Raw genomic sequence first — 54,193 nt, 5'->3', positions numbered from 1 at the left:
TGCCGTGACGCATACCACGAAGTCGGGGGTCGCCGATGTTGCGTTCGATGATGATATCGAAGCGCTGCTCGCGGCCCGCGACTTCGTGGACTTCTTGCCCGCATCGAACCGCGACGCAGCGCCCGAACGCCCGACGGCAGACCCATGGGACCGGCTTGAGGAAAGCCTGGACCTGCTGATCCCGGCGAACGCCAACCAGCCCTATGACATGCACGAAGTGATCCGCAAAACGGTGGACGAGGGCGATTTCTTCGAAGTGCAGCCGGCGCATGCGGGCAACATCATCGTCGGTTTCGGGCGGATTGAGGGGCGCACCGTGGGCGTCGTCGCCAACCAGCCAATGGTGCTGGCTGGCTGCCTCGACATCAACTCATCGAAAAAGGCGGCGCGCTTCGTGCGCTTCTGCGATGCGTTTGAAATTCCGATTATTACGTTCGTCGACGTGCCTGGTTTCCTGCCGGGCACCGCGCAGGAACTGAACGGCATCATCAAGCACGGCGCGAAACTGCTCTTCGCTTATGCCGAGGCGACGGTGCCCAAGATCACGGTGATTACGCGCAAGGCCTATGGCGGCGCCTATGACGTGATGGCATCGAAGCATCTGCGCGGTGACCTGAATTACGCCTGGCCGACGGCGGAAATCGCCGTGATGGGCGCGAAGGGCGCGGTTGAGATCATCTTTCGCGGCAAGACGCCCGAGGAGATTGCTGAGCGTACAGCGGAATATGAGGCGCGGTTTGCCAACCCATTCGTGGCAGCGTCGAAGGGCTTTATCGACGAGGTGATCCAGCCGCACTCGACGCGGCGGCGCGTGGCGCTTGGCCTGCGCAAGCTGCGGAACAAGAGCCTCGAAAATCCTTGGAAGAAGCACGACAATATTCCCTTGTAGGAGCCGGTAATGATTTCCATCCTGTTTGCGCTGCTTCAGTCCACCGCCTTAACAGCGCCGCCCCCACCCCCGGCGCCACCCTGGACCGCGGTGACGCGCACCGACGCGACTACCGGTGCGACATCGACATCGGCGCTGGCCTATAGTGCTGATCGCAATGCCCGGCTGGTTGTCCGGTGCGACCGGGTCGGCGAGCCTGTTGTTTCGATTCAGATGCGCACCCGGGCCGGTCTCGCAGCGAGCGGCGATCATCTCGTCTCGGTCAGTGTCGATGGCGCTGCGCCGATTGATCTTCCTTGGGAGTTTCCTGGGTCAGCGACGATGAACCGCGGCACCGTTGCCGTCACCAAGCTGACCGAGGCGATGAGCAAGGCCATGTCGATCACTGTTTCCACCAAGGATGGCGAGCAAACCGTGTCGGCAACCTTTGTCGGGCCAGGGACGGGCACCGGCATCAAGGATGTGCTGGCAGCATGTGGTTATGAACTTGGCGTCGTCCCGCAACCCGTAAAACCGACCGCTAAGTGAAGCTCGGTCGCCTCAACCATATTGGCGTTGCGACGCCCAGCTATTGCACACCATGCCGGCAAACATTACAATGACATTGTAATGCCAAGGAGGCATGCCATGCAGACCGAACGTGTGACCTTCCTCACCACCCCCGATCACAAAGCTGCGCTAGATGCCTTTGCGGCGCGCAATGGACAGTCGGTTGGCCATGTCGTGCGGGAGGCGACCAGCCAATATATTGGACAGCCGACGCCGGACGAGGAAACCGAACTTGCAGCGCTGGTTCAGCAGGTCAACGAAGCTATTCCAAAAATGAACGCATCCATTGAAAGGATTATAGAGCGGCTCGATGCGACTCACAGTCGCGTCGATGCGTTTCTGCGCGATACCGGCGTCCGTAAATGAGTGCCTTTGGCGACGCCTTTACCGCGCTGAAATCGGTGATCTTGATGCAATCCCGTCTCGATCAGCTCGATAAGCGGATGGCCACGATGGCGAGCGATATGGACGGTTTGACCGAAGCGATGGGCATGCTGCGTGACCGCGTTTCTCGTATGGAAGGCATTATTGAAGGCGCGGCAATGGCAAGCCGCCAGCGGAGGATCGAAGAATGAAACTCGGTCGCCTCAACCATATCGGCGTTGCGACGCCCTCGATCGAGGCGAGCATCGCGCTGTATCGCGACATCCTCGGCGCGACTAAAATCCACGATCCCTTCGATCTGCCTGCGCAGGGCGTGAAGGTGTGCTTCGTCGATACGCCTAACACGCAGATCGAGTTGATCGAGCCGTTGGGGGAGGCGTCCCCCATCCACGGCTTTCTCGCCAAGAACCCGGCGGGCGGGCAGCATCATGTTTGCTACGAAGTGCCCAATATCCACGAAGCCAAGGCCTGGTTTGAGGGGAAGGGCGCCAAGGTGCTCGGCGAGCCGCGAATCGGCGCGCACGGGACGCTGATCTTTTTCGTCCACCCCAAGGATATGGGTGGCGTGCTGACCGAGATTATGGAAACGCCCAAAGCCGCCCACTGAACGTTGCGGCGCCGTAGCGGCAGCGCCGAGGGGGAGCATACCCTTTATTCGAAATCAATCCGGGTGATTGCAATTTCGGGGGGATCATTGCATTCTCCTAATCAGAATATGCTGCTCAGGGGATGTCAGATGCGCTATGAAATGATCCGTACAGAGCGAGAGGGCGACGTCCTTGTCCTCACCCTCAACCGGCCCGAGCGGTTGAATGCAGCGCCGCCCGCGATGTTCGAGGAAATCGCCCATGCGCTTGACCATCTGGATGGCGCGCGCGCGGTGTTGATCACGGGCGAAGGGCGCGCTTTTTGTTCGGGTGCTGATCTCGCGGGGCGCGATACGGCGCAGGCGTCGCCTGCTGATCGCGCCAAGCAATCGCTGACCAACAGCTATAATCCGACGATGCTCAAGATCGCGCATGCACCGGTGCCAATCGTCAGCGCGGTGAATGGCCCGGCGGCGGGCATTGGCTGCAGCCTCGCGCTCGCGGCCGATTTCTGCATTGCGGGTGAGAGCGGCTATTTCCTGCAGGCGTTCGTCAATATCGGGCTGGTGCCCGATGGCGGCGCGTCATGGATGCTCGCGCGGTTAGTGGGTAAGGCGCGCGCCACGGAGATGATGCTGCTCGGCGAGCGCATCCACGGGCCGAAGGCGGCGGCATGGGGCCTGATCTATAAATGCGTGCCCGATGCGGTGTTGCGCGAAGAGGCGATGACGCTGGCGACGCGGCTTGCCGCCGGGCCTACGCTGGCGTTGGGGCTGATGCGGCAGGGCCTCGCGGCAGCGCTGGAGAGCGATTATGCAACCGCAATGGCGGGTGAAGCAGACCGCCAGTCGATCGCCGGGCAGTCAGCAGACGCAGTTGAAGGCGCGATCAGCTTCCTGCAAAAGCGCAAAGCAGTGTTCAAGGGGCAATAGATCTCAACCGTTTGTACTGAGTAGGGGCTGAGCTTGTCGAGGAGCAGCAGGTCGGATCGTCCCCCGGACGATCCTGAAACATGCGGGGCATGTTTCACCTGACTGCTTATCGAAGTACGATGCGCTGCGCATTTCCTTCGATATGCCATTTCGACAAGCTCAATGGCTACTCAGGATGAACGGACGGGGTTAGAGTAACAAGATGACGGATCAGCCAGCTTCATCGCCCGAACCCACCCTTGCCGACTGGCAGGCCCTTGCCGCCAAGGAAGTGAAAGGCGCCGATCTCACCTGGCACACGCCCGAGGGGATCGCGGTCAAGCCGCTCTATACAGCGGAAGATGTCGTGGGCATCGACCCCGGCCTGCCTGGGTTCGCGCCGTTCACGCGCGGGGTGCGCGCCAGCATGTATGCCGGGCGCGCCTGGACGATCCGCCAATATGCCGGGTTCAGCACCGCCGAGGAATCGAACGCTTTTTACCGGCGCAACCTGGCCGCCGGGCAAAAGGGCCTGAGCGTCGCGTTCGATCTCGCCACGCACCGGGGATACGACAGCGATCACCCGCGCGTGACGGGCACGATCGACGACATGAAGATCCTGTTCGACGGCATCCCGCTCGACAAGATGAGCGTCAGCATGACGATGAACGGCGCGGTGATCCCGATCCTCGCCTTCTTCATCGTGGCGGGTGAGGAACAGGGCGTGCCACAGACGCTGCTCGACGGGACGATTCAGAACGATATTCTGAAGGAGTTCATGGTCCGCAACACCTATATCTTTCCGCCCGAGCCATCGATGCGGATCATCGCGGACATCATCGCCTATACCTCGGCCAACATGCCGAAGTTCAACAGCATTTCGATCAGCGGCTACCATATGCAGGAAGCCGGCGCGACGCAGGTGCAGGAGCTCGCTTTCACGATCGCCGATGGCCGCGAATATGCCAAGGCGGCGATGGCGGCGGGGCTCGATATCGACGCGTTCGCCGGGCGGCTGAGCTTCTTCTTTGCGATCGGCATGAACTTCTTCATGGAGGTCGCCAAGCTGCGTGCCGCGCGCACTTTGTGGCACCGGGTGATGACCGAGCTTGGCGCGAAGGACGAGCGGAGTAAGATGCTGCGCACGCATTGCCAGACGTCGGGCGTCTCGCTGACCGAGCAGGATCCCTATAACAACGTGATCCGCACGACGGTGGAGGCGATGGCGGCGGCGCTTGGCGGCACGCAATCGCTCCACACCAACGCGCTTGACGAGGCGATTGCGCTGCCCACCGATTTTTCCGCGCGCATCGCCCGCAACACGCAAATCGTGCTGCAGGAGGAAACCGGCATCACCAAGGTCGTCGATCCACTTGGCGGCAGTTATTATGTCGAGGCGCTGACGGCGGAGCTGGTCGACAAGGCCTGGGCGATCATCGAGCGCGTCGATGGCGAAGGCGGTATGGCCAAGGCCGTCGCGGCGGGCTGGCCCAAGGCGATGATCGAGGAAGCCGCCGCTGCGCGTCAGGCACGGGTCGATCGCGGCGAGGACGTGATCGTCGGCGTCAACAAATATGCCCTTGCCGAGCAGGACGCGATCGACATTCTCGACGTGGATAACGTCGCGGTGCGCGCTGGCCAGATCGCGCGGATCGAGCGGGTGAAGGCGGGGCGGGATGAGGATGCGTGCCGCACGGCGCTGGACGCGTTGCGTGCGGGGGCAAAAAATCCTCCCCAGAATGGGGAGGGGGACCATGCGCAGCATGGTGGAGGGGGCGTGCCCCAGACGCCTGCCTCGCTTGAGGATACCCCCCTCCGTCAGCCTGCGGCTGCCACCTCCCCGTCCCGGGGAGGATTGGAGAACAACCTGCTCGCCCTCGCGATCGATTGTGCCCGTGCCCGCGCGACGCTGGGCGAGATTTCTTCGGCGATGGAGGACGCGTTCGGCCGCTATGCCACCAGCCCGACGCCGGTCAGCGGCATCTATGGCGGTGCCTATGGCGACGATGCACGCTGGGCCAATCTGGTCGACGGCGTCGATGCGACCGAACGGCGGCTGGGCCGGAAGCCGCGCATGCTCGTCGCCAAGATGGGGCAGGACGGGCATGATCGCGGCGCCAATCTGGTGAGCAGCATGTTCGGCGATCTGGGTTTTGAGATCGTCCCCGGGCCACTGTTCCAGACCCCGCGCGAGGCAGCCGCACTGGCGATCGAGCATGACGTCGATGTGGTCGGCGCGTCGTCGCTCGCGGCGGGGCACAAGACGTTGATCCCCGAACTGATCGGCCTGCTCAAGGATGCCGGCCGCGCCGACATCAAGGTCATCGCCGGCGGCGTCATCCCAGCGCAGGATTATGATTTCCTGCGCGAGGCGGGGGTACAGGCGATTTTCGGCCCCGGCACCAACCTGATCAACGCGGCGGCCGAAGTGCTGAAGCTGTTGGGTCACAACATGCCGCCAGAGAGTGAGGCTGCAGAATGAGCGACGTAGCCGTTGCGGTTGAGCCCGATCCTTCGCAGGACAAGATATTCCTGCTCTATGACTATTCGAAGCATCTGCTGTCGCTCGCGCTGTTCGGCCTGGGCGGGATCGTGTCGCTGGCGCAGTCGGCGCAAGGCCAAAGAATTCCTGGCCTGGTCGTGGCGATGATGCTCGCCTGCTTGGCGCTCTCGGGCTTGTGTTCGCTCAGTTGCAGCGCCAGCATCTTGCGGGCGCGCCAGCGTGATCAGCCGGTCGGTCGGGGCGCTTGGACCAACAGCCAGCTTGCCATGATGTTCCTCGGCATCGGCGTCGGCGGCTTCCTCGTCATCTGGATCAAGGAAATGCTATGAGCTTACGCACCGACTGGACCCGCGCCGAGATCGCCTCGCTGTTCGATCTGCCGTTTGACGAGCTGATGTGGCGCGCGCAGGCCGTCCACCGCGCGCATCACGCGGCCGGCGAGGTGCAGCTTTGCACGCTGCTGTCGATCAAGACCGGCGGCTGCCCCGAGGATTGCGGTTATTGCTCGCAAAGCGTCTCCGCCGACTCCGGGCTAAAGGCCGACAAGCTGATGGAGGTCGAAGCCGTGCTCGCCGCCGCTGCCGAGGCCAAGGCGAGCGGATCGCAGCGCTTCTGCATGGGCGCCGCCTGGCGCAACCCCAAGGACCGCGACATGGACGCGGTCGTGCAGATGGTCGCAGGCGTGAAGGCGATGGGGCTGGAGACGTGCATGACGCTTGGGATGCTCGAGCCGCATCAGGCGCGCCAGTTGGCCGATGCGGGGCTCGATTATTACAACCACAATATCGATACCTCGCCGGAAAATTACGGCAACGTCATCACCACCCGCACCTTTGAGGATCGTCTCGATACACTCGAGCATGTCCGTGCAGCGGGGATCAACGTCTGCTGCGGTGGGATTGTGGGGATGGGGGAAACGCGGAGCGACAGGGTGGGCTTTGTCCACGCGCTTGCCACGCTGCCGCGCCATCCGGAGAGCGTGCCGGTGAATGCGCTGGTGCCGGTCAAGGGCACGGTGTTGGGGGATATGTTGGCGGATACGCCGCTGGCGAAGATCGACGATATCGAATTTGTGCGGACGGTGGCGGTCGCGCGGATCACCATGCCGCTGAGCATGGTGCGATTGTCAGCAGGCCGCGAGAGCATGAGCGAGGCGACGCAGGCTTTGTGCTTCATGGCGGGCGCGAACTCGATCTTCACCGGCGACAAGCTGCTGACCACCGGCAATCGCGGCGACAGCGCGGACGGCGCGATGTTCGAAAAGCTGGGGTTGCGACCGATGGCGGGCGAGGAACCGATGCGGGTGGCGGCGGCTTAAAGGCTTGCCGGACGGTCCCCTTATGCTATTCTACCCAAGTCGCAAAGAAAGGTAGAGCCATGGGCGCGCAGATGAACATCAAGAGTGATGAAGCCTATGCGCTGGCGACCGAAATCGCGGGCCGCACGGGTGAAACGCTCACGCAGGTGGTGCTCGAGGCACTGCGGGCGCGGCAGCGCGAACTGACGAAAGATGAGAGGCTCGAGCGTGTCATGGCGATCGCCCGCGATATGCGGGCGCGGATGAGCCCGGAAACGCTCGCGTTGGACATTGATGATTTCCTCTACGACGAGAATGGTTTGCCGAAATGATTGTCGACAGTTCCGTCATCGTCGCCATCGTGCGAGAGGAAGCCGAGGCGGCGCGCTTTTCGACAGTACTTGCACAGCAATCACGACCTGAAATGTCCGCCGGAAACTATCTTGAAGCGGCCATCGTCATCGATCGCGATCGCGATCCGGTGTTGAGTGCCGGGCTTGATGCCTTGCTCGATAGTCTGGGCATTGGCATTGCGCCGGTAACGGAATCGCAGGTACGCATCGCCCGGCAGGCCTATCGGGACTTCGGCAAGGGCAGCGGGCATCGGGCGCGGCTCAATTTCGGCGATTGCTTCGCCTACGCGCTGGCGATGGAGCGCGGCGAGCCGTTGCTGTTCAAGGGCGAGGACTTTGTGCATGCGGGTGTGGCGAGGGTGGGGTAAATGCCCACGGTCCTGCGCATCGGGGCTTTCCGCTTCTACTTCTACAGCCACGAACCGAACGAGCCGCCGCACATTCACATCGATCACGGCGATGCAACGATCAAGGTGTGGCTCGATCCGGTGGAGGTCGCCAAGAGTCGTGGCTTTCGCGCGCACGAGATCGGTGGCATTGTCGCTATGGTCGAAGCGAACCGGGCGTTGCTGTTGGAGGCATGGCATGAATATTTCGGCTAAGATCACCGACGAGCGCGTGCTCGACGTGCGCTTCGACGAGGCAAGCCTGATTGTCGACTTGATGGATGGGCGGACGATTTCGGTGCCGCTCGCCTGGTACCCGCGCCTGTTGCACGCGACGGCAGCGCAGCGGGCGGCGTGGAAAAAGGCGGGCGCGGGCTATGGTATTCACTGGCCCGAGATCGACGAGGATTTGAGCACCGAAGGACTGCTGCGCGGTGCGCCTGCGGTGAAGGCGGCGTGACCACCCAAAGTCCTAACCGTCACCCCGGACTTGTTCCGGGGGCCACTTCTCCACCCGCTACGCCGTCGCTTGTTGCGCGGTGGGCCCCGGAACAAGTCCGGGGTGACGAAAATCTGGAGGTGGCGTGAAACCCGCCATCAAGCTCCTTTTGAGTTTCGTTTTTTGGGCTTTCGCCTACGGTATCTTTTCGGCTGCGGCAGTCTTTGTGACGGCGATACGCACCTGCGGTTTCACACCCGATAGCGTTGAAATTTGCGATTTGACGTCGCTGACTTTAGTCCAAATTGGGCTGGGAGTCGGCTTTTTGGCGATGGCTGCATATTTTTATCGCACGAGAATGTTGGAAAAATAATGCTCAAAAAAATCCTTGTCGCCAATCGTGGTGAAATCGCGTGTCGCGTGTTCCGCACGGCCAAGCGCATGGGCCTCGCGACCGTCGCGGTCTATTCCGACGCCGACGCGCGCTCCCCCCACGTCCTGATGGCGGACGAAGCCATACGCCTCGGGCCGGCACCGGCGGCGGAATCCTATCTCAAGGCCGATCTCATCCTCGCCGCTGCCAGGGCGACTGGCGCGGATTGCATCCACCCCGGTTATGGCTTCCTGTCCGAACGCGAGAGTTTCGCGCGGGCCTGTGCTGAGGCGGGGATCGCCTTTGTCGGGCCGCCGCCGGGCGCGATCGCGGCGATGGGCGACAAGATCGAATCGAAGAAGCTCGCCAAGGCCGCCGGCGTCAATGTCGTGCCCGGCTTTCTGGGCGAGATTGCTGACACCGATGAGGCGGTGAAGATCGCGACCGACATCGGCTTTCCCGTCATGATGAAGGCCTCGGCCGGCGGCGGCGGTAAGGGGATGCGGCTGGCATACTCCGAGCAGGACGTCCGCGAGGGCTTTGAGGCGACCAAGCGCGAGGGGCTCGCCAGCTTCGGCGACGACCGCGTGTTCATCGAGAAATTCATCGAAAGCCCGCGCCACATCGAAATCCAGCTGCTCGGCGATCAGCACGGCAATATCCTCTACCTCAACGAGCGCGAATGCAGCATCCAGCGCCGTCATCAGAAGGTGGTCGAGGAAGCCCCGTCGCCGTTCGTGACGCCCAAGATGCGCAAAGCGATGGGCGAGCAGGCCGTCGCGCTGGCGCGTGCGGTCGGCTATTATTCCGCCGGGACGGTCGAGTTGATCGTGTCGGGTGCGGATACGAGCGGGGAGGGGTTCTACTTCCTCGAAATGAACACTCGGCTCCAGGTCGAGCATCCGGTGACCGAGGCGATCACCGGCATCGATCTCGTCGAACAGATGATCCGCGTGGCGGCGGGGGAGGCGCTGCCTTTCACGCAAGACCAGATCGGCATCAATGGCTGGGCGGTCGAGAACCGGGTGTACGCCGAGGATCCGTATCGCGGCTTCTTGCCGAGCACGGGACGGCTAGTGCGGTATAATCCGCCGGAGAGTGAGGGTACGCCATATTCAAGCCCCTCCCCTTCAGGGGAGGGGTTGGGGTGGGGACTTTCCCCAAGCGCCGACTCGGTGAGACTGACAGCCCCCACCCCCAACCCCTCCCCTGAAGGGGAGGGGCTTGAGCCCTATACCCGCGTCGATGATGGCGTGCAGGAGGGCCGCGAAGTCAGCATCTTCTACGATCCGATGATCGCCAAGCTGATCACCTGGGCGCCCACCCGCTTGGGCGCGATCGATGCGCAGATCGCCGCGCTCGATGCGTTCGAGATCGACGGGCCGGGCAATAATATCGATTTCCTGTCGGCGTTGATGCAGCATCCGCGCTTCCGCTCAGGCAACATCACGACAGGGTTCATTGCTGAGGAATATCCACAAGGCTTCCACGGCGCGCCTGCATCACCCGATCTGCTTCGCTCGCTCTCGGCGATTGCTGCCTTTGCCGCTACCGCCGAGGCAGACCGCGCGCGCCGCAGCGACGGGCAGCTCGGCGATCGGCTCCAGCCGCCCGCTGACTGGACCGTGCGGATCGACGGCGTCGATCATAATATCGAACTCGACGAGGACGAGATCACCGTCGATGGCACCCCGCTTGATCTGGCAATGGAATACACGCCGGGCGACCGGGTGGTCGAAGCGGAGGTTGATGGCGCCCCGCTGATCGTCAAGATCGCCCGCACCCGCACCGGCTTCAAGCTCACCACGCGCGGTGCAAGCCATGTTGTGCGCACCCTGCCCGCGCATGTTGCGCCCTATGCGCGGCACTTGATCGAAAAGGTCCCGCCCGATCTGTCGCGCTTCCTGCTCTGCCCGATGCCGGGGCTGCTGATGCGGCTTGATGTTGCGGCGGGCGACAAGGTCGAACTCGGCCAGCCATTGGCCGTCGTCGAGGCCATGAAAATGGAGAACATCCTGCGCGCTGAAAAGGCCGGTACGGTCAAATCAGTCAGCGCCGCGCCGGGCGATAGTCTGGCGGTGGATGCGGTGATTCTGGAGATTGATTAAAGTTCCCGGCATTGTGACATTTTGCGACAATAATCCGTTGGACGCCCTTGCTATAGCCGGATAGGTCACCGGCATGCTGCGCTTGCGTCTTGCTTTGTCCGCCCTTGTCATCGTGCCGCTCGGTGCTTGTGCGGTTGGCCCAAACTATGCCCCGCCATCGCTTGGCAAGCTGGCGGTTCCCGATGCCTATAGTACGGCTGCTGTGCCGGGGCCGGTGGGGGATGGACGGCGCTGGTGGACGAGTTTCAACGACCCACAGCTGACGAGCATTATCGACCAAGCGCTGGAACGAAATCTCGATATTGCCCAGGCCGTTGCGCGCTTACGCCAGGCGCGGGAAGGGCTGATCCAGTCGCGCGCCAGCTTGCTCCCAAATGTCAGCGCCTCGCTTGGCTATTCGCGCAACATCAACATACGCGGGCGCAGCTTTGGCAACATCACCAATGCCGGCATCGTCAACGAAAATTACTCGATCAGCGCCGATGCCAATTATCAGCTGGACATTTTTGGTGGGGTCCGTCGCGGGGTAGAGGCACAGCGCGGGGCGTTGCAGGCCAGCCAGTTTACGCTTTCTGATGTCCAGAATTCAATCGCTGCCGAAGTCGCGCGCAATTATATTCTGGCGCGCTCGGCCCAGGCCAGCGCGGCGATTGCGCGCGGCAGTCTGGCCATTCAGGACGATAATCTCGATATTGCAGGCTTCCGGGTCCAGGCCGGTTTGGTGTCGTCGCTCGATGCCGAACAGTCCCGCGCCCAGCGCGCGCAGACGGCAACGCAGATCCCCAGCTTTGAACAGAATTTCCAGCAGGCCGCCAATCGCCTTGGCGTGTTGACTGGGCAAGCCCCCGGCGCGCTGAAGGCCGAATTGACCGCAAACAAGCCCATCCCGGAAGGGCCCGCCGCGATCCCGGTTGGCGTGCCGGCCGACATCATCCGGCTGCGGCCTGATGTCCGCGCGGCAGAGCGTAATCTGGCGGCGGCGACGGCGCGGATCGGCGTTGCCCAGGCCGATCTCTATCCCGCGCTGAATATCGGCGCGAGCATCAGCACCAATGCCGGCACGATCAGCACGCTGGCTGATATTGTCACCGGACGGATCATCGGCAGCCTTGCCCAAACCATCTTCGATGCCGGGCGTAACCGGTCGATCGTTCGATCACGCCGTGCCGCTGCTGAAGAATCGCTGGCGGCCTATCAAAGCACCGTGTTGACCGCGCTGGAAGATGTCGAAAACGCGCTGACGGCATTGGCGACCGCGCAGGCCCGCCAGCGCGATTTCGCGATTGCGGTCGATGCATCGACCAACGCCGCAATCCTGGCACGTAGCCAATATCGTGCTGGCCTCACCGATATCACGACGCTCAACAACAGCGAATCCAGTCTGCTCTCGGCGCAAAGCGGCTTGAACACCGCGCGCGCTGATCAGGCTCAGGCGCTCGTTCAACTATATCTCGCCCTTGGCGGCGGATGGGACAGTGCTGTCCCGCCCGAACTCCCCGCCCAATAGCCCCAGGACTCGCCCAGGAATCGCAATGGCCAAAGCAAGCGCACCCGATCTGAACGATTTTCTCGGCAAGCGGGAAGTGCCCGCCTGGCGCCGGATCGGTAAATGGGTGTTGGTCGCGATCGGCGTCATTCTGCTGATTTTGTTGGCGATGCGGCTGTTCGCTCCGGCGGCTAAACCCAGTTACGCCACCGAAACCGCGCAAAAGGGCGTGTTGGTCGTCTCGGTTGCGGCGACGGGCAAGCTCGCGCCGACCAATCAGGTCGATGTCGGCTCGGAAGTGTCGGGGTTGGTTTCGAAAGTGCTTGTCGACGTCAATGATCGGGTGACCAAGGGGCAGCCGATCGCGATCATTGATCCGCAGCGTTTTCAGGATTCGGTCAACCAGAGCAGCGCCCAGCTCAATTCAAGCATTGCTTCCGTAGCACAGGCGCAGGCGACGCTTGCCCAGTCGAGCGCGCAGCTGGCGCGGTTGCAGGAAGTCAGTCGCTTGTCGCAAGGGCGGGTGCCGGCCAAGACCGAAATGGAGCAGGCCATTGCCGATCGCGACCGGGCTGTCGCCAATGTCCGCGCGGCCCAGGCCAATGTTAGCGCCGCGCGCGCTACGCTGTCGTCTAATCAGTATAATCTTGTCCGCGCGGTGATCCGATCGCCGGTCAACGGCGTCATCCTCGCGCGTCAGGTTGAACCTGGGCAAACGGTGGCGGCCTCGTTCAATACGCCGACTTTGTTCGTGATCGCTGAAGATCTCACCCGAATGAAGCTGGAGGTAGCGATTGACGAAGCCGATGTCGGCGAAGTCATGGCCGGGCAGCAAGCCGACTTTACCGTCGATGCCTTTCCCGGTGCGACCTTCCCCGCCACGATCACGCGCGTTGATCTGGGGTCCAATCTGTCTGCGCAATCAGCGACGACAACCACCACGACGACCAACCAGGTCGTGAGCTATAGCGCCACGCTGGCGGTCTCCAATCCCGACATCAAGCTCCGGCCCGGCATGACGGCGACGGCCGATATCACCACCACCCGCAAAGAAAATGTCCTGCTGATCCCCAATGCGGCGCTGCGTTTTCGGCCGGGTGAGGGCGCTGCGGGGGCACAGGGCGGTGGCATCGCCAGTGCCTTTGGCCCGCCACGCCTGCGGCGGAGTGGCGAACGGACCGCAACTATTGGTCGTGGGTCGACCCAGACCATTTATGTCCAACAGGCCGATGGCAGCCTGAAGGAAACCAGCATCGTCACCGGGAACACCAATGGATCAATGACTGAGGTCACGAGCGGCCCGCTAAAGCCGGGGATGAAGGTGGTGACCGGTCAGTTGGCGGCGGGTGCGGCGGCCAGCGGTGGCGCTGGTGCGCGGCAACGTAGCGGGGCGGGCGGTGGCCAGTAACGCCCCTGCGCCAATGTCTTCGGCCGGTCGCCCGCCGCTGATCTCGCTGCGCGGGGTCACCAAGGAATATGGCACGGGCCCGACGGCGTTTCAGGCGCTGAAGGGCGTCGACCTGGATATTGTTGAGGGCGATTTTGTTGCGGTGATGGGCCCGTCAGGATCGGGCAAATCGACGACGATGAATATTCTGGGCTGTCTCGACGTGCCCACCGCAGGCACTTTCCTGTTCAAGGGCCACCATGTCGAAACGCTAGACCGCGATGATCGCGCGCTGTTGCGCCGCAAATATCTGGGTTTCGTTTTTCAGGGCTTCAACCTGCTCGCGCGGACGACAGCGCTCGAAAATGTCGAGCTGCCGCTGCTTTATCGCGGCGACGCGCGCAAGGAACGCCATGACGCGGCGATGGCGGCCCTCGATAAGGTTGGGCTCGCGCCGTGGTGGGACCATACGCCTGCGGAACTGTCCGGCGGTCAACAGCAGCGCGTGGCGATTGCCCGTGCGCTTGTTACCAATCCCGATGTGCTGCTCGCTGATGAGCCGACGGGTAATCTCGATTCCGAACGATCGCTGGAAATCATGGACCTGCTCACCACGCTCAATCGTACCCTTGGCATTACCGTGCTGATGGTCACGCATGAAGGCGAGATGGCGGCCTATGCCAACACGATCATTCATTTCAAAGACGGGCTGGTCGAACGGATCGAAACCGGCAAGCGCACGGCGGTAACGGCCTAATGTTTTTCACCACCATCCTGCTCGCCCTGCGCTCGATCGCACGCCACAAATTGCGTTCGTTCCTGACGACGCTGGGCATCATCATCGGTGTTGCGGCGGTGGTGACGATGGTCACGCTTGGCCGGGCGACGACGGCGGCCGTGCAGGCCTCGATCGCCTCGCTTGGCACCAATATCCTGCAGATTCGTCCCGGCCAGGGCTTTGGACGCGGCGGCGGCGGCCCGCGCCCACCCGATTTCAAAGCAGGCGACGTCATCGCGATCCGCCAGCAGATCGCGGGCGTAACAGCAGTCGCGGCCCAGGCCCAATCGAGCGGCACCGCCATCTATGAAGGCGCCAATTGGTCGACCACGATCAATGGCACCGACAATAGTTATTTCCGGGTCCAGCCCTGGCCGCTGGTCGCTGGCCGCACCTTTACGACCCAGGAGGAACAGGCGGGCAAATCGGTTTGCTTGCTGGGGAATACGGTCAAAAAAAACCTGTACCGTGACGCTGATCCGCTTGGCACGCGGATGCGAATTGCGGGCGTCAGCTGCGATGTCATCGGCGTGTTGTCAGCGCGTGGCCAGGCCGGCTTTGGCGGCGATCAGGACGATATCGTGCTGATGCCGCTGAAAATGGTACAACGTCGATTGACCGGCAACCGCGACGTCCGGCTGATGCTGGTCGGCGTCGATCAGGCCTATTCGACCACGCGTGTGCAATCGGCGGTAACTGAATTGCTCAAGGAACGACGCGGGATTACGCCCGGCAAAGACGATGATTTCTTCGTGTTCGATACCAAACAGATCAACGATACCGTGGCGACAACCACCGGGCTGTTGACGGGCATCGTCACGGCGGTGGCCTCTATCAGCCTGATCGTCGGCGGGATCGGCATCATGAACATCATGCTGGTGTCGGTGACCGAACGGACTCGCGAAATCGGTATCCGCCTCGCCATCGGCGCGGTTGCGCGCGAGGTGCTGATGCAGTTTCTGATCGAGGCGATTGCGCTATCGTGCCTGGGTGGGTTGATAGGCCTGGTCGTCGCACAAGGGGTGATATTGCTGCTGGTGCCGGTGCTGAAGGTCAGCTGGCTGTTTGATCCGCAGATCAACATCATCGCCTTTGCAATTTCGGCGATGATCGGGGTGATTTTCGGCTATTTTCCCGCGCGCCGCGCCGCCGGCCTCAACCCGATCGACGCGCTGCGCCACGAATAGGCAAGCGCCAGCTGGGCGCTATCCCCGGTCCTTATCCCGTTCCCGCGCATAAGCCTGCGTCCCGCGCGTGATCACCACATCGTCCCGCAGGATATCGGCAATGGCGATATCGGGCAGTGGCTTGATCGCCTCATAAAGCGGCGCGAAATCGGTTTCCACCGTGACGCGCAGCAATTCTTCATAGCTGGGGATCACGAAGTAATTCTGCTGAAAATCGTCGATCCGGTAATCGGTGCGCATCACCCGCTGCAGATCGAAGCCGATCCGGTTGGGGCTGGGGTCATCAAGCGCAAAGCGACTTTCCGACGCGCTGGAGACAATGCCCGCCCCATAAATACGCAAGCCTTCGGGGTCAGCGATCAGCCCGAATTCGACCGTGTACCAGTAGAGCCGACTGAGATAGCCAAGCCCGCCCAGCCCCAACGCACGCTGGCCCCCTTTGCCGTAAGCAACACAGTAATCGGCAAAGACCGGATCAGCGAGCATCGGCACATGGCCGAACACATCGTGAAAAACATCGGGTTCCTGCAGATAATCGAGCTGATCGGCGCCACGGATGAAATTGCCCGCGACGAAGCGGCGATTGGCCATGTGATCGAAAAACACATCATCGGGCACCAGGCCGTGCACCGCCACCACCTGCCACCCGGTCAGCTTCATCAGCCGTTCGGAAAGCTCCTCGAAATTGGGAATGCCCGATTTCGATAGCTGCAGCGCGTCCAGTCCGCGCAAAAACGCGGTTGAAGCCCGACCGGGCAGGAGTTTCACCTGCCGCGCGTAGAGCGTGTCCCACACCAAATGCTCCGCCGGCGTGAAGCGCGCCCAATCTTGCGGCACGGTCCAGTCGGCAGCGGCACCCGGTGGCGGGCGATCGAGAACATGCGTTTGATCTTCCATTGCCTTGTCATATCACAAACTAACCGGGTCTGGAAAAGAGGGGGATCCCGCTGTGGCGCGATTATGGGCGTTTGTGGAACTGGTGATCGGTGCGATCGCGGTCGTCTTGCTTGGTTATGGCGCGGCGGGGATGATCGGTGGCGTCCTGCCCGCCAATGTCGGCTGGCAGGCCCCGGCCCAGGGTGTGCCGATCGTCGTTGAAACCAACGGCATCCACACCGGCATCATCGTACCGATGACGGCGGTCGGTGTTGATTGGCGCGATATCGCCCAGCCAGCCGATATTGCCGATCCCCGATTGGCGGCGCGCGGCTATCTGGCGATTGGCTGGGGTGAGCGCGCCTTTTATCTCGGCACCCCGCGCTGGACCGACATTCGTCTATCCACCACCCTGCATGCGGCGACCGGCAGCGATGAGACATTGGTGCATATCGAGCATGTGTCCTGGCCAGCGCCTGGCGAGGATCAGCGCGTGGTCGTGTTGCGCCCGGCGGAGTATCAAAAGCTGGCCAGCTTTATCCGCGCCAGTATGGACGGTGCCCACCCGGCGCATCGTTTCGGCTATGATCGCCATGATGCCTTTTATCAGGGACGAGGGCGCTATGACGCGATTCGAACGTGCAATGCCTGGACGGGGGACGCGCTGCGCCATGCCGGGGTGCGGATTGGGGTGTGGACGCCCTTTTCAGTGACCGTGATGGGCTGGTTCTGAGTGTTGAGCGCACCAAAATCTGGATTCCGCCGCACCATTATGGGCTAAATACCGACAATGGACAAAAAAGCACGACGCACGCCCGAAATCGTCATCATCGGAGCCGGGTTCGGCGGGCTGGCGGTGGCGCGCGGGCTGCGCGGAGCCAAGGCCAATGTCACGCTGATTGATCGTCAGAACCATCATCTCTTCCAGCCCTTGCTGTACCAAGTCGCGACGGCGGCGCTGTCGCCTGCCGATATTGCCGCGCCGATCCGCGCCATCGTTCGCCGCTATCGCAACACCCGCGTGCTGCTCGACAGCGTCGTTTCGGTCGATCGTGAAGCGCGCCTTGTCCAGCTCGAAAGCGGCACATCGCTGCCCTATGACGCGTTGGTGATCGCGACGGGTGCGCGCCACAGCTATTTCGGGCGCGAAGATTGGGCCGGAGACGCGCCGGGCATCAAGACGATCGACGACGCGATCAAGGTGCGCTCCAAGATTCTCGTCGCAATGGAGCGCGCCGAGACCGATCGGCAGGAAAATCCAGTGACCCGGTCGCAGCATTTGACTTTCATTGTGATCGGCGGCGGCCCGACCGGGGTCGAGATGGCGGGCGCGATTGCTGAGCTGACGCGCCATGCCGCTGACCTGGATTTCCGGCATCTATCGCCCAGCTGCGTGCGCGTGATGTTGGTCCAGTCGGCCCCCCGACTATTGGCCGCGTTTCCGGCCGATCTTGCGGAAAAGGCGAAAGCATCGCTCGAGCATCTCGGCGTTGAGGTCAGACTTGGCAATCGGGTCACCAACATCACGGCTGATTCGGTGATGATTGGCGACGAACGGTTGAGCGCGGCGGTGATCGTCTGGGCGGCGGGGGTAAAGGCCTCACCGGCAGCCGCCTGGCTGGGCGCGGAGGCAGACCGGGCCGGGCGAGTCATCGTCAAGCCCAATATGAGCGTGCCGGGCCATCCCGATATCTTCGTGATCGGTGATACATCTTCGGTCGAAGGGGCAGGGGGGCGACCAGTCCCGGGCGTTGCCCCCGCAGCCAAGCAGCAGGGCCAGTTTGTCGCCCGCGTCATCCGCGCCACCATCCGCCGCCGCCGACCGCCCCGGCGCTTCAAGTACAAGGATTACGGTAATCTGGCGACGATTGGCCGCAAGCGCGCCGTCGCTGATTTCGGGCGCACCAAGCTTAGCGGCTTTTCGGCCTGGTTCGTCTGGTCAACCGCGCATCTTTTCTACCTGTCCGATTTCCGCAGCCGGATCACCGTCGGCACGCAGTGGCTGTGGAGCTACATCACCTTCGATCGCGGCGCGCGGCTGATCACCGGGCTGGGCGATGGGATGATGCCGACAACGGTGTGGACGGACGACGCGCCCAAGGAGTGATCGGGGGGCGGCGGGCGGTAACCTCGCCCCTTTGGATGACCGCAGTTGCTCGACATGGCTCATGCCGGTAATCCTGCTGCCCTGCATACAGCTTAGCGCAGGGGCATCGACTGATCGTCCCTTCGCTCTTCGAAACGGGAGAGACGGATTTGTCGTGGAAAGGCGCTATTGCCCCTTCGTTTCTCGTTGCAATTGGCCTCGCTGCATCGGCATGCGGTCAGGCAATCAAGGCTGACAGCGCACCTGCCAAAGTGGAGGTTCCGAAGGTGGAGCGCGCGGGCATTTGGCAGCCAACGGCTGGCGGCACACAGGTGGCGCTCTGGCCGGCAAACGTGGTGCTCGTCAAACCTGACTCAGGCGATCATCCTGAGGCGACCGGCAATGGCTCACCGCTTGTCGGGGGGCGCAAATGGCATTGGGCGAGCTATATCACGCGCCCGACCATGACGATCTACCGGCCAAAAGGGCGGAACACGGGAGCGACAATGCTGGTCTTGCCCGGCGGTGGATTTTACGCCGTGGCGACCGATCTTGAAGGCACCGAAATCTGCGATTGGGTGGTCCTGCAGGGCATGACCTGCGTCATGCTGAAATACCGGACGCCGCAAGTGTGGCCGCAGGAGAATGGGCGGCAGCAGCGGCCAAAGCTGCTGCTCGGTTTGGAAGATGCCCAGCGCGCGATGGGATTGTTGCGCCAAAGCGCCGCCACCTATGGCATCGATCCGCACAAGATCGGCGTGATCGGCTTTTCCGCCGGCGCGTATCTCGTGGCGAATATGAGCAACACCGAAGAACGCACTTATCCGCTTGCCGACGCGGCTGACCAGCAATCGCCACGCCCCGACTTCGCGATCGTCGCTTACACCGCCCGCATGCTGGACGACAGCAAGGGCAGGAACAGTCTCGAACTCAAGCCATGGGTCACGATAAGTCCCAAGGCCCCGCCAACGCTGATCATTCATGCCATGAACGACCCTGTGGACGATGTCCGTGAACCAATGGCCTATGCGCTGGCGCTGAATGATGCGGGCGTGCCGGTCGATATGCGTCTCTATGCAAAGGGCGGCCATGCCTTTGGGATGCGGCCGACCGCTGATCCGGTCACCACGGCATGGCCGGGACACGTCAAGCAGTGGCTGCATGACATCGGCATATTGTAACGCGAAGGACGGTGCTTTCAGCCCGCCAGAATCGGCTCAATATGCGCCGCTGCGATAGCCATCGTCGCACGCATCGCGGTCATGCCGACAGCGGCGCTCAGCGGCGCGGCGTTCGCGATCTTCGCGCGCTTCGGCTTTGCGGGCTTTGCGCCCCGCCTTGCGATCGGCCTCGTCCTGGCTGGTGGTTGCCCAGTCGGCGGTCTGGCTGGCGATCTTGACCGGCGCGGTGACGATCCCCACCGCCGTTGTCGCCAGGCAGCCGCCGAGCGCAATCGGCGCAACCGCCAAGGTGAAGACAGCAATCATCCGCATCCGTCAGGCTCCCGCCCTTATTTGAAGGCAGCGACCGTTCTAGCACCGATTTGCGGATAATCAGTAAACACCCCGTCAACGCCAAGCTTCAAATAGGCAGTGATTTCAGCGCTTAGCTGGCCATGCGTCGCCGGATTGGTGCCGTCGCGAAACAGCGCGGGCAGAAAGGCATTCTCGGCGCGGAAGGTCCAGGGATGCAGCCGGAGGCCGACGGCGTGCGCATCCGCAACCAGGCTGGTCGGGGGAGCGACGCCGTTCCAGATCATATTCTTGTTGGGGCCAATGCCATAGGCATAGCGGGCGATCGCCTTCAGCCCTTCGGGCATGGCCATCGCGGCATATCTTGGCGCCGCTTTGTCCGCAGGGCCGCCGCTTGCGTCCATCAGCTGGATCAGCCGGATCTTGGTCAGCTTGTGCAGCGCCTTCAGATTATTCACTTCGAACGACTGGATAAACACCGGCGCATCGGCGCTGTCCCAGCCCACCGCCTTCAGCTGCGCGACCAACCGCGCCTCCATCGGCATGCCGATCGAGGCGAAGTAGCTGGGGTGCTTGGTTTCGGGATAAATGCCGATCGTGCGCCCAGTCTTCTTCGTCTGCGCCTTGGCCAGCGCGATGATCTCGGCAAGCGTGGGCACCTCGAATTGGCCGTCATATTTAGCGCTGTCGGGGCGCAGTTGCGGCAGGCGCTCTTTTGCACGCAATGTCTTCAGCTCGGCGAGCGTGAAATCCTCGGTGAACCAGCCAGTGTGCGATTCACCGTCGATCACCTTGGTCGCTTTGCGATCCGCGAATTCGGGATGCGTGGCGACATCGGTGGTGCCAGTGATGTCATTTTCGTGTCGCGCGACGAAGATATCATCCTTGGTGAAGACCAGATCGGGTTCAATGAAATCGGCACCCTGCTCGATCGCCAGTGTATAGGAGGCAAGCGTATGTTCGGGGCGCAGCCCGCTCGCGCCGCGATGGGCGATGACGATCGGGGACGAAAGCGATTTGACAGGAGCCATGGCGACAGTCTGCCCGCTTGCTGGCACGGATACCAGCACCGCGATCGTCAGGCCGATGCGATTCCACTTGCCTAAGCTGACCCAAATCCGTTTCATATGGCAATCCTTCTCGCCGAACCCCAGATAGCAACCGCGCGTTACAGCATCCCTTCAGGAGGGGCACCCATGCACTTTACCATCAACGGCAAGCGACACGAGGCTGAGCCGGATATTCGCACCTCGCTGCTCGATGTGCTGCGCGATCATGCCGGACTGCCCGGCACCAAAAAGGGCTGTGATCATGGTCAATGCGGTGCCTGTACGGTGCTGGTCAACGGCAGGCGGATCAACAGCTGCCTGACGCTGGCAGTAATGCATCAGGATGATGAGATTGTGACGATCGAGGGGCTCGCTTCTGGCGATGCGCTCCACCCGATGCAGGCCGCCTTTATCAGGCATGACGGCTTTCAATGCGGTTTCTGCACGCCGGGCCAGATCTGCTCGGCGGTCGCGATGCTTGACGAGGTCAAGGCCGGCTGGGCGAGCCATGTCAGCGACTCGCTCGACGATATCACGCTCAATGACGATGAGATTTCGGAGCGGATGAGCGGCAATCTCTGCCGGTGCTCGGCCTATCCCAATATCGTCGATGCGATCCGCGAGGTAGCCGGGGCATGAAGCATTTTGACTATGTGAAGGCGGACAGCCCCGAAGCCGCCGTCGCCGCTGGGGGTGCGGGCACGCATTTCATTGCAGGCGGCACCAACCTGCTCGATCTGATGAAATTGCAGATCGAAACCCCAGGCAAGCTCGTCGATATCTCTCGCCTCGATCTCGCGACGATCACCGAAACGGCGGAAGGCGGCCTGTCGATCGGGGCGCTCGTCACCAATAGTGATCTCGCGCAGGACGCACGGATTCGGGCGCGCTACCCGGTGCTCGCCCGCGCGCTGCTCGCCGGTGCCTCGCCGCAACTGCGCAACAAGGCGACGACGGGCGGCAATCTGCTCCAGCGCACCCGTTGCTATTATTTCTATGACACGGCCCGCGCCTGCAACAAGCGTGAACCCGGCATCGGCTGCGCGGCCCAAGGGGGCTTTAACCGGATCATGGCGGTGCTCGGCACCAGCGAGGACTGTATCGCCACGCACCCAAGCGACATGGCGGTCGCGATGCGCGCGCTGGATGCGGTGGTGGTGACGCTGCAACCCGGCGGCGACCGGCGACGGATTGCGCTGGGCGACTTCTACCAGCTGCCTGGCGACACGCCGCAGATCGAAAACGCCCTCCAGCCCGGCGAACTGATCACCCATGTCGAGCTGCCCCCCGCGCCGCAGGGCAAGCAAGTCTATCGCAAGGTGCGCGACCGGGCGTCCTACGCCTTTGCGCTGTTGTCGGTTGCTGCGATTGTCGCGGTTAAGGACGGCAAGATCGCCAGCGCCGCGCTGGCATTTGGCGGGATCGGCACGGTGCCCTGGCGTGACCCGGCGGTTGAGGCCGCACTGATCGGGCAGGCGCCCTCGACCGCTGTGTTCGACGCTGCTGCGGATGCCTTGCTGGCCGACGCCCGCGGGCAGGGGACCAATGACTTCAAGATACCGCTTGCAAGGCGGGTGCTGATCGCCACCCTGAGAGAACTGACCGGAGAGGCGGCATGACCGACCATAAGATGGATGCCGATTATGGCGCGTCGGCGCTTGATCGTGGCGTGCAGGGGCTGCTCGGCAAAGGAGTCGACCGGACGGACGGGTTCGCCAAGGTAACCGGCGCGGCGCTTTATGCCGCTGACCAGCGCCCCAAGGGCAAGCTGGCCTATGGCTATGCCGTCACCGCGACAATCGCGGTCGGCACGGTCAAATCGGTCGACACGATCGAGGCGGCGCTGATGCCCGGCGTCATCACCATCATCACCGACGACCCCCGCCTGCCCAGCGAATCCCCCAATATTGGCGCGGACATGGCCCCGCGCTTCGATGGCGTTGTGGAAAGCTATGGCCAGATCGTCGCGCTCGTCGTCGCCGAAAGCTTTGAGCAAGCGCGCGCCGCCGCGATGGCGGTGACGGTCGATTACGCCCCGCAAAAGGGCAAGTTCGATACGTTGGCGAATATCGATAGCGCCAAGCCGCCGCATGAAGGATCGATGCTGCCCGATGCGATCAAGGGCGATGTCGATGCGGCGATGGCGGAAGCTGACTTTACCGTCGATGTCACCTATTCAACGCCCTATCAGGTCCATGCCGCGATGGAGCCGCACGCGGCGGTCGCCGAATGGGATGGCGATGATCTGACGCTCTATGGCTCGATCCAGATTTTCCGCGCCGCGCGGCCCTTGCTTGCCAAGTCACTGGGCATCGATATCGCCCGTATCCGGATGCTCTCACCCTATATCGGCGGCGGGTTCGGCGGAAAGATTGGCGGCCCGGAGATGGTGCTCGCCTCGATCGCCGCGCAAGCCGTTGGTCGCCCGGTGCGGGTGGCGATGACCCGCCAGCAGCTGTTCCATTCGATTTTCGGTCGGTCGGACACGCACCAGCGCATCCGCCTTGCCGCGACGGCAGACGGCAAGTTGACGGGGATGGCGCAGGACAGCGTCGTTAGCCAAAAAGTCGGCGTGAGCTTCTTCGAGCCCGTCGCGCTTGGTGCATTGTCACTTTATGCGTCTCCGGCGCGGCAGTTCACGACGAAGATCGTCAAATTGAACGTCACCCGCGCTGGCGCCGTGCGTGCGCCGGGCGAAGCGGTCGGCATGATGGCGCTCGAAACAGCGATGGATGAGATGGCCGAGCAATTGGGGCTCGACCCGATCGCGTTTCGCAAATTGAACGAGCCCGATGTCGATCCGATGCGTGGCGTGCCCTTCTCCACGCGCCGTCTCAATGATTGCCTTGATGAGGGCGCAAAGCGCTTTGGCTGGGACAAGCGGGTTGGGACACCGGGGTCGGTGCGTGAGGGCGAATGGATGATTGGCATGGGTATGGCGACTGCCGCTCGCGTCAATTTTCTGGCCAACAGCGACGCGCGGGTTCGCCTGACGCCAGATGGCGTGGCCGAAATCGAAACCGACATGACCGACATCGGCACCGGCACCTATACGATCCTGGCGCAGATTGCGGGCGAGATGCTCGGGCTGCCGATCAACAAGGTGACGGTGAAGCTGGGCGATTCGGATTACCCCGTTGCCGCTGGATCGGGCGGCTCATTTGGCGCGGCATCCAGCGGATCGTCGGTCCAGCTGGCCTGCGACGATATCGTCGCCGAACTCGCGCGCCGGATGGATGCGAAGCCCGAAGACATGACGCTGAAGGACGGTCACGCCATTGCCGGCAACAAGCGCGTGCCGATCAGCGCGCTGATCGGTGATGCGCCGATCGAGGCGATGGGCAGCCTGCGCCCCGGCACCAATAGCCGCACCTTCAGCCAGGCGACGCACGGCGCGCAATTTGCTGAGGTCGCGGTCAATGCGGTGACCGGTGAAGTCCGCGTTCGGCGGATGCTCGGCGTATTTGATTGCGGGCGCATCCTGAATGCCAAGACCGCGCGCAGCCAGGCGTTGGGCGGGATGATCTGGGGGATTGGTTATGCGCTGCATGAAGATGCGGTGCTTGATCAGCGCAGCGGATCGTACGTCAACCGCGATCTCGGCGAATATCACATCCCGGTGAACGCCGATGTCCCGCAGATTGAGGCCTATTTCGTCGAGGAGATCGACAACCACGCCAGCCCGGTCGGGGCGAAGGGGATCGGCGAGCTGGGCATTTCGGGCGCGGGGGCAGCGGTCACCAACGCGATCTACAATGCGACAGGCGTTCGCGTGCGCGACTGGCCGATGACGCTCGATCAGATTTTGCCGGGGTTGCCGCCGGTTTAGCTATAAACCCGTTCGTGCTGAGTAAGGGCTGAGCGAAGTCGAAGACCTGTATCGAAGCACCTGCCCCAAACGCTGTCCTTCGATACGCGCCTTCGACTTCGCTCAGTCGCTACTCAGGACGAACGGATTAAGAGAGACCAGATGGCCGATAACGATTCCGTCCTCACCGCCGCCGCCGCCTGGAAAGGCGCACCGATGGCGATCGCCACCGTCGTCTCGACCTGGGGCTCTGCCCCGCGTCCGCGCGGCAGCCATATGCTCGTCCACCAGGATGGCCGGTTCGAAGGATCGGTGTCGGGCGGGTGCGTTGAAAGCGATATCATGGCCGCCGCCGCCGAAGTCATCGCTGGTTCGCCATTCCAGCTGAAACGGTACGGCGTGGCGGATGCTGCCGCCTGGGAAGTCGGACTGCCCTGCGGCGGCGAGATCGAGGTGCTGGTCCAGCCCGTGTCAGCGGAAGGGTTCGACCCCGAATTGTTCGATCGGATCACGGAAGCACGCGAGGCAGGGAGTGCGCTGAGCGTCACGACCGATTTGTCTTCGGGCCAAAGTTCGCTGCGCACGATCGAGGGTGCCGCCTTCATTAACCGATACGAGCCCCCCCGTCGGTTGCTGATCATCGGCGCCGTCCAGATCGCCCAGGCGCTGGCGGGACTCGCCCGTGAACTTGGCATCCAAACGATCGTTATCGATCCCCGCGCTCGCTTCCTTACCGAAGCGCGTTTTCCCGGCGTGACGCTTGATGATCGCTGGCCGGATGAAGCGGTTGCGGCCTATGCGCCCGGTCCCGTGACGGCGGTGGTGACCCTCAGCCACGATACCAAGATTGACGATCCCGCGCTGATCGCGGCGCTCGCGGCCCCTACCGGCTATGTCGGCGCGCTTGGTTCGCGTCGCAGCCATGCCGCGCGGCGCGAACGACTGGCAGCAGCCGGCGTTAGCGAGGCTGATCTCGACCGGATCGATGCCCCCGTCGGCCTGGATATCGGCGCCATCGGTCCGGCCGAAATCGCGCTGTCGGTCGCCGCCGCGATGGTCGCTGCTTTCCACGCCACCGCGCGATGATCGCCGCCGAGCGGACCTTGCTGGTGCTGCTCGCCGCCGGGCAATCGCGGCGCTTTGGTGACGGTGACAAGCTGGCGGTTGATTTTCTTGGCCAGCCGCTCGCGTTGCACGTCGTCACAGCACTCGCCGGGGTACCGTTTCTGCAACGGGTGGCGATTGTCTCGGGCACCCGGATTGATTTTGCCAGCCATGGCTACGGCGAGATCGTTAATCCGGCGCCGGAGACGGGATTGTCGGGCTCGGTAAGGCTCGGCATTGCTGCGGCACAGGCGCTCGGGGCATCGGCGGTGCTGATCGCGCTCGCGGATATGCCGCGCGTGACGGCGGCGCATTTCCGCCGCCTGCTCGACGCTGCCGACAGCGTCGATGCCGTCATCGCGTCAAGCGATGGCCGCCACCCAAGCCCGCCCGCGCTTTTCGCTGCCGGCTGTTTTGATGCGTTGTTGCGCGCTGAGGGCGACGAAGGCGGTCGCGCGTTGATTCGCGCTGGCCAGCATGTCGTCGCCAGCCCCGAAGAGCTGATCGACATCGATACGCCCGAAGATCTGGAGCATCTGCGCGCGCTGGTGTGATCCTCACCAGCTGCCGAAATTGGGGGTATTGGGCATCGGCGGGCCCTGGCGCGATACGCGATCCTGACCATAGCGCCGCCTTTTGCGCAACATCAGTGTCGGCCAATCGCCCATCGTTATCCGGCCGACCGGCACCAACCCCTGCCGCCGATACGCCGCCACAACATTGGCGGCCTGACTGGTCAGCAGCCCGGCCAGCACCAAATTGCCGCCCGGGGCGACCGCCATGCCAATGCTCGGGGCGAGTGCGATTAATGGACCGGCCAGGATATTGGCAATCACCAGATCATAGGGCGCGCGCGTAATCAGCAGGGGATGCTGCAACCCCGGTGCGGTGGCGAGGGCGATTTGCCCGCGATGTTTGCCAAGGGCGACGCCGTTGATCGCTGCATTTTCCGCCGTCACCGCAATCGATGCCGGATCAATGTCGGACGCCGTTGCATAGGCCTTGGGCCAAAGATGCATCGCGGCAAAGCCAAGCAAGCCGGTCCCAGTGCCGATATCAATCAGGTTGCGCACCTGCACGCCGCTGCGCCTCAATTCGTCCAGCATCGTGAGACAGCCGCTGGTCGTGTCGTGATGACCGGTGCCAAAGGCGCGGCTCGCTTCGATCTGGAAGGCGCGCATGCCGGGCGGCGTCTTCGTCGCATTGGACGCCGTGTGGACGAAAAAGCGGCCCGCCGTCACCGGTGCCAGCCCGGCCTGGCTCATTGTCACCCAATCGGCATCGACAATCCGTTCGGGTCGCGCCTTGTGCCGGGCCGCGCTGGGCACAAGCGCGCGGATCGTCTTCAGCGTGGCGGCACTCGGCTTGCCCTCAAAATAGGCTTCAAGCTGCCAATCATTGGCATCGTCCGGCGTCAGCTCGCAGGTCATCAAGACTGGAGGTGGAAATAGGCCCAGATCATCGCTCGCATCGATCGCCTCAGCCTCGGCACGGGTGCAGGGCAAGGTGACCTTCCAGCTATCGGACATAGCTGGCGCCGTTGACGTCGATCACGCTGCCGGTCATCGACGGCGGCGCATCAATCGCCAGAAAACGGGCAGCGGTGGCCACTTCATCGGGCATGGCGACCCGGCCAAGCGGAATGTCGGCGAGCAATTTGTCGCCCCCTCTGCTTGCCAGATAGTCCTCGGCCATGCCGGTCATCGTAAAGCCGGGGCAGATTGCGAATGCCAAAATGCCGTCGCGCGCATAGCCACGCGCGATCGTTTTGGTCATTGCCACCATCCCGGCTTTGGAGGCGGCATAATGCCAGTGCGCCGGGCTGTCGCCGCGATAGGCGGCGCGGCTGGCGATATTGACGATCCGCCCGCCTGATCCGCGCTGCTGCCAGTGGCGCACCGCCAAGCGGCAGAGTTCGGCCGAGGCGGTCAGGTTGACGCGCATCGTCCGTTCCCAATTGGCGACCCAGGCGGCATCATCCTGATCGATCGGATTATCGTCGAAAATCCCGGCATTGTTGATCAGCACGTCGATCGTGCCGCCCAACTGATCAAGCGCTGCTTGCCACAGCGCCGCCGGGGCATCCGCCTTGCTGAAATCGGCAGCGATTCCGCTCTTCGTGCCGTGCCCGATCAGCATGACTTCAGGCAAATCGAGCGCGCTTGCAATCGCCGCGCCGATGCCGCGTGACGAGCCTGTCAGGAGAATATTTTTCATTCAAACAGTTTAGCGGTTCCCCGCCGGTTCGTCACCCCGGCGTGCGTTTCGAGTGTGCCGGCGCAACCGAATTGGCGGTGCCGTTAAGCCGCAACGCTGGCCGAAAACGTATCGGCGGCGCCCTTCAACCCGCCGAGCCGATCATCGACTTCACCAAAGGCGCGTTCGAGCGAATCGAAATCGCTGGCGACGGCCTCGGTGTCCGCGCGGATCGTGGCGATGGTATGCGACATTGAATCGGCGGTAAGCGCGGTTTCGTCGACGCTGGCGGTAATTGCGGTCACGGTCTGCGCCTGGGTTTCCATCGCGCGGCGAATCTTGTCGGCAGACGCTTGCACCTCGGCGACGGTCGATCGGATCGAACTGGTCGTCTCGACGCTTGATCGCGTGGCGGCCTGAATCGCAGCGATTTTGCTGGCGATATCATCGGTCGCGCGCGCGGTCTGGTTGGCCAGGCTTTTCACTTCCTGTGCCACCACTGCAAAGCCGCGCCCGGCATCGCCAGCGCGTGCGGCTTCAATCGTCGCGTTGAGCGCCAGCAAATTGGTCTGCCCGGCAATGTCGCGGATCAACCCCAGGATCGATTCGATCGATTTGGCGTGGTCGCTCAGCGCCTCTGACATGCCGACCGCGGCCCCTGCCTGGCCGCTCGCACGGGTGGCGATATCGGCCGCCGCTTCGACTTCTTGGCGGACATCTTCAATCGCGTGGATCAGCCCGGCCGCCGTTTGTGCTGCCTCGCGCATCGCGAGCGCCGATTCCTCCGCAGCATTGGCGACTTCAGAGGTTTTGCCCAGGATGCCACGCGCCGAACGTGATGCTTTTTGCGCTTGCACGCGAATCCGGTTGCCCAGCGCCGCCGTGCCTTCGATCGACGTGGCAATGCTCTCGCGAAACTGCGCTGATCGGCTGCCGCGCTCCTCACGGGCGAGCTGGGCATCGCGCATGCCAAGATAGGTGGTCATCACATCGGCCTCGACCAGCGCGAGCCGCTGGACGATATCGGCAAGGTGCTGAATGCGCTGCGTATCGCCGCCCAGCTTGGCAGCAATGATCGCCAGCGTCCGGCTATGCGCCAGGCTGAGCGAGGACAGCAGCGCCGGCAGCGGAATCTTGCCTTCATGGGTTTCGCTGGCATGGTTGAAGGCCTTGCGCATCCATTTGTCGCCAAAGGGATCGGCATATTTCAACCGCGTATATTGCGCGCTCTTCTGGACGCGCAGCGCCACAATATCATCGCTCAGCAGGCTACGGATATGGGCCGTGACGTCGAGCGACAGATAATGCTGCCAAAACGCCCCGGCGATATCTTCTTCCGATCCGGCGACCAGGCGCGAGATTTCTGCCGCGCCCGCGCCAATCGCCCCATCCCAGTCATAATCGCCAACACATTGCGCGGCCGATCGTGCAGTACCGCTCCACCCCCCTAACGCCGTCCGGTGCAGGTCTGCCATGCCGAAATAATCCTCTTCTTTATGCCGCCACTTTCGAAATGAAGTCGCTAGCAGTCGTCTTCAGGGTGCCGAGCTGGACGTCAAAGGCATCAAAGCCCAGACCGACCCGGTCGATATCGCTGGCGACAGTTTCGGTATCCGCACGGATCGCTGCGATCGTGTGCGACATTGAATCGGCGGCCAGGGCGGTTTCATCAACGCTGGCAGTGATCGCCGTTACGGTCTGCGCCTGCATTTCCATGGCGCGGCGGATTTTTTCGGCCGATGCCTGTACTTCGGCAACGGTCGATCGAATTGACGCATTGGTTTCAACAGTGGAGCGTGTCGCCGACTGAATTGCGGCGATTTTGCCGGCAATGTCATCGGTTGCGCGCGCGGTCTGGTTGGCGAGGCTCTTCACTTCCTGCGCGACGACAGCAAAGCCGCGCCCGGCATCGCCCGCCCGTGCTGCCTCGATGGTAGCATTCAGCGCCAGCAAATTGGTCTGCCCGGCAATGTCGCGGATCAGTCCAAGGATCGATTCGATCGATTTGGCGTGGTCACTCAGCGTTTCGGACATGCCCACGGCTGCCCCCGCCTGACCGCTCGCGCGGGTGGCGATGTCGGCGGCGGCTTCAACCTCGCTCCGCGCATCTTCGATGGCGCGGATCAGCCCGGCGGCGGTTTGTGCCGCTTCGCGCATCGCGACCGCCGATTGTTCGGCAGCGGCGGCAACCTCGGATGTCTTGCCCAGCATACCGCGGGTCGAACTGGAGGTACGGCTCGCCTGGGCGCGCAGCGCACCGCCTTCATGGCTGACACTTTCGACCATTTTGGCAATGCCATCGCGGAATTCGCCGGCCAGTCGGTCGCGGGCGACGCCAGCGCTATGGTCGCGATAAGCGTTATAAATCGCCACGGTGATCTCGCCTTCCAGCGCGGACAGCCGCATCAGCGTATCGATCAAGGCCGGCAATTTGGGGTCGGCGCGGTCGATCCGGCGCATCAAAATGTCGAGTGCGGCGCGGTCGCTGGCATTGATCATCGACAGCAAGGCCATTGGCGTCACCCCGCCGACATAGGCAGAGGCCACCGATCGCTCGATCGATTCGACCCAGTCTCGTCCGCTGGTGTTCAGGAAACGGTTGCGCAGAAAAGTAACGCCAAGATCGATCATTTTGGCGGTTTCATGGGGGGCCCAGGTGCGTTCATCGGCAAAGCAGCGCAGCCATTGCTGCCAATACGCTTCGGAAACGACGGTGATCTCTGCTTCCAGCGATGCCCAGACGTCCCTGCTGGCGGCGGCCAGCGATCCGTCGAAATCAAACACCCGCAATCGCGCAGACAAATCGATTGCAGCGGCAACGGTGCCAATCGCGGGCAAAGCATGGCTATTCAAGGAAATACCTCCATGTTGACGCGCCAGGGAACGCGGCGAGTCACAAACTCAAAGCCGGGACTATCCCGATTTGGTTAAGGGCTGGTTAGGAAGCGGGCTTGGCTGGCCGTTTTTCGGCAATCGCCGCATTGATAATGCAGATGATTTCAAACCAGCCCTTGTGCCGGGTTGCATCGCCACGGCTCACGGCTAATACGGCGGCACAGCAAGCAAGGATTCCGTCTTGGCCACCCAACCATCCGTCGCTCCCCCTTCTGCGACACGCCCGCGCTCGCCGCACCTCACCATCTGGAAATGGGGGCCGCATATGCTGGTCTCCATCCTGCACCGGGCGACCGGGGATGGGATGGCAACAATAGGTACCGTGCTGTTCGTTTGGTGGCTGGCCGCCCTTGCCGGTGGCGAGGCGGCTTATGCGCAGTTTCTGGACATTTTTACCGTCCAATCGGGCGCGCTCAACGGGATCGGCTATGTGTTCGGCATTGGCCTCACCTTTGCTTTTTTCCAGCATATGGCCAGCGGCATTCGCCACTTGCTGCTTGATACCGGTGCCGGGTTTGAATTGAAGACCAACAAGCTCTGGGCACAATCGACGATGATCGTATCGGTGGTGCTGACGGTCGCTTATTGGGCCTATTTGCTGGCGGGGAAATAATCATGGGTAGCGGAACCGAACTCGGCCGCGTGCGCGGCCTAGGCTCGTCGAACGAAGGCGCGCATCATTGGTGGCATCAGCGGCTGACCGCCGGTGGCAATCTGGTGTTGATGCTGTGGTTCTTCGCCTCAATGGCGCTGCTCCCCCAGCATGATTATGCAACGCTGAAGCTTTGGCTATCCAGCCCGCTCGCCGCCATTCCGATGATCCTGCTGGTCGCCAGCACTTTCTATCATTTCCGTATGGGGTTGCAGGTGCTGATTGAGGATTATCAGCACGGCGCGATGCGCGTTGCGCTGATGGTGCTGCTGACCTTCTTCACGCTTGGTGCTGCAACCATTGCCATCTTCTCGATCCTGAAAATCGCTTTCGTCGCCGGAGCACCGCTCGCATGACCGCTGCCTACAAGATCATCGATCACACCTATGACGCGGTTGTTGTTGGCGCGGGCGGCTCGGGCCTGCGCGCGACGATGGGCATCGCCGAAAGCGGCCTGAAAACGGCGTGCATCACCAAGGTGTTCCCGACCCGCAGCCACACGGTGGCGGCGCAAGGTGGGATCGCTGCGTCGCTCGGCAATATGGGCCCGGACCACTGGACCTGGCACATGTATGATACCGTCAAGGGCTCCGACTGGCTCGGTGACCAGGACGCGATCGAATATCTCTGCCGCGAGGCGCCTGCCGCCGTCTACGAGCTGGAACATGCCGGCGTGCCGTTCAGCCGCACTGAAGAGGGCAAAATCTATCAGCGCCCGTTCGGCGGCATGATGCAGAATATGGGCGAGGGGCCACCCGCGCAGCGCACGTGCGCTGCCGCTGACCGCACCGGCCATGCGATGCTCCACGCGCTCTACCAGCAGAGCCTGAAATATGACGCTGACTTCTTTATCGAATATTTCGCGCTCGACCTGATCATGGAGAACGGCGTCTGCCGGGGCGTGATCGCCTTGTGCATGGATGACGGATCGATCCACCGTTTCCGCAGCCACCAGACCGTTCTGGCGACGGGCGGCTATGGCCGCTGCTATTTCTCGGCGACCTCGGCACATACCTGCACCGGCGACGGCGGCGGCATGGTGCTGCGCGCGGGGCTGCCGCTGCAGGACATGGAGTTCGTCCAGTTCCACCCGACCGGCATTTACGGCGCAGGCGTGCTGATCACCGAAGGCGCGCGCGGCGAGGGCGGATACCTCACCAATAGCGAAGGCGAGCGCTTCATGGAGCGCTATGCCCCGAGCGCCAAGGACCTGGCGTCGCGCGACGTCGTCTCGCGCTCAATGGCGATGGAAATCCGCGAGGGGCGCGGCGTCGGCAAGGAGAAGGACCATATCTATCTCCACCTCGACCATATCGACCCCAAGGTGCTGGCTGAGCGGCTGCCCGGCATCACCGAGACGGGCAAGATCTTCGCGGGCGTCGATCTGACGCGCCAGCCTTTGCCGGTGGCACCGACGGTGCATTACAACATGGGCGGCATCCCCTGTAACTTCCACGGCGAGGTCGTGAACCTGAAGGACGGCAACCCCGACAGCGTCGTCCCCGGCCTGTTCGCGGTGGGCGAGGCGGCGTGCGTTTCGGTCCACGGCGCCAACCGTTTGGGCTCCAACTCGCTGATCGATCTGGTGGTGTTCGGCCGTGCGACCGGCAAGCGCATTGCCGAGATCACTCGCCCACAGGGCGCGCACAATCCGCTGCCCAAGGGCTCGGAAGAATTGTCGCTCGGCCGGCTCGATCATTTCCGCAATGCCAAGGGCAGCAAACCAACCGCCCAAATCCGCGGCGAAATGCAGCGCACGATGCAGAAGAACTGCGCCGTTTTCCGCGACAACGCGCTGCTGGCCGAGGGCAAGCAAAAGATGGCCGAGATCTACGCATCGATGGCCGATGTCGGCATCGTCGACCGCTCGCTGATCTGGAACACCGATCTGGTCGAAACGCTCGAACTCGATAACCTGCTCGCCCAGGCGGTGGTAACGGTGAACTCCGCCGCCAACCGCCAGGAATCACGCGGCGCGCATGTCAACGAAGACTTCCCCAACCGCGACGACGCCAACTGGATGAAGCACACCATCGCGACGTTCGACGGCTGGGGCGGCAAGGGCGGTGCAGTCGCGATCGATTACCGCCCGGTGCACGATTACACGCTGACCGACGACATTGAGTATATCAAGCCGAAGAAGCGGGTTTATTGATGGATGGGTCGGCGTGACGGTCGACAGCTAACGATGTGCCCGATCACCCGCTTTCGCTACGGCGTGCAAAGCGTTATGATAATCTAAAGGAGCAACAAATGACCCTTTGGACCTTGCACGCCGGTTATGATCCCGAAGCGCGTGTCTGGTATACGCTTGATTGCGATGTGCCGGGCTTGGTCACCGAGGGCGACACGCTCGAACATTTGCGCGATCGCGCTGCTGCCGTTCTGCCCGAACTGATTGCCGACAACATCCATTTGATCGCCGAAGATCGCCGCCAAGGTCCCCACTCACTCCGGCTCGTCGCCTTCCACGAAAGTACCATCCCGGTCGCGGCGTAATGGGCAGCGGTTATGGCAGGGACCTGAAACGCGCGCTGGCGGCGAACGGCTGTTATTTTGTGCGACAGGGCAAGGGCGATCACGAAATCTGTTCAGTCCAATCACTGGCCTGACCTTCACGGTCGATGCCAGCACCCGTAAGCTCTATACCGCCAATGCAATTCTCAAGCAGGCAGGCGTAAAAAAGAAGCTCTAGCCCACCCGCTCCAGCCGATCCGCCAACCACATCTTGATCAGGGCCTGTCGCGTCACGCCGCGTCGCTTTGCCTCGTAGTCCATGCGGTTCACCATCGCTTCGGGCAGATCGAGATTGACCCGCCGCTTTCCCAACCCGGAAACCTTGGCCTTTCCCCAATCGAAGTAGGCGCTAACGTCCTCTCCGGCATCAAACCGCCGATCAAGTTCCTCGGCGGAAATCGGCTCGGGGGCTGCGTCAACGATGAGCTTGCTGGGCTTGTTCATACAAAAGCTCCTCGTCTTTTCGCGCCCGCCGCACCGAGATGATCCGGGTCACGCCATCCCGCTTGGTTGTTACCGCCGTCCATCGCTTGCCGCCAATCTCGCCAATCACCATGTCTCGGGCTTCTTGTTCAACGATTGTTCGAGACGGGATTGTTACTTTCACACCTACCCAAAGGCCCTGCGCTTCCACGAAATCGATCCCGTGCTTGGCCTTGTTGGCCGCGCTCTTGGCGGGGTCGAAGTCGAACATTGTCCATTGCATAGCGTAAAAAAGGTATAATTTCTACTCAATCCAATCCCCGTTGACACTTTTACCGCGAAGCGCCGTAATGCTGCGCGGTAACAAGGGGGCTTGGTTTTGCAGGGAATGGCGGCGTTTCGAATCATTTGCGTGGTGTTGCTTGCCGCGCTTGCGGGTGCCTCCACCGCGCAGCGCCCCACCTATCGTGCCCCGCAGCATACCCGCGCGCCACTGCCGGTTGGCGCGACGCCGGAAGACTTTGTCGCCTTTGCCAATGGCGGCATGCAGATAGAGCGGGATCGTGCGCCTGATGACGAGCTGGCTGAGCATCGTCGCCTGGTCAGCGCGCTCGATGGCTTGTTGCCCCAGCGCAAGGGCATGGTTGATGCCTATGTGGTGTCGATCGCGCTTGATAGCGATCCGGTGTTCGGGCGCGAAGCGCGTGAGGCGGCGAAGGTGCTCGCGCGGCGCTATGACGCGGCTGGCCGCACGATCGTGCTGGCGGGCAGCGACGGCACCGGTCCCAGCGATTTGCCGCGCGGGTCGCCCGGCCATCTTGCGCTGGCCCTCGCCCGCATCGCCGAACTCATCGACAAGAGCGAGGATGGGTTGGTACTCTACACCACCAGCCACGGCGCGCCGATTGGGATCATCTATAACGATGCCGATCAGGGTTATGGCGCCATCTCGCCCAATCGGCTGGCGGCGGTGCTCGGCGCGCTTGGGGTTGATCGGCGGCTCGTCATTGTCAGCGCCTGTTATTCGGGCAGCTTTGTCCCTGCGCTCGCCAATGCCGATACCGCGATCCTTACCGCCTCCGCCGGCGATCGAACGTCATTCGGCTGCCAGTCCGATAATGACTGGACCTTCTATGGCGACGCGCTGATCAACCATGCGCTGCGCAAAGCCCAGCCGTTAGCCGCCGCCAGTGCGGAGGCTGTGGCGCTGGTCGGCCAGTGGGAGCAGCAGGGGCGGCTCAAACCATCGCTGCCGCAAGTGCTGATTGGCGACCGGGCGACCGCGTGGCTGGCACAGCTAGACCGGCGGACCCCCGCGGCAACGACGGCATCGGTCGGGCGCCCGGCGACGGCGCTGCTCGACCAGCGCTAACGCCAGCGCAGATTGGCCCTGCTCAGATCGGCCACTGATTTAGCGCCCATTAGCTTCATATCGCGGATAATCTCTGCCTGAAGATTGCCGAGCGTCCGTTCCACCCCGGCCTGGCCCGCCGCCGCCAGCGCATAAAGATAGAGCCGCCCGCCCGAACACGCCTTGGCGCCAACGCTCAGCGCCTTCAACACATGGCTGCCACGCGTGATGCCGCCGTCGCAAATTACATCGATCTTGTCGCCCACCGCATCGACGATCTCCGCCAGTTGATCGAAGGGTGCGCGCGATCCGTCCAGTTGCCGCCCGCCATGGTTGGAGACCATGATCGCCGTCGCGCCGATATCGACCGCGCGCTGCGCATCGCCCACCGACATGATCCCCTTCAGGCAGAATTCCCCACTCCAATCGGCGCGGATCGCTTCGGCGGTCTTCCAGTCAAGCGACTGATCGAGCATCTTGGTGAAATACTCGCCGACCGACATCGATTTGCGCGACCCCTCGTCGAGATGGTCTTTCAGGTTGGAAAGCTCGAATGGCTCACGCAGCAGATAATCCAGCGTCCAGCGCGGGTGCATCGCAAAGCTGAGCGCTGACGATGGCGTGATGCGCGGCGGCGAGGTGAAGCCCGTCCGCAGGCACCGCTCGCGGTTTCCCCCGACGATCGTATCGACCGTCAGCGCAATCGCATCGAATTTCGCCGCCTTGCACGCGGCGATCATGGCGGCGTTCAGCCCCTTGTCTTTGTGGACATAGAGCTGGAATAATTTGGGTGAGGCAATCGTCCGCCCAATCTCTTCAATGCTCACTGTGGCGAGCGAGGAGATTCCGAACCAGGTATCGAATTTCTCCGCCGCTGCCGCCACCGCCCGCTCGCCGCGCCAGTGGAACAGCCGTTGCAGCGCGGTGGGGGACAGGAACAGCGGCATCGCGATGCGCTTGCCCATCACGGTCACCCTGGTGTCGATCTCCTGCACGCCGGCGAGCACATTGGGTACCAGGTCGCAATCGTCGAAAGCGGCGGTATTGCGCCGTCGCGTTACCTCGTCGTCCGCCGCGCCGTCGATGTAATGAAACACCGGCCCCGGCAGCCGCGCTTTGGCCAGCCGCCTGAAATCATCCACATTATGGCACTGGTCGAGCCGCATTGCCGCTGGCTAGGCGGCTCGACCAGCAAGGGCAAGGCTTCAGATCGTGAAGCCGCCATCGACGTCGATTGCGGCACCGGTGATATAGCTTGCCTCATCGCTGGCAAGGAAAGCGGCGAGCGCTGCCACTTCTTCGACCTTGCCATACCGGCCCAGCGCGACATGCGGTGTCAGGACCGACGCGAACGGCCCATCGGCAGGGTTCAGATCGGTATCGATCGGACCCGGCTGAATGACGTTGACCAATATGCCGCGCGGGCCAAGATCGCGTGCCCAACCGCGTGCAAGGCCAGCAACCGCCGCCTTGGTCGCGCCATAGACGGCACCACCGGCGACCGGCATCGAATGGGCGTTGATGCTGCCGATGATCAAGATACGCCCGCCATCGCTCAGCAAGGGCACGGCTGCCTTGGTGCCAGCAAACACGCCGTCGACATTGATCGCAAAAGTCTTGTCGAAATTGTCCTGCGTGTCGGCGCTGATCGGCGCGAAATTGGCGATGCCGGCATTGTGGACGAGAATGTCGAGCCCGCCCAGCGCAGTTGCAGCCTCTTGCACCGCCGCTGCCGTCGCGGCCCCGTCAGCCGCATCGGCCTGGATCGCCAGTCCTTTTCGCCCGCTGGCGGTGATCGCGGCAACCGTCTGATTGGCCGCTGTCTGATTGCCTGCATAGGTGATGACGACATCGGCCCCGTCTTCGGCCAGCCGTTTTGCGATCGCCGCGCCAATGCCGCGCGATCCGCCCGTAACCAGTGCCTTTTTGCCGTCCAGTTTCTTGCTCATGATCTTCGTCTCTCCGCGCCGGGAACGATCGGGCTGACCGTCGGCGTCGCGAGGAGAGATGGGGCGGCGGGACGATGGATCAATCGGCGGCGGCTGAGGAAAACTTCGCGGCAATAAACATTCCCGATTGTTGCCCACAAATGTTTGCGACCCCGCGCGCCCTCATGTATCGGCTATCGGCGGGGGCCGGTGATGCCCCTCGCCAGCAATGGGACGCGTTACACAATGGCCGAATTTTTTCTTCCCGCGAACAGCAAGGTCAAGCCGCAGGGCAAGGTCCACAAGGCAGCGTCAGGCGCCACGCGGATCAAGAAATTCAAAATCTATCGCTATGATCCCGATAGCGGCCAGAACCCGCATTTCGATACGTTTGAGGTTGATCTCGACTCCTGCGGCCCAATGGTGCTCGACGCGCTGATCAAGATGAAGGCCGAGCAGGATTCGTCGCTCACCTTCCGCCGATCGTGCCGTGAGGGGATTTGCGGGTCGTGCTCGATGAATATCGATGGCAGCAACACGCTCGCCTGCACCAAGGCGATTGAGGATGTGAAGGGCGATGTCCAGATCACGCCGCTCCCTGCGATGAGCGTGATCAAGGATCTCGTCCCCGATTTCACGCATTTCTACGCGCAATATGCCTCGATCAAGCCGTGGTTGCAGACCGTCACGCCGCCGCCTTCGGGCAAGGAGCGGCTCCAGTCGCCGGCGGATCGCGCCAAGCTTGACGGGCTCTATGAGTGCATCCTGTGCGCCTGCTGCTCGACCAGCTGCCCGAGCTATTGGTGGAATGCCGACAAGTTCTTGGGCCCGGCTATCCTGCTCCAGGCCTATCGCTGGCTCGCCGACAGCCGCGACGAGATGACCGGTGAGCGGCTCGACGAGCTGGAGGATCCGTTCCGGCTCTATCGCTGCCACACCATCATGAATTGCGCCAATGTCTGCCCCAAGGGCCTGAACCCGGCCAAGGCGATTGCCGAGATCAAGAAGATGGAAGTCGAACGCGTGGTGTGACGCGCGGCGACTGGTGATCTGGGAGCCCGTTTGTTGGCGGGGCCCGTTCCCGCCGAACGCTTGCCCTTTTTTCGCCTTTAGTCGCCACTAGCCGATGAGCATCGTTGACGCGGCGGATTGAGGGACTGGTTGTTGAGCGCTTCACCCCATTTCATCTATCATGAATCGCCCGATCACCCCGGCTGGATGACGTGGGAACTCAACGACCCGACACGCTTCAACAGCCTGTTCGGGCCGTTCCTGCTCAAGGTGGAAGGGCATATGGCGCGTGTCCGGATGCAGCCAGCGCATGTCCACACCAATTTGTCGGGCCGGATCCATGGCGGTGCGCTGCTCGGCTTTATCGATATTGCGCTGTTCGCCGCTTCGCGCGGGTTCGGACTGATCGAGGCGGGGACAGCGGTGACGCTTGATCTGTCGACTCAGTTTATCGGCGCAGGCTCTGCCGAATCGCCGCTTGAAGCGCAGGTCGAATTGCTCAAGGAAACCGGGCGATTGCTGTTTCTGCGCGGGCTGATCGTCCAGGCGGATAGCGACGAACGGATCGCCGCCTTTGCGGGCACGATCCGCAAGCCCAGCCCGAAGCCCAGTCCGATACCAAGTGCCATCCCATGACCTTCGTGCTTGATCGCTATAATCAATTGTTGCGGGCGGGCGAATTACGGCCTGATCGCGAACAGCAGGCCGCCGTTTTGGCGCTGGCGGCACTCGCGACCGATCTGGAGGCGACCCCCAAGCGCGGCTCAGTGCTGTGGCGCGCGCTTGGTCGCCCGCCAGAGCCGCCCAAGGGCGTCTATCTGTGGGGCGGGGTCGGGCGCGGCAAATCGATGCTGATGGATTTGTTCTTCAGCTGCGTCGATATCCGCCGCAAGCGCCGCGTGCATTTTCACGAATTCATGCTCGAAGTGCATCAGCGGCTTGCCGAGGAGCGCAAGAAAGAGGCCGGCGATCCGATCGCCCCGGTTGCCGCCGCGATGGTCGGCGAAGCGCGGCTGATCGCGTTTGATGAGATGGTCGTCAACAACACTGCCGATGCGGCAATCCTTTCGCGACTCTTCACCGCGATGTGGGCGCGCGGGCTGACGGTGGTTGCCACCTCCAATCGGCCGCCGCAAGATCTCTATAAGGATGGGCTAAATCGCGGGCTGTTCCTGCCCTTTATCGATCTGATCGGTGAAAAGATGACGGTTGTGCCGCTCAACGGGCCGGTCGATTATCGCCGCGATCGGCTCGGTCAGATGGATATGTGGCTGGTCCCCAACGGGCCGGCTGCAACCAAGGCGCTGTCCTCTGCCTTTTTCCGGCTCACTGATTATCCGCCCGAGGATCGCGCGCATGTCCCGACGGAGGATATCCCGGTGCAGGGCGCCCGCACGCTGCACGTGCCCAAAAGCCTCAAAGGCGTATCGGTATTTTCGTTCAAGCGACTCTGTGGCGAACCGCGCGGTGCGGCCGACTATCTGGCGATTGCGCGGCGTTTCCACACCGTCATCATCGTCGGCATTCCCCGGCTCGGGCCGGAAAACCGTAATGAAGCGGCACGGTTCGTCACCCTGGTCGATGCGCTTTATGAGAATAACGTCAAATTGATCGCCGCTGCGGATGCGTCACCTGATCAGCTTTATACAAAGGGCGATGGCGCATTTGAATTTGAACGCACCGCCTCGCGGCTCGAAGAGATGCAATCTGATCGCTATCTTGCAAAGGGGCATGGCGCGGTTTGAGATGATGTGGCACCGCAGTTGCGAAGCAATAGCAATAACGACAGTTTAGCGCAATTTCCTGTGTTGCGACGGGGCCCCAAACCGCCTAAGCCGCGATCGCTTTGCGGGGCCATCCTGTTCCCGCCCCATCGCCGGAGGATGAAGATGGCTCGCAAGAAAATCGCGCTGATCGGTGCAGGCAATATCGGTGGCACGCTCGCCCATCTCGCCGCTTTGAAGGGGCTGGGCGATGTCGTCCTGTTCGACGTGGTTGAGGGCGTACCGCAGGGCAAGGCGCTCGATTTGTCGCAGTGCGGCCCAGTTGAGGGTTTCGACGCCACGATCACTGGCAGCAATGATTACAAGGATATCGCGGGCGCGGATGTCGTCATCGTCACCGCTGGTGTCGCGCGCAAGCCAGGCATGAGCCGTGATGATCTGCTCGGCATCAACCTGAAGGTGATGAAGGCGGTCGGCGAAGGCATCGCCGCCAACGCGCCCGACGCGTTCGTGATCTGCATCACCAACCCGCTTGATGCGATGGTGTGGGCGCTGCGTGAATTCTCCGGCCTGCCACACAATAAAGTGGTCGGCATGGCTGGCGTGCTCGATTCGGCGCGCTTCAGCCATTTCCTGGCCGATGAGTTCAACGTCTCGGTCAAGGACGTCACCAGCTTCGTGCTCGGCGGCCATGGCGACACGATGGTGCCGGTGATTCAGTACTCGACCGTATCGGGCATACCGATCCCCGATCTGATCGCCATGGGCCGCTCCACCAAGGAGCGTATCGACGCGATCGTCGCGCGCACCCGCTCGGGCGGCGGCGAGATCGTCGCGCTCTTGAAGACCGGCTCGGCCTATTACGCGCCAGCGACGAGCGGCATCGCAATGGCCGAGGCCTATCTCTACGATCAGAAGCGCGTCCTGCCCGCAGCAGCCCACCTGACCGGACAGTACGGCGTCGATAATCTCTATGTCGGCGTGCCGGTGGTGATTGGCGCAGGCGGTGTCGAGCAGATCGTCGAGATCGCGCTGGATGACGAAGCCAAGGCGAACCTCACCGTTTCGGTCGATGCGGTCAAGGAACTGCTGGTGGCGTGCAAGGCGATTGATGGCAGCCTGAACTGATCGGTTGTCACTCCGGCGAATGCCGGAGTCTCATGCGAGACGCGATGCCAGCGGCTGATGGCATGACGGAATAGGGACGATAATCAATCATGATCATCCTCGTCGACAAGAACACCGTAGACATCACGTCGGTAATGACCGGCGAAACCGACAGCTTTCGGTCTGCGTGATTACAGGCCTGTCAGGAATATGATAACTAGATTGAATGGCTGAGCACGATCCCCCTTCTCCCGCACGCCGCAATTACCCGGCGTATGACGAGGATTTTGCTGCCTGGGTTCAGTCACAGGCGGCCTTGCTGCGCGCGCATCGTTTCGACGAACTGGACATCGCAAATTTGGTGGAAGAGGTTGAAAGCGTGGGCAGGAGTGAATTTCGCGCATTCGTTAGTGCTGTCGAACTCATTATCCTGCACATGATGAAATGGGATTATCAGCCCGAGCGGCAAGGCCGTAGCTGGCGCGTGACAATTGTGACGCAGCGGCGGATGGTAAACCGGCTTCTCAAGGAAAATCCAAGCTTCAAGGCGCGCATCGCAGAGGCGATAGACGACGCATATTTCGTCGTCCCCGCGCTGGTGGAGCAGGCCACGACGATCCCCGCGCACCGTTTGCCCGAATCCTGCCCCTATAGCTGGGACGACATCATGACCCGGCTCCACGATCTCGATCCCGACCGGCCCTGGCCGAACTGACCCATCCAAAACGGAGCGCACCCGCCCCATGAGCATTCTCGTCGACAAACACACCAAGGTCATCACGCAAGGGATGACCGGCGAAACCGGCAGCTTCCACACCCAGGCCGCGCTGGCTTACGGCACGCAGATGGTCGGCGGGGTTACGCCGGGCAAGGGCGGGACCGAGCATATCGGGCTGCCGGTTTTCAACACGGTGCATGAGGCCGTTGCGAAGACCGGCGCGACGGCATCGGTCGTGTATGTGCCGCCCCCCTTTGCGGCGGATTCGATTCTGGAGGCGATCGATGCCCAGGTGCCGCTGATCGTGTGCATCACGGAAGGCATTCCGGTGCTCGACATGGTCAAGGTCAAGCGCTCACTCAGCGGCTCCAAGTCGCGGCTGATCGGCCCGAACTGCCCCGGCGTGCTGACCCCCGGCGAATGCAAGATCGGCATTATGCCCGGCAGCATCTTCAAGAAAGGCTCGGTCGGCGTCGTCTCGCGCTCGGGCACGCTCACCTATGAAGCCGTGTTCCAGACCTCGAACGCCGGGCTCGGTCAGACGACCGCGGTCGGCATTGGCGGCGATCCCGTCAACGGCACCAATTTCATCGATATGCTGGAATTGTTCCTGGCCGATGATGAAACGCATTCGATCATCATGATCGGCGAAATCGGCGGTTCGGCCGAAGAAGAAGCTGCCCAGTTTTTGAAAGACGAAGCGCGCAAAGGCCGCAAAAAGCCGATGGCCGGTTTTATCGCCGGTCGCACGGCCCCGCCGGGGCGTCGCATGGGTCACGCCGGGGCGATCGTGTCGGGTGGTCAGGGCGGTGCCGAAGACAAGATTGCTGCAATGGAAGCCGCCGGCATCCGGATGGCGGACAGCCCGAGCGAACTCGGCACCACCTTGCTCGCGGTGTTGAACGGGTAAACACAAACCTTCTCCCCCATGGGGAGAAGGATACGGAGCCTTGGCAGCTTGCTGCTTAGGCGAAGTTGGATGAGGGGCGGTAGCGCTTGAGATGCGAACGCCGCTGCACCCTCACCCAGCTACGACTAGGCAGCAAGCTGCCAAGTCTGCGCAACCAGTTCGGGGTAGACAATCCCCCGGATTGTTTAGGCCATGCCGGGGGCATGGCCTACCCCGAACTCCCTCAAGGGAGAGGGAAGAGAAGGACGATCATAATGGGCTATGAAGGCCAGGATTTCGAAACGCTCGCAGGCTCGGTTAGCCCGGCCTTTATCGACACGCTGTATGCGCGCTACAAGGCGTCGCCCGACAGTGTCGAGCCGGGCTGGCGCGGCTTTTTCGAAGGGCTGGAGGGCAGCCATCCTGGCCCAAGCTGGCAGCAGGCGAATTGGCCCGCGACCACCACCGATGATCTCACCGCCGCACTTGATCCCAGCCAGATGGAGCCAGCGCCAAAGCCAGTGCGTGGCGCGCCCAAACCCGCAGCAGCACCGGCCGCGCCGACGACTGATGTGACATCGGCCGCTGCAGATTCGATCCGCGCGATGATGCTGATCCGCACCTACCGGGTGCGTGGGCATCTTGCTGCCAAGCTTGATCCGCTCGGCATCGCCAAGCAGGAATTGCCCGCTGATCTGACTCCGGAATATCATGGGTTCTCCGGGGGCGATCTCGACAAGCCGGTTTATCTGGGCGGCGCGCTTGGCCGGCAATGGGCCACGGTGCGTGAAATCGTTGCGACCCTGCAGAAGAATTACTGCGGGTCGGTCGGCCTTGAATATATGCACATCGCCGATGTCGAGGAACGCCGTTTCTTGCAGGATCGGATGGAAGGCCAGGACAAGGCGATTGAATTCTCGCCGATGGGCAAGAAGGCGATCCTCAACAAGGTGATCGAGGCCGAACAGTGGGAGAAATTCCTCGGCCGTAAATATGTCGGTACCAAGCGCTTCGGGCTCGATGGCGGCGAAAGCATGATCCCCGCGCTGGAAAGCGTGATCAAATATGGCGGGCAATTCGGCATCCGCGAAATCGTCTATGGCATGGCGCATCGCGGCCGGTTGAACGTGCTCGCCAATGTGATGGCCAAGGCCTACCGCGTGATCTTCCACGAATTTGGCGGTGGTTCGGACAATCCCGATGACGTGGCGGGGTCGGGCGATGTGAAATACCATCTCGGCACCAGCACCGACCGCGAATTTGACGGCGTCAATGTGCATATGTCGCTGGTCGCAAACCCCTCGCATCTCGAAGCGGCCGATCCGGTCGTGCTCGGCAAGACCCGCGCGATCCAGACGATCGCCGGGGACCTGGAAAATCACAGCGGCTCGCTGCCCGTGCTGATCCATGGCGACGCGGCCTTTGCGGGGCAGGGCATCGTCTGGGAGTGCCTCGGCTTTTCGGGGATTCGCGGATACAATACTGGTGGCTGCCTGCATTTCATCATCAACAACCAGATCGGCTTCACCACCAGCCCGCAATATGCGCGCTCCTCGCCCTATCCATCGGACGTGGCCAAGGGCGTTCAGGCACCGATCTTCCACGTCAATGGCGACGATCCTGAGGCAGTGACCTTTGCGTGCAAGATGGCGATTGAATTCCGCCAAACCTTCAAGCGCGACATCGTCATCGACATGTGGTGCTATCGCCGCTTCGGCCATAACGAAGGCGACGAGCCGAGCTTCACCCAGCCGCTCATGTATGATCGCATCCGCCAGCACCCGCCGGTCAGCGAGATTTATGGCAAGAAGCTGATGGCAGAGGGCGTGATTGACCAGGCCTGGGTCGATGACACGATCAGCCAGTTCACGACATTGCTCGAAGGCGAGTTTGAGGTTGGCGCCAATTACAAGCCCAACAAGGCGGACTGGTTCGCTGGCCGCTGGTCGGGCCTGCATGCGCCCGCTGATCCAGAGACCGCACGCCGCAATATCCCGACGGGGATTGAGGGCAAATTGTTCGACAGCATCGGCCGAACGCTGACGACGGTGCCGAACAGCATTAAGATCCACAAGACGCTCGCCCGCGTGATCGACGCCAAGCGCGAGATGTTCAAAACGGGTGCGAATTTCGATTGGGCAACCGGCGAAGCGCTCGCCTTTGGCTCGCTGTTGTCGGAAGGCTATGGCGTGCGCTTGTCGGGCCAGGATTCGGGACGCGGTACCTTCAGCCAGCGCCACGCCGTGTGGGTCGATCAGACCGACGAGCATAAATATGTGCCGCTCTGGACGATCGAACATGGCAGTTTTGAAGTGCTCGACAGCCCGCTCTCCGAATATGGCGTGCTCGGTTTCGAATATGGCTATGCGCTCGCCGACCCGAAAACGCTGGTGCTGTGGGAAGCACAGTTCGGCGATTTCATGAACGGCGCGCAGATCATGATCGATCAGTTCATTGCCTCGGGCGAATCCAAATGGCTGCGCGCCAATGGCCTCGTCATGCTGCTGCCGCATGGCTATGAGGGGCAGGGGCCAGAGCATAGCTCGGCGCGGCCCGAACGTTTCCTGCAGCTCTGCGCGGGCGACAATATGCAGGTCGCCAACTGCACCACGCCAGCCAATTATTTCCATCTGTTGCGTCGGCAGATGCACCGGCCATTCCGTAAGCCGTTGATTGTCTTCACGCCCAAATCGCTGCTGCGCCACAAGCTTGCCGTGTCAGCGGCAGCTGATTTCCAGGGCGAAAGCCATTTCATGCGGATCCTGTCCGATCCCTGGGCGCCCAAGGACGAAGACGTGAAGCGGCTGGTGCTGTGCACCGGCAAGGTCGCCTATGATCTGATGGAGGCACGCAACACAGCGGGCGACACGAATACCGCGATCGTCCGTATCGAACAGCTTTATCCCTTCCCCAGCGACGCGTTGACGATCCGGCTGGCGCGGATGACCAATCTGGAAACCGTGGTCTGGGCGCAGGAAGAGCCGAAAAACAACGGCGCTTGGTTCTTCGTCGAACCGTTCATCGAGGAATGCCTCGCCGGTGCTGGTCGTAACGTCGCCCGCGCGCGTTATGCTGGCCGCGCGGCGGCGGCGTCGCCCGCCACCGGGCTGATGAAGCGCCACCAGATGGAACAAGCCGCGCTGGTCGCTGATGCGCTTGGCCATAATGTGCGCGAGGAAATCAGGCGCAACCGCAAGAGTTAACCCACCCCGCCGCCACGTTACTCCGGCGAAAGCTGGGGTCTCGAGCGGCCATGGGATGGCAACCCCATAAAGACCCCCGCTTCCGCTGGGGTGACGAACAAAAGAAGCAAGGACTGCTCAGATGGCAACCGAAGTCAAAGTCCCCGTACTCGGCGAATCGATCACCGAAGCCACGCTTGGCGAATGGCTGAAGCAGCCAGGCGATCCGGTCGCGCTCGACGAGCCCGTCGCCAGCCTGGAAACCGATAAGGTTTCGGTGGAGGTCGGCGCGCCGGTCGCTGGCGTGATGGGCCAGCACGCGGTGCAGGTCGGCGATGTCGTGCTTGTCGGCGCGATGATCGCGACGATTGATGCTGGCGTTGCGGCTGCAGCGGCTCCGGTTGCTGCTGCGCCCGCCTCGGCGGAGCCCGCCAGCGAAGCCGCGCCCGCTGCGCTGTCGCCCTCGGTCCGCAGGGCGGTGCTTGAAACCGGCGTTGATCCGTCGACCGTCACCGGCACCGGCAAGGATGGGCGCCTGACCAAGGACGATGTCCTTGCTGCCGCCAGCACGCCCGCAGCGCCCGCGCCTGCCCCTGCCGTGGCAGCAACCCCCGCTGCTCCCGCGCTGCCCGTTGCCACGACGACCGGCACGCGCAAGGAGGAGCGCGTCCGCATGACGCGCCTGCGCCAGACCATCGCCAAGCGGCTGAAGGAAGCGCAGAATAGCGCCGCGATGCTCACCACCTTCAACGACGTCGACATGACGGCGGTGATTGAGGCGCGTAACAAGTATAAGGATCTGTTCGAAAAGAAGCATGGCGTGCGGTTGGGCTTTATGGGCTTCTTCGCCAAGGCTGCGTGCCTTGCGCTGAAGGACGTGCCGAGCGTCAATGCCTCGATCGAGGGTGACGAAATCGTCTATCACGATTACGCCGATATTTCGGTCGCGGTGTCCTCACCCGGCGGGCTCGTCGTGCCGGTGGTGCGTAATGCCGACACCATGTCGGTCGCGCAGATCGAGCGCACGATCGGCGATTTCGGCAAGCGCGCTAAGGACGGCACGCTCAAGATCGACGAGATGCAGGGCGGCACCTTCACGATCAGCAATGGCGGCGTGTTCGGCTCGCTGATGTCGACCCCGATCATCAACCCGCCGCAGAGCGCCGTGCTGGGCCTCCACCGCATTGAGGACCGCGCCGTGGTGGTGGGTGGCCAAATCGTCATCCGCCCGATGATGTATCTAGCCCTCAGCTACGACCACCGCCTGATCGACGGGCGGGAAGCGGTGACGTTCCTGGTGGCGCTCAAAAATGCTATCGAGGACCCGACGCGGATACTGATCGATTTGTGAGGGCAGGCGATGGACTGGCGAGATTACATCTATTCGAACCCGGAGATCGGTTTCGGCAAGCCGATTTTTCGCGGCACTCGAATAAAAGTCGAGTTTGTCCTCAAGCTCATGTCCGCTGGCTGGAGCGCGGATCAGATGGCGGAAGAATATCCAGGTATACTTCGCGAACACCTGCTTGCGGCTGCGGCCTTTGCTGCGGATATGATGCAGAATGAGGAATATGTGGCGATCGGACAGGCGAAGGCTGCTTGAAGTTTCTGCTCGACGTCCACGTAAGTACCGTGATTTCGCGCGCCTTGGTCTCGGGTGGCCATGATGTCCTGCGGGCTGCGATTGATTATCCGACGTCGGCCGATTCCTGGCTGCTTGCCCTGGCCGTTGAAGAAAGCCGGACGATCATCACGCAGGACAGCGATTTTGCGGACCTGATTTTTGCTTTTTCGGCGGCCCCGCCGCCGGCGTTGATCTACCTACGCTGCGATCCGATGGACCAGCATGAAATGGTGATGAGAATTTTGGAAATTCTGGAAAGCGATATGCTCAATGGCCATATTGCTGTGCTGACGCCATCAACGACACGATTTCGACCGTTCCCGCCAACGAGCAATGACAATGGATAACCCGGTGCCCTCGCTCCCTTGGGTGATGTTTCCGAATTACGGCTTCCCGTCGATGGGTTGGCGGATGGGCCCTGGGCAAGATGTATATGAGGCGTTTTTTAGCTGGTTTGAATCGCTAAACGATACCGAAGCGGCGGCATTTGCACAGCACAACCCCGAGCCACCGGAATGGTCTGGTTGGTACCAACGGGTCCGTAATGATAATTGGGATTGAGCCATGGCTGACTATGATTTCGACGTCCTCATCATCGGCTCCGGCCCCGGCGGTTATGTCGCGGCAATCCGCGCGGCCCAGCTTGGCCTGAAAACCGCGTGTGTCGAGGCGCGCGAGACGCTCGGCGGCACGTGCCTCAATGTCGGCTGCATTCCGTCCAAGGCGATGCTCCACGCGTCCGAATTCTTCAACGATGCGGCGAGCGGCATGATGGCCAAGCTTGGCATCAAGCTCGGTTCGGTCGAGCTCGACATGGACGCGCTCCACGCGCAGCGGAAGGACGCCGTCAAGCAGCTCACCGGCGGCATCGCCTTCCTGTTCAAGAAGAACAAGGTCGAATGGCTGAAGGGCCATGCCAAGTTCACCGGCACCGACACCGTCGATGTCGCGGGCACCAGCTACCGCGCGAAGAACATCGTCATCGCCACCGGTTCCAGCGTCACGCCCTTACCGGGCGTCGTGGTCGATAATGACAAGCAGATCATTGTCGATTCAACCGGCGCGCTCGAACTCGCCAAGGTGCCTGAACATCTCGTCGTCATCGGCGGCGGGGTGATCGGGCTCGAGCTTGGGTCGGTGTGGAAGCGGCTCGGCGCGAAAGTGACCTGCGTCGAATATCTCGATCAGATCCTGCCCGGCTTCGATGGCGAGGTCCGCAAGGAATCGAACAAGATTTTCAAAAAGCAGGGCATCGAATTCAAGCTGTCGACCAAGGTCACCGGCGTTGCCGTCGCTGGTGACAAAGCGACGATCTCCGTCGAGCCAGCCGCTGGTGGCGCGGCCGAAACAATCGAGGCGGATTGCGTGCTCGTCTCAATCGGCCGTCGCCCGAATACCGAGGGGCTCAACCTGGAAGCTGCGGGTATCACCCCCAACAAGCGCGGCCAGATCGAGATCGACCACAGCTTCAAAACCGGCGTGCCCGGCATCTGGGCGATTGGCGATGTCGTGCCGGGCCCAATGCTCGCGCACAAGGCCGAGGACGAGGGGATCGCGGTCGCCGAGAACATCGCTGGGCTGACGGGGATCGTGAATCACGACGTCATCCCTTCGGTCGTCTACACTTGGCCCGAAATCGCTGGCGTCGGCCTCACCGAGGAAGCGGCCAAGGAGCGCGGTGAGGTGAAGGTCGGCAAATTCCCGATGCTCGCCAACAGCCGCGCCAAAACCAACCACGAGCCCGATGGCTTCGTGAAGGTCATTGCCGACGCCAAGTCCGATCGCGTCCTCGGCGTCTGGATGATCGCCTCAGTCGCCGGTTCGATGATCGCCCAGGCCGCGCAAGCGATGGAATTCGGCGCGACCAGCGAGGACATCGCCTACACCTGCCACGCCCACCCGACCCATGCCGAAGCGTTCAAGGAAGCGGCGATGGGGGTCACAGGGAAGGCGATTCATATTTGATTGCTACGAGCCCGGCGGCAATGACCGCTTTGAGATGGGTTGGACGCCACGGCCTGAACACGGCAGAGGGAAACGCCGCGCGCTGCTTTCACCGAATGGGCTGGACCCGGTGAAGCGCGCAACAGCCGTGGCGCCCGCAGTCCGGTTAGGCTGAACGATAATTTTCCGCGATACGGCCAATGGACCATGCTGGTCCAATGCCTGGAGGCCAAGGAGTGCCGACCCGGCGGCGGCTTAGAGCCCGGCTTCCACCGCGACGCGGATCATGTCGGCGGTGGTGGCGGTGCCCAGCCGGTCCATCAAGATCGCCCGGTGCATCTTCACGGTCTTTTCGGACAGACCAAGCTCGGCGGCAATCTGCTTGTTGAGCAACCCGTTCGACGCAAGCTTCAGCACCTGCCATTGCCGTTGCGACAGCGCCTTCACCATTTCAGCGGCGCGGATCCGGCGCAGGCTGGTCGGCGCGGGCGCATCGTCGTCAATCTCGACTTGTGATCCCAGGAAATAGACCAAATTCTGGTCGCCATCGTCATAGATCGGCGCGACCAGTACGGCGTTGCGAAACGGCGTGCCGTCGCGCTTATAGTTCAGGATCTCGACCAGCACCGGCTTGTGCTCGCGCACGCCTTTGCGGATTTGTTCCGAAAGCCAGGGCTCGGTTCCGGGGCCGGAGAGAAACCGGCAATTGCGGCCCAGCACTTCATCGCGTGGATAGCCGGTTAGCGAGCAAAAGGCATCGTTGCAGGCGATAATCGGGTTGTCAGGATGGCGCGGGTCGCTGATCACCGATGCGATCGGGCTGCGATCGATCAGCGCCAGGATCTGCGGGTCTGGATCGTGAAGATCGTCCGTGGTTGTCATGCCTGTCCTTGCCGCCGCGCGCGCCGGGGGGATACCACAACGTTGCGCGTAGCGTGCATTTAGGATGCATCGCGGCAAATTGCCACTATCGGCAGGGCCAGCGCCCGCCAGTCGGGCCCTCAGGTCCGCCCGGCATGGCGCCTGGGTGGCCGAAGGGCTTAGTGCGTTGTCTTGTCTTCGCTCGGTGGGCGGGTGGCCGCGCGCGTGATTGTGCCAATGGCATCGATGATCTGACGCGCCGCCTGCGCGCCAGCCGCGTGGGGATCGTCACCAAAGGCGGTAATGATCGGTTCAGGCTGGGGGGAATGGGGGGCATGGGGCGCAGCGGGCGTCGCCATCGTGCTGCGCATCCGCGTGGCGGCAGCGCCGATCATCGCGGCAACCCCGGTCATGATCAGTTCGCGCCCAACCGGCGAATTGGCGGTGGCGATCAGCGCCTCACCGCTCTTGCGCAGGTCCTTGGGGATTTTCACCCCGGCAATTGTCTTGGGGATCTTGCCCGGCTTGTTCTTTTTGCCGGATTTGTTCTTCTTCTCGCCCATTGCTGCCTCCCGCATTGGCATGACTCTATCGCTGCTCAAGTGTATGAAATAGGTAATACACTGGCGATCCGCAAGATGCAGCCCAATAGCCATCTGTCGCTTGCCCTTGGCTGCGCTACAACCCATCTCAAGTGCTGGCTTGCTCCTGCCGAACAAATATGGAACAAACTCTCCTCATGCTGACTCATATTTCCGTTCGCGGTGCTCGCGAGCATAACCTCAAAAATGTCTCGGTGGATATTCCGCGCGACACGCTCACTGTCATCACCGGTCTGTCGGGCAGCGGCAAATCGAGCCTGGCGTTCGACACCATCTATGCCGAGGGGCAGCGCCGTTATGTGGAGTCGCTCTCCGCCTATGCGCGCCAGTTTCTGGAGATGATGCAAAAGCCCGATGTCGATCATATCGAGGGGCTTTCCCCTGCGATTTCGATCGAGCAGAAGACGACGAGCCGTAACCCGCGCTCCACCGTCGCCACCGTTACTGAAATCTATGATTATATGCGCCTGCTCTGGGCGCGCGTCGGCATCCCGTACAGCCCGGCGACGGGCCTGCCGATTGCCGCGCAAACCGTCAGCCAGATGGTCGATCGCGTCTTGGCGCTGCCAGAGGGCACGCGGCTCTATCTGCTCGCGCCCGTCGTGCGCGGCCGCAAGGGCGAATATAAGAAAGAGCTGCTCGAATGGCAGAAAGCGGGCTTTACCCGCGTCCGCATCGATGGCGAAATCTACGAGGTCGATGAGGCCCCGGCAATCGACAAGAAGTACAAGCATGACATTGAAGTGGTGGTTGACCGGCTGGTGGTCGGGCCTGACCTGAGCACGCGCCTCGCCGAAAGCTTCGAAACCGCGCTGAAGCTCGCCGAAGGGCTGGCCTATGTCGATTTGGTGGATGGCACCGTTGCCGATCTGACTGCTCCCCTCCCGCCTGCGGGAGGGGCCGGGGGTGGGTCCGTCCGAGAAATGCCGCAGTCGTTTGGTGCGGAAATGCCCACCCCCAACCCCTCCCGCGAGCGGGAGGGGAGTCCCGGCGGCGCGATGAAAGGCGCAGGCATTCCGCCCAACCGCATCGTGTTCAGTGAAAAATTCGCTTGCCCCGTGTCGGGCTTCACCATTGCCGAGATCGAACCGCGGCTTTTCTCCTTCAACGCCCCGCAAGGCGCATGCCCGGCCTGCGATGGCTTGGGCGAAAAGCTGCTGTTCGACGAAGACCTTGTCGTCCCCAACCACGCGCTCAGCATCAAAAAGGGCGCGGTCGTGCCCTGGGCCAAGTCACAGCCGCCCAGCCCTTATTATATGCAGGTGCTCGGCAGCCTGGCGCGCGAATTCGGCTTTTCGCTCGATACCCCGTGGGAAGAGCTGCCCGGCGAAGTCAAGCTCATCATCCTCCACGGCACCGGCGGCAAGCCCGTCACCTTGACCTTTATCGACGGCAAGAAGTCCTATGACGTCAAAAAGCCGTTCGAGGGCGTGATCGGCAATCTCAACCGCCGGATGCTCAGCACCGAAAGCGCGTGGATGCGCGAGGAGCTGAGCAAGTACCAAAGCAGCGCGCCCTGCGAGACCTGCGGCGGCGCGCGCCTGAAGCCCGAAGCGCTCGCGGTCAAGATCGGCATGCGTGACATTTCCAGCGTCACCCGTCTCTCGGTGGTCGATGCGCTCGCCTGGTTCGAGGCGATCCCGGAGGCGCTCACTGGCCAGCAAAAGGAAATCGCCGAACGTATCCTCAAGGAAATCCTCGAACGCCTCGGCTTCCTCAACAATGTCGGGCTCGACTATCTCAACCTCGATCGCACCAGCGGCACGCTCAGCGGCGGGGAGAGCCAGCGCATCCGCCTCGCCAGCCAGATCGGCAGCGGCCTGTCGGGCGTGCTCTATGTGCTCGACGAACCCAGCATCGGCCTGCACCAGCGCGATAATGACATGCTGCTGAAAACGCTGCGAAGGCTCCGCGATCTCGGCAACACCGTCCTTGTCGTGGAGCATGACGAAGACGCGATCCGCACCGCCGATTATGTCATCGATATGGGCCCCGGCGCAGGCGTGCACGGTGGCGCGGTCGTCGCGCAAGGCACGTTTGCGGAAGTGCTGGCCAACACCAACAGCATCACCGCCGATTATCTGTCGGGTCGCCGCGCAGTCGCCGTCCCCGCCACCCGGCGCAAGGGCAATGGCAAGAAGCTCACCGTCCACAACGCCACCGCGAACAATCTGCGCGGCGTCACCGCCAGCATCCCGCTCGGCACTTTCACTTGCGTCACCGGCGTATCGGGATCGGGCAAGTCGAGCTTCACGATCGACACGCTCTACGCCGCCTCCGCCCGCGCGCTCAACGGCGCACGGATGCTGGCCGGCAAGCATGACAAGGTCACCGGCCTGCAATATCTCGACAAGGTGATCGATATCGATCAGTCGCCGATCGGCCGCACCCCGCGCAGCAACCCCGCCACCTATACCGGCGCCTTCACCCAGATCCGCGATTGGTTCGCCGGCCTGCCCGAAAGCCAGGCGCGCGGCTACAAGCCCGGCCGCTTCAGCTTCAACGTCAAGGGCGGCCGGTGTGAGGCGTGCCAGGGCGACGGCCTGCTCAAGATCGA

The 54,193-nt window shown here is 62.4% G+C and carries 57 protein-coding genes; 44 read left to right on the top strand and 13 right to left on the bottom strand.

Features of this window, described 5'->3' with window-relative positions:
* From B7Y43_RS16650 to B7Y43_RS16560, 19 genes are all read left to right on the top strand, one after another.
* Window positions 1-889: acyl-CoA carboxylase subunit beta (locus tag B7Y43_RS16650; RefSeq protein WP_374132798.1), on the top strand; the 889-nt coding region annotated here is incomplete at its 5' end.
* A 9-nt stretch (window positions 890-898) separates the two neighbouring features.
* Complete coding sequence (locus B7Y43_RS16645) at window positions 899-1,417, top strand: hypothetical protein (protein ID WP_374132797.1); 519 nt, start codon at window positions 899-901, stop codon at window positions 1,415-1,417.
* 99 nt (window positions 1,418-1,516) lie between these two features.
* Complete coding sequence (locus B7Y43_RS16640) at window positions 1,517-1,804, top strand: hypothetical protein (protein WP_374132796.1); 288 nt, start codon at window positions 1,517-1,519, stop codon at window positions 1,802-1,804.
* The gene (locus B7Y43_RS16635; RefSeq protein WP_374132795.1) at window positions 1,801-2,013 is read left to right on the top strand and encodes a hypothetical protein; all 213 of its coding nucleotides are present in this window, start codon (window positions 1,801-1,803) and stop codon (window positions 2,011-2,013) included. The genes B7Y43_RS16640 and B7Y43_RS16635 overlap by 4 nt, the downstream gene beginning before the upstream one ends.
* Window positions 2,010-2,429: a VOC family protein gene (gene mce, locus B7Y43_RS16630; RefSeq protein ID WP_374132794.1), complete on the top strand. Its 420-nt coding sequence runs from the start codon at window positions 2,010-2,012 to the stop codon at window positions 2,427-2,429. The genes B7Y43_RS16635 and mce overlap by 4 nt, the downstream gene beginning before the upstream one ends.
* A 129-nt stretch (window positions 2,430-2,558) precedes the next feature.
* On the top strand, window positions 2,559-3,341 hold the full coding sequence (locus B7Y43_RS16625; protein WP_374132793.1) for an enoyl-CoA hydratase-related protein: 783 nt from the start codon (window positions 2,559-2,561) through the stop codon (window positions 3,339-3,341).
* A 202-nt stretch (window positions 3,342-3,543) separates the two neighbouring features.
* Window positions 3,544-5,802, top strand: coding sequence for a methylmalonyl-CoA mutase (gene scpA, locus B7Y43_RS16620; RefSeq protein ID WP_374132792.1), 2,259 nt, complete (start codon window positions 3,544-3,546; stop codon window positions 5,800-5,802).
* A complete protein-coding gene (locus B7Y43_RS16615; RefSeq protein WP_374132791.1) occupies window positions 5,799-6,152 on the top strand; it encodes a hypothetical protein in 354 nt (117 codons plus the stop codon). The genes scpA and B7Y43_RS16615 overlap by 4 nt, the downstream gene beginning before the upstream one ends.
* Entirely contained in the window at window positions 6,149-7,141 is a 993-nt protein-coding gene (bioB, locus tag B7Y43_RS16610) for a biotin synthase BioB (protein WP_374132790.1), read from the top strand. The genes B7Y43_RS16615 and bioB overlap by 4 nt, the downstream gene beginning before the upstream one ends.
* Before the next feature lie 59 nt (window positions 7,142-7,200).
* Window positions 7,201-7,452 (top strand): type II toxin-antitoxin system VapB family antitoxin, encoded by a 252-nt coding sequence (locus B7Y43_RS16605; RefSeq protein ID WP_374132789.1) that lies wholly within the window; start codon window positions 7,201-7,203, stop codon window positions 7,450-7,452.
* Window positions 7,449-7,841, top strand: coding sequence for a type II toxin-antitoxin system VapC family toxin (locus B7Y43_RS16600; RefSeq protein ID WP_374132788.1), 393 nt, complete (start codon window positions 7,449-7,451; stop codon window positions 7,839-7,841). Before B7Y43_RS16605 ends, B7Y43_RS16600 begins: the two co-directional genes overlap by 4 nt.
* The gene (locus B7Y43_RS16595) at window positions 7,842-8,075 is read left to right on the top strand and encodes a DUF4160 domain-containing protein (protein ID WP_374132787.1); all 234 of its coding nucleotides are present in this window, start codon (window positions 7,842-7,844) and stop codon (window positions 8,073-8,075) included.
* Entirely contained in the window at window positions 8,059-8,319 is a 261-nt protein-coding gene (locus B7Y43_RS16590; protein ID WP_374132786.1) for a DUF2442 domain-containing protein, read from the top strand. The genes B7Y43_RS16595 and B7Y43_RS16590 overlap by 17 nt, the downstream gene beginning before the upstream one ends.
* Window positions 8,320-8,443: 124 nt before the next feature.
* Complete coding sequence (locus tag B7Y43_RS16585; protein ID WP_374132803.1) at window positions 8,444-8,671, top strand: hypothetical protein; 228 nt, start codon at window positions 8,444-8,446, stop codon at window positions 8,669-8,671.
* Window positions 8,668-10,779 carry a biotin carboxylase N-terminal domain-containing protein gene (locus tag B7Y43_RS16580; RefSeq protein WP_374132802.1) on the top strand — a complete coding sequence of 704 codons (2,112 nt, stop codon included), beginning with the start codon at window positions 8,668-8,670 and terminating at the stop codon, window positions 10,777-10,779. The genes B7Y43_RS16585 and B7Y43_RS16580 overlap by 4 nt, the downstream gene beginning before the upstream one ends.
* Before the next feature lie 73 nt (window positions 10,780-10,852).
* The gene (locus B7Y43_RS16575; RefSeq protein ID WP_374132785.1) at window positions 10,853-12,286 is read left to right on the top strand and encodes an efflux transporter outer membrane subunit; all 1,434 of its coding nucleotides are present in this window, start codon (window positions 10,853-10,855) and stop codon (window positions 12,284-12,286) included.
* 25 nt (window positions 12,287-12,311) lie between these two features.
* Window positions 12,312-13,673, top strand: a complete 1,362-nt coding sequence (locus tag B7Y43_RS16570) for an efflux RND transporter periplasmic adaptor subunit (protein WP_374132784.1) — start codon at window positions 12,312-12,314, stop codon at window positions 13,671-13,673.
* A gap of 13 nt (window positions 13,674-13,686) precedes the next feature.
* Entirely contained in the window at window positions 13,687-14,409 is a 723-nt protein-coding gene (locus B7Y43_RS16565; protein WP_374132801.1) for an ABC transporter ATP-binding protein, read from the top strand.
* Window positions 14,409-15,617, top strand: a complete 1,209-nt coding sequence (locus B7Y43_RS16560) for an ABC transporter permease (protein WP_374132783.1) — start codon at window positions 14,409-14,411, stop codon at window positions 15,615-15,617. Before B7Y43_RS16565 ends, B7Y43_RS16560 begins: the two co-directional genes overlap by 1 nt.
* Before the next feature lie 18 nt (window positions 15,618-15,635).
* On the opposite strand, the gene phhA is transcribed toward B7Y43_RS16560, so the two are convergent.
* Complete coding sequence (gene phhA / locus B7Y43_RS16555) at window positions 15,636-16,514, bottom strand: phenylalanine 4-monooxygenase (RefSeq protein ID WP_374132782.1); 879 nt, start codon at window positions 16,512-16,514, stop codon at window positions 15,636-15,638.
* A gap of 52 nt (window positions 16,515-16,566) precedes the next feature.
* Between phhA and B7Y43_RS16550 the strand changes: the two genes are divergently transcribed.
* The 3 genes from B7Y43_RS16550 to B7Y43_RS16540 all read left to right on the top strand — a co-directional run bounded on the left by B7Y43_RS16550 (window position 16,567) and on the right by B7Y43_RS16540 (window position 19,760).
* Window positions 16,567-17,226, top strand: coding sequence for a TIGR02117 family protein (locus B7Y43_RS16550; protein ID WP_374132781.1), 660 nt, complete (start codon window positions 16,567-16,569; stop codon window positions 17,224-17,226).
* A gap of 57 nt (window positions 17,227-17,283) precedes the next feature.
* Entirely contained in the window at window positions 17,284-18,600 is a 1,317-nt protein-coding gene (locus B7Y43_RS16545; RefSeq protein WP_374132780.1) for an NAD(P)/FAD-dependent oxidoreductase, read from the top strand.
* A gap of 266 nt (window positions 18,601-18,866) precedes the next feature.
* Window positions 18,867-19,760 carry an alpha/beta hydrolase gene (locus tag B7Y43_RS16540; RefSeq protein WP_374132779.1) on the top strand — a complete coding sequence of 298 codons (894 nt, stop codon included), beginning with the start codon at window positions 18,867-18,869 and terminating at the stop codon, window positions 19,758-19,760.
* Between the two features lie 36 nt (window positions 19,761-19,796).
* Here the strand turns inward: B7Y43_RS16540 and B7Y43_RS16535 are convergent, their stop codons facing one another.
* Window positions 19,797-20,072, bottom strand: coding sequence for a hypothetical protein (locus tag B7Y43_RS16535; protein WP_374132778.1), 276 nt, complete (start codon window positions 20,070-20,072; stop codon window positions 19,797-19,799).
* Between the two features lie 17 nt (window positions 20,073-20,089).
* On the bottom strand, window positions 20,090-21,082 hold the full coding sequence (locus tag B7Y43_RS16530) for a glycerophosphodiester phosphodiesterase (RefSeq protein WP_374132800.1): 993 nt from the start codon (window positions 21,080-21,082) through the stop codon (window positions 20,090-20,092).
* Between the two features lie 165 nt (window positions 21,083-21,247).
* On the opposite strand from B7Y43_RS16530, the gene B7Y43_RS16525 reads away from it, so the two are divergent.
* The 5 genes from B7Y43_RS16525 (at window position 21,248) to B7Y43_RS16505 (ending at window position 26,566) form a co-directional block, all read left to right on the top strand.
* On the top strand, window positions 21,248-21,739 hold the full coding sequence (locus B7Y43_RS16525) for a 2Fe-2S iron-sulfur cluster-binding protein (protein ID WP_374132777.1): 492 nt from the start codon (window positions 21,248-21,250) through the stop codon (window positions 21,737-21,739).
* Window positions 21,736-22,719: a xanthine dehydrogenase family protein subunit M gene (locus B7Y43_RS16520; protein ID WP_374132776.1), complete on the top strand. Its 984-nt coding sequence runs from the start codon at window positions 21,736-21,738 to the stop codon at window positions 22,717-22,719. The genes B7Y43_RS16525 and B7Y43_RS16520 overlap by 4 nt, the downstream gene beginning before the upstream one ends.
* On the top strand, window positions 22,716-24,929 hold the full coding sequence (locus tag B7Y43_RS16515) for a xanthine dehydrogenase family protein molybdopterin-binding subunit (RefSeq protein ID WP_374132775.1): 2,214 nt from the start codon (window positions 22,716-22,718) through the stop codon (window positions 24,927-24,929). Before B7Y43_RS16520 ends, B7Y43_RS16515 begins: the two co-directional genes overlap by 4 nt.
* 141 nt (window positions 24,930-25,070) lie before the next feature.
* The gene (locus B7Y43_RS16510) at window positions 25,071-25,994 is read left to right on the top strand and encodes an XdhC family protein (protein WP_374132774.1); all 924 of its coding nucleotides are present in this window, start codon (window positions 25,071-25,073) and stop codon (window positions 25,992-25,994) included.
* Window positions 25,991-26,566, top strand: a complete 576-nt coding sequence (locus B7Y43_RS16505; RefSeq protein WP_374132773.1) for a nucleotidyltransferase family protein — start codon at window positions 25,991-25,993, stop codon at window positions 26,564-26,566. Before B7Y43_RS16510 ends, B7Y43_RS16505 begins: the two co-directional genes overlap by 4 nt.
* 3 nt (window positions 26,567-26,569) lie before the next feature.
* Here B7Y43_RS16505 and B7Y43_RS16500 read toward each other — a convergent pair whose 3' ends face one another.
* The 4 genes from B7Y43_RS16500 to B7Y43_RS16485 form a co-directional block, all read right to left on the bottom strand.
* Entirely contained in the window at window positions 26,570-27,541 is a 972-nt protein-coding gene (locus tag B7Y43_RS16500; protein ID WP_374132772.1) for a 50S ribosomal protein L11 methyltransferase, read from the bottom strand.
* Window positions 27,531-28,229, bottom strand: coding sequence for an SDR family NAD(P)-dependent oxidoreductase (locus B7Y43_RS16495; RefSeq protein WP_374132771.1), 699 nt, complete (start codon window positions 28,227-28,229; stop codon window positions 27,531-27,533). The genes B7Y43_RS16500 and B7Y43_RS16495 overlap by 11 nt, the downstream gene beginning before the upstream one ends.
* A gap of 83 nt (window positions 28,230-28,312) precedes the next feature.
* Window positions 28,313-29,683: a methyl-accepting chemotaxis protein gene (locus B7Y43_RS16490; protein ID WP_374132770.1), complete on the bottom strand. Its 1,371-nt coding sequence runs from the start codon at window positions 29,681-29,683 to the stop codon at window positions 28,313-28,315.
* A 19-nt stretch (window positions 29,684-29,702) separates the two neighbouring features.
* Entirely contained in the window at window positions 29,703-31,046 is a 1,344-nt protein-coding gene (locus B7Y43_RS16485; RefSeq protein ID WP_374132799.1) for a methyl-accepting chemotaxis protein, read from the bottom strand.
* 238 nt (window positions 31,047-31,284) lie between these two features.
* On the opposite strand from B7Y43_RS16485, the gene sdhC reads away from it, so the two are divergent.
* The 4 genes from sdhC (at window position 31,285) to B7Y43_RS16465 (ending at window position 34,254) form a co-directional block, all read left to right on the top strand.
* Window positions 31,285-31,716, top strand: coding sequence for a succinate dehydrogenase, cytochrome b556 subunit (sdhC, locus tag B7Y43_RS16480; protein WP_374132769.1), 432 nt, complete (start codon window positions 31,285-31,287; stop codon window positions 31,714-31,716).
* Between the two features lie 2 nt (window positions 31,717-31,718).
* Complete coding sequence (gene sdhD / locus B7Y43_RS16475) at window positions 31,719-32,111, top strand: succinate dehydrogenase, hydrophobic membrane anchor protein (RefSeq protein ID WP_374132768.1); 393 nt, start codon at window positions 31,719-31,721, stop codon at window positions 32,109-32,111.
* Window positions 32,108-33,910, top strand: a complete 1,803-nt coding sequence (gene sdhA / locus B7Y43_RS16470; protein WP_374132767.1) for a succinate dehydrogenase flavoprotein subunit — start codon at window positions 32,108-32,110, stop codon at window positions 33,908-33,910. Before sdhD ends, sdhA begins: the two co-directional genes overlap by 4 nt.
* Before the next feature lie 98 nt (window positions 33,911-34,008).
* A complete protein-coding gene (locus tag B7Y43_RS16465) occupies window positions 34,009-34,254 on the top strand; it encodes a DUF1902 domain-containing protein (RefSeq protein WP_374132766.1) in 246 nt (81 codons plus the stop codon).
* A gap of 192 nt (window positions 34,255-34,446) precedes the next feature.
* Here B7Y43_RS16465 and brnA read toward each other — a convergent pair whose 3' ends face one another.
* Window positions 34,447-34,716 carry a type II toxin-antitoxin system BrnA family antitoxin gene (gene brnA, locus B7Y43_RS16460; protein ID WP_374132765.1) on the bottom strand — a complete coding sequence of 90 codons (270 nt, stop codon included), beginning with the start codon at window positions 34,714-34,716 and terminating at the stop codon, window positions 34,447-34,449.
* Window positions 34,688-34,966, bottom strand: coding sequence for a BrnT family toxin (locus B7Y43_RS16455; protein WP_374132764.1), 279 nt, complete (start codon window positions 34,964-34,966; stop codon window positions 34,688-34,690). The genes brnA and B7Y43_RS16455 overlap by 29 nt, the downstream gene beginning before the upstream one ends.
* A gap of 102 nt (window positions 34,967-35,068) precedes the next feature.
* Here B7Y43_RS16455 and B7Y43_RS16450 point away from each other — a divergent pair, with 102 nt between their 5' ends.
* Window positions 35,069-36,067: a C13 family peptidase gene (locus B7Y43_RS16450; protein WP_374132763.1), complete on the top strand. Its 999-nt coding sequence runs from the start codon at window positions 35,069-35,071 to the stop codon at window positions 36,065-36,067.
* Here the strand turns inward: B7Y43_RS16450 and B7Y43_RS16445 are convergent.
* Complete coding sequence (locus tag B7Y43_RS16445; RefSeq protein WP_374132762.1) at window positions 36,064-37,212, bottom strand: alpha-hydroxy acid oxidase; 1,149 nt, start codon at window positions 37,210-37,212, stop codon at window positions 36,064-36,066. The two genes, B7Y43_RS16450 and B7Y43_RS16445, sit on opposite strands and share 4 nt — an antisense overlap.
* Before the next feature lie 39 nt (window positions 37,213-37,251).
* Window positions 37,252-37,995, bottom strand: coding sequence for an SDR family NAD(P)-dependent oxidoreductase (locus B7Y43_RS16440; RefSeq protein ID WP_374132761.1), 744 nt, complete (start codon window positions 37,993-37,995; stop codon window positions 37,252-37,254).
* Window positions 37,996-38,220: 225 nt separating this feature from the next.
* Between B7Y43_RS16440 and B7Y43_RS16435 the strand changes: the two genes are divergently transcribed.
* From B7Y43_RS16435 to lpdA, 11 genes are all read left to right on the top strand, one after another.
* Window positions 38,221-39,006: a succinate dehydrogenase iron-sulfur subunit gene (locus B7Y43_RS16435; protein WP_374132760.1), complete on the top strand. Its 786-nt coding sequence runs from the start codon at window positions 38,221-38,223 to the stop codon at window positions 39,004-39,006.
* Window positions 39,007-39,138: 132 nt separating this feature from the next.
* Entirely contained in the window at window positions 39,139-39,621 is a 483-nt protein-coding gene (locus tag B7Y43_RS16430; protein ID WP_374132759.1) for a PaaI family thioesterase, read from the top strand.
* On the top strand, window positions 39,618-40,730 hold the full coding sequence (gene zapE / locus B7Y43_RS16425) for an AFG1/ZapE family ATPase (RefSeq protein WP_374132758.1): 1,113 nt from the start codon (window positions 39,618-39,620) through the stop codon (window positions 40,728-40,730). Before B7Y43_RS16430 ends, zapE begins: the two co-directional genes overlap by 4 nt.
* Window positions 40,731-40,874: 144 nt before the next feature.
* Complete coding sequence (gene mdh / locus B7Y43_RS16420) at window positions 40,875-41,837, top strand: malate dehydrogenase (RefSeq protein WP_374132757.1); 963 nt, start codon at window positions 40,875-40,877, stop codon at window positions 41,835-41,837.
* Window positions 41,838-42,042: 205 nt separating this feature from the next.
* The gene (locus tag B7Y43_RS16415; RefSeq protein WP_374132756.1) at window positions 42,043-42,531 is read left to right on the top strand and encodes a DUF29 domain-containing protein; all 489 of its coding nucleotides are present in this window, start codon (window positions 42,043-42,045) and stop codon (window positions 42,529-42,531) included.
* Between the two features lie 28 nt (window positions 42,532-42,559).
* Window positions 42,560-43,444: a succinate--CoA ligase subunit alpha gene (sucD, locus tag B7Y43_RS16410; RefSeq protein ID WP_374132755.1), complete on the top strand. Its 885-nt coding sequence runs from the start codon at window positions 42,560-42,562 to the stop codon at window positions 43,442-43,444.
* 254 nt (window positions 43,445-43,698) lie between these two features.
* Window positions 43,699-46,626 carry a 2-oxoglutarate dehydrogenase subunit E1 gene (locus B7Y43_RS16405; RefSeq protein WP_374132754.1) on the top strand — a complete coding sequence of 976 codons (2,928 nt, stop codon included), beginning with the start codon at window positions 43,699-43,701 and terminating at the stop codon, window positions 46,624-46,626.
* Between the two features lie 121 nt (window positions 46,627-46,747).
* Window positions 46,748-47,956, top strand: a complete 1,209-nt coding sequence (odhB, locus tag B7Y43_RS16400) for a dihydrolipoyllysine-residue succinyltransferase (protein WP_374132753.1) — start codon at window positions 46,748-46,750, stop codon at window positions 47,954-47,956.
* 9 nt (window positions 47,957-47,965) lie between these two features.
* Window positions 47,966-48,208 (top strand): DUF433 domain-containing protein, encoded by a 243-nt coding sequence (locus B7Y43_RS16395; protein WP_374132752.1) that lies wholly within the window; start codon window positions 47,966-47,968, stop codon window positions 48,206-48,208.
* Window positions 48,205-48,576, top strand: a complete 372-nt coding sequence (locus B7Y43_RS16390) for a DUF5615 family PIN-like protein (RefSeq protein WP_374132751.1) — start codon at window positions 48,205-48,207, stop codon at window positions 48,574-48,576. The genes B7Y43_RS16395 and B7Y43_RS16390 overlap by 4 nt, the downstream gene beginning before the upstream one ends.
* 217 nt (window positions 48,577-48,793) lie before the next feature.
* Window positions 48,794-50,194 (top strand): NAD(P)/FAD-dependent oxidoreductase, encoded by a 1,401-nt coding sequence (lpdA, locus tag B7Y43_RS16385; RefSeq protein WP_374132750.1) that lies wholly within the window; start codon window positions 48,794-48,796, stop codon window positions 50,192-50,194.
* A 234-nt stretch (window positions 50,195-50,428) separates the two neighbouring features.
* Here the strand turns inward: lpdA and B7Y43_RS16380 are convergent, their stop codons facing one another.
* Both B7Y43_RS16380 and B7Y43_RS16375 read right to left on the bottom strand, forming a co-directional pair.
* Entirely contained in the window at window positions 50,429-51,055 is a 627-nt protein-coding gene (locus B7Y43_RS16380) for a PAS domain-containing protein (RefSeq protein ID WP_374132749.1), read from the bottom strand.
* A gap of 158 nt (window positions 51,056-51,213) precedes the next feature.
* Window positions 51,214-51,612 (bottom strand): hypothetical protein, encoded by a 399-nt coding sequence (locus B7Y43_RS16375; protein WP_374132748.1) that lies wholly within the window; start codon window positions 51,610-51,612, stop codon window positions 51,214-51,216.
* 161 nt (window positions 51,613-51,773) lie between these two features.
* On the opposite strand from B7Y43_RS16375, the gene uvrA reads away from it, so the two are divergent.
* The coding region (uvrA, locus tag B7Y43_RS16370; protein ID WP_374132747.1) for an excinuclease ABC subunit UvrA at window positions 51,774-54,193 on the top strand (2,420 nt) is incomplete at its 3' end.

It is taken from the genome of Sphingomonas sp. 28-62-20 (genome assembly GCF_002281505.1).
The sequence above is the reverse complement of the archived record's forward strand: the minus strand, read 5'-3'. Positions and strand labels throughout refer to the sequence as shown.

Coding starts and splice junctions, on each gene's coding strand:
- B7Y43_RS16635 (WP_374132795.1), top strand. CDS start 1,801: ATGAGTGCCTTTGGCGACGCCTTTACCGCGCTGAAATCGGTGATCTTG.
- B7Y43_RS16395 (WP_374132752.1), top strand. CDS start 47,966: ATGGACTGGCGAGATTACATCTATTCGAACCCGGAGATCGGTTTCGGC.
- B7Y43_RS16600 (WP_374132788.1), top strand. CDS start 7,449: ATGATTGTCGACAGTTCCGTCATCGTCGCCATCGTGCGAGAGGAAGCC.
- B7Y43_RS16615 (WP_374132791.1), top strand. CDS start 5,799: ATGAGCGACGTAGCCGTTGCGGTTGAGCCCGATCCTTCGCAGGACAAG.
- B7Y43_RS16445 (WP_374132762.1), bottom strand. CDS start 37,212: ATGCGGCTCGACCAGTGCCATAATGTGGATGATTTCAGGCGGCTGGCC.
- odhB (WP_374132753.1), top strand. CDS start 46,748: ATGGCAACCGAAGTCAAAGTCCCCGTACTCGGCGAATCGATCACCGAA.
- sdhD (WP_374132768.1), top strand. CDS start 31,719: ATGGGTAGCGGAACCGAACTCGGCCGCGTGCGCGGCCTAGGCTCGTCG.
- zapE (WP_374132758.1), top strand. CDS start 39,618: ATGACCTTCGTGCTTGATCGCTATAATCAATTGTTGCGGGCGGGCGAA.
- B7Y43_RS16375 (WP_374132748.1), bottom strand. CDS start 51,612: ATGCGGGAGGCAGCAATGGGCGAGAAGAAGAACAAATCCGGCAAAAAG.
- B7Y43_RS16595 (WP_374132787.1), top strand. CDS start 7,842: ATGCCCACGGTCCTGCGCATCGGGGCTTTCCGCTTCTACTTCTACAGC.
- B7Y43_RS16505 (WP_374132773.1), top strand. CDS start 25,991: ATGATCGCCGCCGAGCGGACCTTGCTGGTGCTGCTCGCCGCCGGGCAA.
- B7Y43_RS16645 (WP_374132797.1), top strand. CDS start 899: ATGATTTCCATCCTGTTTGCGCTGCTTCAGTCCACCGCCTTAACAGCG.
- brnA (WP_374132765.1), bottom strand. CDS start 34,716: ATGAACAAGCCCAGCAAGCTCATCGTTGACGCAGCCCCCGAGCCGATT.
- B7Y43_RS16570 (WP_374132784.1), top strand. CDS start 12,312: ATGGCCAAAGCAAGCGCACCCGATCTGAACGATTTTCTCGGCAAGCGG.
- B7Y43_RS16455 (WP_374132764.1), bottom strand. CDS start 34,966: ATGTTCGACTTCGACCCCGCCAAGAGCGCGGCCAACAAGGCCAAGCAC.
- mdh (WP_374132757.1), top strand. CDS start 40,875: ATGGCTCGCAAGAAAATCGCGCTGATCGGTGCAGGCAATATCGGTGGC.
- B7Y43_RS16495 (WP_374132771.1), bottom strand. CDS start 28,229: ATGAAAAATATTCTCCTGACAGGCTCGTCACGCGGCATCGGCGCGGCG.
- bioB (WP_374132790.1), top strand. CDS start 6,149: ATGAGCTTACGCACCGACTGGACCCGCGCCGAGATCGCCTCGCTGTTC.
- phhA (WP_374132782.1), bottom strand. CDS start 16,514: ATGGAAGATCAAACGCATGTTCTCGATCGCCCGCCACCGGGTGCCGCT.
- B7Y43_RS16435 (WP_374132760.1), top strand. CDS start 38,221: ATGGCCGAATTTTTTCTTCCCGCGAACAGCAAGGTCAAGCCGCAGGGC.
- B7Y43_RS16510 (WP_374132774.1), top strand. CDS start 25,071: ATGGCCGATAACGATTCCGTCCTCACCGCCGCCGCCGCCTGGAAAGGC.
- B7Y43_RS16545 (WP_374132780.1), top strand. CDS start 17,284: ATGGACAAAAAAGCACGACGCACGCCCGAAATCGTCATCATCGGAGCC.
- B7Y43_RS16605 (WP_374132789.1), top strand. CDS start 7,201: ATGGGCGCGCAGATGAACATCAAGAGTGATGAAGCCTATGCGCTGGCG.
- B7Y43_RS16575 (WP_374132785.1), top strand. CDS start 10,853: ATGCTGCGCTTGCGTCTTGCTTTGTCCGCCCTTGTCATCGTGCCGCTC.
- scpA (WP_374132792.1), top strand. CDS start 3,544: ATGACGGATCAGCCAGCTTCATCGCCCGAACCCACCCTTGCCGACTGG.
- lpdA (WP_374132750.1), top strand. CDS start 48,794: ATGGCTGACTATGATTTCGACGTCCTCATCATCGGCTCCGGCCCCGGC.
- B7Y43_RS16380 (WP_374132749.1), bottom strand. CDS start 51,055: ATGACAACCACGGACGATCTTCACGATCCAGACCCGCAGATCCTGGCG.
- B7Y43_RS16490 (WP_374132770.1), bottom strand. CDS start 29,683: ATGGCAGACCTGCACCGGACGGCGTTAGGGGGGTGGAGCGGTACTGCA.
- B7Y43_RS16525 (WP_374132777.1), top strand. CDS start 21,248: ATGCACTTTACCATCAACGGCAAGCGACACGAGGCTGAGCCGGATATT.
- B7Y43_RS16405 (WP_374132754.1), top strand. CDS start 43,699: ATGGGCTATGAAGGCCAGGATTTCGAAACGCTCGCAGGCTCGGTTAGC.
- mce (WP_374132794.1), top strand. CDS start 2,010: ATGAAACTCGGTCGCCTCAACCATATCGGCGTTGCGACGCCCTCGATC.
- B7Y43_RS16590 (WP_374132786.1), top strand. CDS start 8,059: ATGAATATTTCGGCTAAGATCACCGACGAGCGCGTGCTCGACGTGCGC.
- B7Y43_RS16535 (WP_374132778.1), bottom strand. CDS start 20,072: ATGCGGATGATTGCTGTCTTCACCTTGGCGGTTGCGCCGATTGCGCTC.
- B7Y43_RS16530 (WP_374132800.1), bottom strand. CDS start 21,082: ATGGCTCCTGTCAAATCGCTTTCGTCCCCGATCGTCATCGCCCATCGC.
- B7Y43_RS16520 (WP_374132776.1), top strand. CDS start 21,736: ATGAAGCATTTTGACTATGTGAAGGCGGACAGCCCCGAAGCCGCCGTC.
- sdhA (WP_374132767.1), top strand. CDS start 32,108: ATGACCGCTGCCTACAAGATCATCGATCACACCTATGACGCGGTTGTT.
- B7Y43_RS16560 (WP_374132783.1), top strand. CDS start 14,409: ATGTTTTTCACCACCATCCTGCTCGCCCTGCGCTCGATCGCACGCCAC.
- B7Y43_RS16415 (WP_374132756.1), top strand. CDS start 42,043: ATGGCTGAGCACGATCCCCCTTCTCCCGCACGCCGCAATTACCCGGCG.
- B7Y43_RS16500 (WP_374132772.1), bottom strand. CDS start 27,541: ATGTCCGATAGCTGGAAGGTCACCTTGCCCTGCACCCGTGCCGAGGCT.
- sucD (WP_374132755.1), top strand. CDS start 42,560: ATGAGCATTCTCGTCGACAAACACACCAAGGTCATCACGCAAGGGATG.
- B7Y43_RS16625 (WP_374132793.1), top strand. CDS start 2,559: ATGCGCTATGAAATGATCCGTACAGAGCGAGAGGGCGACGTCCTTGTC.
- B7Y43_RS16465 (WP_374132766.1), top strand. CDS start 34,009: ATGACCCTTTGGACCTTGCACGCCGGTTATGATCCCGAAGCGCGTGTC.
- B7Y43_RS16565 (WP_374132801.1), top strand. CDS start 13,687: ATGTCTTCGGCCGGTCGCCCGCCGCTGATCTCGCTGCGCGGGGTCACC.
- B7Y43_RS16515 (WP_374132775.1), top strand. CDS start 22,716: ATGACCGACCATAAGATGGATGCCGATTATGGCGCGTCGGCGCTTGAT.
- B7Y43_RS16440 (WP_374132761.1), bottom strand. CDS start 37,995: ATGAGCAAGAAACTGGACGGCAAAAAGGCACTGGTTACGGGCGGATCG.
- B7Y43_RS16640 (WP_374132796.1), top strand. CDS start 1,517: ATGCAGACCGAACGTGTGACCTTCCTCACCACCCCCGATCACAAAGCT.